Annotated in this window: 47 protein-coding genes (1 of these 47 only partly in view); 16 read left to right on the top strand and 31 right to left on the bottom strand. The window is 73.0% G+C overall.

Features of this window, described 5'->3' with window-relative positions:
* Positions 1-89: 89 nt before the first annotated feature.
* The 4 genes from nrfD to OG899_RS25245 form a co-directional block, all read right to left on the bottom strand.
* Complete coding sequence (nrfD, locus tag OG899_RS25230; RefSeq protein WP_189343496.1) at positions 90-1,142, bottom strand: NrfD/PsrC family molybdoenzyme membrane anchor subunit; 1,053 nt, start codon at positions 1,140-1,142, stop codon at positions 90-92.
* Positions 1,139-2,176, bottom strand: coding sequence for a 4Fe-4S dicluster domain-containing protein (locus OG899_RS25235; RefSeq protein ID WP_125496399.1), 1,038 nt, complete (start codon positions 2,174-2,176; stop codon positions 1,139-1,141). Before OG899_RS25235 ends, nrfD begins: the two co-directional genes overlap by 4 nt.
* Positions 2,177-2,495: 319 nt before the next feature.
* Positions 2,496-2,879, bottom strand: coding sequence for a hypothetical protein (locus OG899_RS25240; RefSeq protein WP_125496398.1), 384 nt, complete (start codon positions 2,877-2,879; stop codon positions 2,496-2,498).
* Between the two features lie 123 nt (positions 2,880-3,002).
* Positions 3,003-3,458, bottom strand: a complete 456-nt coding sequence (locus OG899_RS25245; RefSeq protein ID WP_168131978.1) for a hypothetical protein — start codon at positions 3,456-3,458, stop codon at positions 3,003-3,005.
* A gap of 113 nt (positions 3,459-3,571) precedes the next feature.
* Here OG899_RS25245 and OG899_RS25250 point away from each other — a divergent pair, with 113 nt between their 5' ends.
* Positions 3,572-4,540, top strand: a complete 969-nt coding sequence (locus tag OG899_RS25250; RefSeq protein WP_168131979.1) for a pyridoxal-phosphate dependent enzyme — start codon at positions 3,572-3,574, stop codon at positions 4,538-4,540.
* 35 nt (positions 4,541-4,575) lie between these two features.
* Here the strand turns inward: OG899_RS25250 and OG899_RS25255 are convergent, their stop codons facing one another.
* From OG899_RS25255 to OG899_RS25290, 8 genes are all read right to left on the bottom strand, one after another.
* Positions 4,576-5,022 carry a hypothetical protein gene (locus OG899_RS25255; protein ID WP_125496395.1) on the bottom strand — a complete coding sequence of 149 codons (447 nt, stop codon included), beginning with the start codon at positions 5,020-5,022 and terminating at the stop codon, positions 4,576-4,578.
* Positions 5,023-5,147: 125 nt separating this feature from the next.
* Positions 5,148-5,348, bottom strand: a complete 201-nt coding sequence (locus OG899_RS25260) for a hypothetical protein (RefSeq protein ID WP_125496394.1) — start codon at positions 5,346-5,348, stop codon at positions 5,148-5,150.
* Positions 5,349-5,548: 200 nt separating this feature from the next.
* Positions 5,549-6,811, bottom strand: a complete 1,263-nt coding sequence (locus OG899_RS25265) for a cytochrome P450 (RefSeq protein WP_125496393.1) — start codon at positions 6,809-6,811, stop codon at positions 5,549-5,551.
* 47 nt (positions 6,812-6,858) lie between these two features.
* On the bottom strand, positions 6,859-8,250 hold the full coding sequence (locus OG899_RS25270; protein ID WP_168131980.1) for an NAD(P)/FAD-dependent oxidoreductase: 1,392 nt from the start codon (positions 8,248-8,250) through the stop codon (positions 6,859-6,861).
* Between the two features lie 2 nt (positions 8,251-8,252).
* Entirely contained in the window at positions 8,253-8,492 is a 240-nt protein-coding gene (locus tag OG899_RS25275) for a ferredoxin (protein WP_125496391.1), read from the bottom strand.
* Positions 8,493-8,736: 244 nt separating this feature from the next.
* Positions 8,737-10,350 carry a multicopper oxidase family protein gene (locus OG899_RS25280; RefSeq protein WP_125496390.1) on the bottom strand — a complete coding sequence of 538 codons (1,614 nt, stop codon included), beginning with the start codon at positions 10,348-10,350 and terminating at the stop codon, positions 8,737-8,739.
* Positions 10,351-10,522: 172 nt separating this feature from the next.
* Entirely contained in the window at positions 10,523-10,684 is a 162-nt protein-coding gene (locus OG899_RS25285) for a hypothetical protein (protein ID WP_168131981.1), read from the bottom strand.
* 375 nt (positions 10,685-11,059) lie between these two features.
* Positions 11,060-11,893: an ABC transporter ATP-binding protein gene (locus tag OG899_RS25290; RefSeq protein WP_125496389.1), complete on the bottom strand. Its 834-nt coding sequence runs from the start codon at positions 11,891-11,893 to the stop codon at positions 11,060-11,062.
* A gap of 347 nt (positions 11,894-12,240) precedes the next feature.
* Between OG899_RS25290 and OG899_RS25295 the strand changes: the two genes are divergently transcribed.
* From OG899_RS25295 to OG899_RS25315, 5 genes are all read left to right on the top strand, one after another.
* On the top strand, positions 12,241-12,462 hold the full coding sequence (locus tag OG899_RS25295; protein ID WP_125496388.1) for a hypothetical protein: 222 nt from the start codon (positions 12,241-12,243) through the stop codon (positions 12,460-12,462).
* Positions 12,463-12,988: 526 nt separating this feature from the next.
* Complete coding sequence (locus tag OG899_RS25300) at positions 12,989-14,194, top strand: FAD-dependent oxidoreductase (RefSeq protein ID WP_229814362.1); 1,206 nt, start codon at positions 12,989-12,991, stop codon at positions 14,192-14,194.
* A gap of 173 nt (positions 14,195-14,367) precedes the next feature.
* Positions 14,368-14,937 (top strand): TetR/AcrR family transcriptional regulator, encoded by a 570-nt coding sequence (locus OG899_RS25305; RefSeq protein WP_125496386.1) that lies wholly within the window; start codon positions 14,368-14,370, stop codon positions 14,935-14,937.
* 225 nt (positions 14,938-15,162) lie between these two features.
* Positions 15,163-16,344 carry a GDSL-type esterase/lipase family protein gene (locus tag OG899_RS25310; protein ID WP_168131984.1) on the top strand — a complete coding sequence of 394 codons (1,182 nt, stop codon included), beginning with the start codon at positions 15,163-15,165 and terminating at the stop codon, positions 16,342-16,344.
* A gap of 130 nt (positions 16,345-16,474) precedes the next feature.
* Positions 16,475-19,159, top strand: a complete 2,685-nt coding sequence (locus OG899_RS25315) for a SpoIIE family protein phosphatase/ATP-binding protein (RefSeq protein ID WP_260604035.1) — start codon at positions 16,475-16,477, stop codon at positions 19,157-19,159.
* Between the two features lie 131 nt (positions 19,160-19,290).
* Here the strand turns inward: OG899_RS25315 and OG899_RS25320 are convergent, their stop codons facing one another.
* The 3 genes from OG899_RS25320 to mdlC form a co-directional block, all read right to left on the bottom strand.
* A complete protein-coding gene (locus OG899_RS25320; RefSeq protein ID WP_125496385.1) occupies positions 19,291-20,523 on the bottom strand; it encodes an aromatic acid/H+ symport family MFS transporter in 1,233 nt (410 codons plus the stop codon).
* A 171-nt stretch (positions 20,524-20,694) separates the two neighbouring features.
* The gene (locus OG899_RS25325; RefSeq protein ID WP_125496384.1) at positions 20,695-22,149 is read right to left on the bottom strand and encodes a benzaldehyde dehydrogenase; all 1,455 of its coding nucleotides are present in this window, start codon (positions 22,147-22,149) and stop codon (positions 20,695-20,697) included.
* 70 nt (positions 22,150-22,219) lie between these two features.
* A complete protein-coding gene (mdlC, locus tag OG899_RS25330; protein WP_125496383.1) occupies positions 22,220-23,800 on the bottom strand; it encodes a benzoylformate decarboxylase in 1,581 nt (526 codons plus the stop codon).
* 116 nt (positions 23,801-23,916) lie between these two features.
* Between mdlC and OG899_RS25335 the strand changes: the two genes are divergently transcribed.
* The 3 genes from OG899_RS25335 to OG899_RS25345 all read left to right on the top strand — a co-directional run bounded on the left by OG899_RS25335 (position 23,917) and on the right by OG899_RS25345 (position 27,114).
* Positions 23,917-24,870: a LysR family transcriptional regulator gene (locus tag OG899_RS25335; protein ID WP_125496382.1), complete on the top strand. Its 954-nt coding sequence runs from the start codon at positions 23,917-23,919 to the stop codon at positions 24,868-24,870.
* Between the two features lie 193 nt (positions 24,871-25,063).
* Positions 25,064-26,746 (top strand): cytochrome c oxidase subunit I, encoded by a 1,683-nt coding sequence (gene ctaD / locus OG899_RS25340; RefSeq protein ID WP_189428409.1) that lies wholly within the window; start codon positions 25,064-25,066, stop codon positions 26,744-26,746.
* Positions 26,743-27,114 carry a cytochrome C oxidase subunit I gene (locus OG899_RS25345; protein ID WP_125496380.1) on the top strand — a complete coding sequence of 124 codons (372 nt, stop codon included), beginning with the start codon at positions 26,743-26,745 and terminating at the stop codon, positions 27,112-27,114. The genes ctaD and OG899_RS25345 overlap by 4 nt, the downstream gene beginning before the upstream one ends.
* Before the next feature lie 110 nt (positions 27,115-27,224).
* Here the strand turns inward: OG899_RS25345 and OG899_RS25350 are convergent, their stop codons facing one another.
* From OG899_RS25350 to OG899_RS25380, 7 genes are all read right to left on the bottom strand, one after another.
* Positions 27,225-27,827: an ATP/GTP-binding protein gene (locus OG899_RS25350; protein WP_125496379.1), complete on the bottom strand. Its 603-nt coding sequence runs from the start codon at positions 27,825-27,827 to the stop codon at positions 27,225-27,227.
* A complete protein-coding gene (locus OG899_RS25355; RefSeq protein WP_125496378.1) occupies positions 27,808-28,179 on the bottom strand; it encodes a DUF742 domain-containing protein in 372 nt (123 codons plus the stop codon). The genes OG899_RS25350 and OG899_RS25355 overlap by 20 nt, the downstream gene beginning before the upstream one ends.
* Positions 28,172-28,603, bottom strand: a complete 432-nt coding sequence (locus tag OG899_RS25360) for a roadblock/LC7 domain-containing protein (RefSeq protein WP_125496377.1) — start codon at positions 28,601-28,603, stop codon at positions 28,172-28,174. Before OG899_RS25360 ends, OG899_RS25355 begins: the two co-directional genes overlap by 8 nt.
* Positions 28,604-28,615: 12 nt before the next feature.
* Positions 28,616-31,333 carry a nitrate- and nitrite sensing domain-containing protein gene (locus tag OG899_RS25365; protein ID WP_406311168.1) on the bottom strand — a complete coding sequence of 906 codons (2,718 nt, stop codon included), beginning with the start codon at positions 31,331-31,333 and terminating at the stop codon, positions 28,616-28,618.
* 249 nt (positions 31,334-31,582) lie between these two features.
* On the bottom strand, positions 31,583-32,767 hold the full coding sequence (locus OG899_RS25370; protein WP_168131988.1) for an NAD(P)/FAD-dependent oxidoreductase: 1,185 nt from the start codon (positions 32,765-32,767) through the stop codon (positions 31,583-31,585).
* A gap of 67 nt (positions 32,768-32,834) precedes the next feature.
* A complete protein-coding gene (locus OG899_RS25375) occupies positions 32,835-34,376 on the bottom strand; it encodes an amino acid adenylation domain-containing protein (RefSeq protein ID WP_168131989.1) in 1,542 nt (513 codons plus the stop codon).
* A complete protein-coding gene (locus tag OG899_RS25380) occupies positions 34,373-36,319 on the bottom strand; it encodes a beta-ketoacyl synthase N-terminal-like domain-containing protein (protein ID WP_251506141.1) in 1,947 nt (648 codons plus the stop codon). The genes OG899_RS25375 and OG899_RS25380 overlap by 4 nt, the downstream gene beginning before the upstream one ends.
* 736 nt (positions 36,320-37,055) lie before the next feature.
* Here OG899_RS25380 and OG899_RS25385 point away from each other — a divergent pair.
* From OG899_RS25385 to katG, 4 genes are all read left to right on the top strand, one after another.
* On the top strand, positions 37,056-38,090 hold the full coding sequence (locus OG899_RS25385) for a GAF domain-containing protein (RefSeq protein ID WP_125496373.1): 1,035 nt from the start codon (positions 37,056-37,058) through the stop codon (positions 38,088-38,090).
* 306 nt (positions 38,091-38,396) lie between these two features.
* Complete coding sequence (gene pgm / locus OG899_RS25390; protein WP_125496372.1) at positions 38,397-40,037, top strand: phosphoglucomutase (alpha-D-glucose-1,6-bisphosphate-dependent); 1,641 nt, start codon at positions 38,397-38,399, stop codon at positions 40,035-40,037.
* A 265-nt stretch (positions 40,038-40,302) separates the two neighbouring features.
* Positions 40,303-40,749 carry a Fur family transcriptional regulator gene (locus OG899_RS25395; protein WP_125496371.1) on the top strand — a complete coding sequence of 149 codons (447 nt, stop codon included), beginning with the start codon at positions 40,303-40,305 and terminating at the stop codon, positions 40,747-40,749.
* Positions 40,750-40,772: 23 nt separating this feature from the next.
* Positions 40,773-43,004, top strand: a complete 2,232-nt coding sequence (gene katG, locus OG899_RS25400) for a catalase/peroxidase HPI (RefSeq protein WP_125496370.1) — start codon at positions 40,773-40,775, stop codon at positions 43,002-43,004.
* Between the two features lie 110 nt (positions 43,005-43,114).
* Here the strand turns inward: katG and OG899_RS25405 are convergent, their stop codons facing one another.
* Both OG899_RS25405 and OG899_RS25410 read right to left on the bottom strand, forming a co-directional pair.
* Complete coding sequence (locus OG899_RS25405) at positions 43,115-44,542, bottom strand: purine-cytosine permease family protein (RefSeq protein WP_406311169.1); 1,428 nt, start codon at positions 44,540-44,542, stop codon at positions 43,115-43,117.
* Between the two features lie 213 nt (positions 44,543-44,755).
* Positions 44,756-45,415, bottom strand: a complete 660-nt coding sequence (locus OG899_RS25410) for a dienelactone hydrolase family protein (protein ID WP_125496368.1) — start codon at positions 45,413-45,415, stop codon at positions 44,756-44,758.
* A 134-nt stretch (positions 45,416-45,549) separates the two neighbouring features.
* On the opposite strand from OG899_RS25410, the gene OG899_RS25415 reads away from it, so the two are divergent.
* Positions 45,550-46,701: a Ku protein gene (locus OG899_RS25415; RefSeq protein WP_125496367.1), complete on the top strand. Its 1,152-nt coding sequence runs from the start codon at positions 45,550-45,552 to the stop codon at positions 46,699-46,701.
* A 258-nt stretch (positions 46,702-46,959) separates the two neighbouring features.
* On the opposite strand, the gene OG899_RS25420 is transcribed toward OG899_RS25415, so the two are convergent.
* A complete protein-coding gene (locus OG899_RS25420) occupies positions 46,960-47,667 on the bottom strand; it encodes an SDR family NAD(P)-dependent oxidoreductase (protein ID WP_125496366.1) in 708 nt (235 codons plus the stop codon).
* A 103-nt stretch (positions 47,668-47,770) separates the two neighbouring features.
* Between OG899_RS25420 and OG899_RS25425 the strand changes: the two genes are divergently transcribed.
* Positions 47,771-48,610, top strand: coding sequence for a helix-turn-helix domain-containing protein (locus OG899_RS25425; protein WP_125496365.1), 840 nt, complete (start codon positions 47,771-47,773; stop codon positions 48,608-48,610).
* A gap of 215 nt (positions 48,611-48,825) precedes the next feature.
* On the opposite strand, the gene OG899_RS25430 is transcribed toward OG899_RS25425, so the two are convergent.
* From OG899_RS25430 to OG899_RS25450, 5 genes are all read right to left on the bottom strand, one after another.
* Positions 48,826-49,602: a hypothetical protein gene (locus OG899_RS25430; RefSeq protein WP_125496364.1), complete on the bottom strand. Its 777-nt coding sequence runs from the start codon at positions 49,600-49,602 to the stop codon at positions 48,826-48,828.
* A 130-nt stretch (positions 49,603-49,732) separates the two neighbouring features.
* Positions 49,733-50,116, bottom strand: coding sequence for a hypothetical protein (locus OG899_RS25435; protein ID WP_308293348.1), 384 nt, complete (start codon positions 50,114-50,116; stop codon positions 49,733-49,735).
* A gap of 527 nt (positions 50,117-50,643) precedes the next feature.
* Positions 50,644-51,471 (bottom strand): carbohydrate ABC transporter permease, encoded by an 828-nt coding sequence (locus tag OG899_RS25440; RefSeq protein ID WP_125496363.1) that lies wholly within the window; start codon positions 51,469-51,471, stop codon positions 50,644-50,646.
* Between the two features lie 5 nt (positions 51,472-51,476).
* A complete protein-coding gene (locus tag OG899_RS25445; protein WP_125496362.1) occupies positions 51,477-52,427 on the bottom strand; it encodes a carbohydrate ABC transporter permease in 951 nt (316 codons plus the stop codon).
* An 11-nt stretch (positions 52,428-52,438) separates the two neighbouring features.
* Positions 52,439-53,671, bottom strand: coding sequence for a sugar ABC transporter substrate-binding protein (locus tag OG899_RS25450; protein WP_125496361.1), 1,233 nt, complete (start codon positions 53,669-53,671; stop codon positions 52,439-52,441).
* Between the two features lie 280 nt (positions 53,672-53,951).
* Between OG899_RS25450 and yicI the strand changes: the two genes are divergently transcribed.
* Positions 53,952-56,222: an alpha-xylosidase gene (gene yicI, locus OG899_RS25455; RefSeq protein ID WP_168131992.1), complete on the top strand. Its 2,271-nt coding sequence runs from the start codon at positions 53,952-53,954 to the stop codon at positions 56,220-56,222.
* Positions 56,223-56,315: 93 nt separating this feature from the next.
* Here yicI and OG899_RS25460 read toward each other — a convergent pair whose 3' ends face one another.
* Positions 56,316-57,333 carry the 3' portion of a cysteine desulfurase-like protein gene (locus OG899_RS25460; protein ID WP_125496359.1) on the bottom strand. Its footprint extends 185 nt past the window's final position, so 1,018 of the gene's 1,203 nt are visible here — the last part of the coding sequence; its start codon lies off the right edge, out of view — the gene reads right to left on this strand; it ends in the stop codon at positions 56,316-56,318.

Genomic DNA, 57,333 nt, shown 5'->3' on the forward strand with positions numbered 1-57,333 from the left:
GTCCCCAGCCTTTCGACACCCACGGGTGCCCCCGGCGGCGGCACACCAAACGGCCACACGCTCCTCGCACGTCCGGCGTGGGCCGCGCTTCAGCCTGACCGGGCCCGCAGCCGCTCCCGCTGCGGCACCACCGTGTACGCCGGGTCCTGGGCGGACGCCACCCCCGCGTGGAACACCCCGAACCGCAACGCCGCCGAACCGGTCAGCAGCGCCGCCCCGGCCACCGCCGCCGGCACCCGGCGGCCCAGGTGACGCCCCACGCCCGCCCGGCCGACGGCCTCCGCGCAGGCGGCCAGGGCGGCACCGGCCGTGGTGAGCAGTTCCGCACCCCGCAGCAGCCGGTGCGGCCGGCCCTGCTCGAACGGCTCGGCCACCAGCCCCATCCGCCGCTTCATCAGACGGAACGCGCCCAGCTCCGCGACGGCACCGAGCACCGCCATCCGCCGGGCCGGGCCCGTCTGCGCGGGCGGCGCACACACCAGGGCGAGCCCGGCCGCCGCGGCCGCACCGGAGCCGGCGAACACGAACGGCAGCTCCCGGTACCCCTCGTGCCACGACGGCACCGCCGTGTCGGACAGCAGCACCGCGGTGTACGTGGCCACCGCCGGACCGAGCACCGCCGAGGCCGCCGTGGCCCCCGCACCCGGTCCCCGCAGGCGCCCCGTGACATCGGCGGCCGCGGCGGCCACGGTCAGCGGCGCGTATCCGGCCAGCAGCCAGGAGCCGAGGTTCATCGGCGAGGTGGGTTTGACGACCCGGAGCATGTTCACGAACCGGGCCGGTCGGCCCAGGTCGTGCACCAGCGCCCCCAGCGACACGGTGATCGCGCCCGCCGCGCCCAGCTTCGCCACCCGTGCCAGCCCCGGCCGGCCGGTGACCTGGCCCCCGGCCGCGAGCAGCGACGACGCCCCGGCCAGACCGCCCAGGAACAGATAACCGGCGATGTCCAGCGCCTTCCACGGCGGCGCCTTCAGCACCGGCCTGCCGTAGTACGACGAGAAGTGCGCCTCGGGAACCACCGGCCGCTCGCCCCGCTGGCCCCGCCGCCGGCGCCGACGCCGCCCGGCGTGCGCACCGGTGACGGCCTCCCGCCCATGCCGCGCACCTTCCACCCCGTTGCGGGTGACGTCCGACTCGCTCACCGGGGCCTCCTGACGAAACTGGCCACGCCCAGCGCGGCGAGCGAGACGGCGGCCAACGCCGCCTGCTTCCACATCGCGGGCAGATCCCGGGTGGTGACGACCGGATCCGGCGGCAGCCCGTACACCTCCGGTTCGTCGAGCAGCAGGAAGAACGCCCCGTCGCCGCCGACACCGTCCTCAGGACTCTCTCCGTACAGCCGCGCGTTGGCCACCCCGGCGGCGTGCAGCTGCGCCACCCGCGCCGCCGCCCGCTCCCGCAGCTCCTCGAGCGGGCCGAACTGGATGGAGTCCGTGGGACACGCCTTGGCGCAGGCCGGCTCCAGGCCGGCGCCCAGCCGGTCGTAGCACAACGTGCACTTGAAGGCCCGTCCGTCCCCCTCCCGGCGGCCGACAACCCCGTACGGGCAGGCCGGCACGCAGTACCCGCAGCCGTTGCACACGTCCTCCTGCAGGACGACGGTGCCGAACTCCGTGCGGAACAACGCCCCCGTGGGGCACACGTCCAGGCAGGCCGCCTGCGTGCAGTGCTTGCACACGTCGGAGGACATCAGCCAGCGCAGCTCGGTGCGTCCGCCGGTCGCCGCCGGTGGATCCTCCCCGGCGGGGGCCCCGGCCGGCGCGCTCCTCGGCGCGGAGGTCCCGGTGCCGGGGGAGGTGCCGAGGGCGCGGGCGGCCTCGAACACGTCCGGGCCGGCGGGCACCGGCCCCGGTTCCCGACCGCCCGGCGGTGTGCGCTGCTCGACGAACGCCACATGCCGCCAACTGTTCGCACCCAGTCCCTGGGTGTTGTCGTACGACATGCCGGTCAGCTCCAGACCGTGCCCCGGCACCCCGTTCCACTCCTTGCACGCCACCTCGCACGCCTTGCAGCCGATACAGACGGAGGTGTCGGTGAAGAAGCCCATGCGGGGCGGGGGACCACGGTGTCCGGCCTCCCGCGCCACGTCCGCCCGCGGGCCGTGCGGCAGGCTCCGGTGCGTGTCCGGCGGGGCGCCGCCCGCCGGGTCCGCGGCCGTCCGCTCGCCGTCGTTCATCCGCGCCTCCTCGGCTCAGCGCTCGCGGGGCCCGGTGCCCTCGGGCCTCGGCCGGGCGGGCGGAACCTCCGCTCGCGGCACCCGCCCGTGCCGCCGACCGGCACGGCGGCCGCCACGGCCCGTGCCCCTGGGCCCTTTCACGAGCCTGGCACGGGTGCCCGCGGGGCGCGCGCCGGAAGCGGCAGCACGACGTCCGCATCGGGCATCGCCGTCACGCACGGCACACCCGGGCCGTCGGGCAGCCGTCGGCGCACCCCTGCGCCCTGCGGCTGCCGTGGCCCGCATCGGCGGCGACCGGCGTCCGTCGGCAGGGCGATGATCAGGGCCGTGGCGGCAGGTGGGCGTTGTGCCAGGCGATGGCGCGGCGGATCTCCGGCTCATGCAGCCCCGTGCGGCAGCCCAGCTGTGTCATGGTGAGCACCGGCGTGCCCGCGTTGAGCTCGCGCTCGATCTTGGCCGCCCACAGTTCCTCCTGCACGAAGGGCCGCGCCCGGTACTGCTCGCGCAGGGCCGTCAGGTGCTGCTCGCAGCAGGCCGTCAGCAGCCGCAGGCCGTCGTACGCGTCGCGGCCGGGCAGCGCCGCGGAGGAGTCCGGCACATAGGTGGACACCGTCCGCTCCGGCGGGAGGGTGACACCGCACAGGTCGCACAGGTCCAGCGGCAGCGGTTCGGCCGCCCGTGCGTGCCGCTTGCGTCCGCGCATCTCAGCCTCCCCGCCTCGGCACCGGATGGGACTGGCCCAGAAAATACGCGTTGCCCGCTGGTGCGCGGATCAAACCCCGTGCGCCGGAGGTGTCCGTATCTGCCCGGTGGGGTGGCCGGGCGGTCAGCCGAGTGCCCGGTACACCGCGGCGGTGGTCAGCCCGTACGCCAGGTGCGGGACGACGTCCGACACCCAGGACGTCACGTCCCAGGAGGTCGGGTCGGTCAGCCGCAGCGTGATCGCCGGCGCGTCGCTGCCGGCCATCGCGGCGGCGCCGAGCAGCGGCCCGCCCACCAGAACCGGCAGAGGAGGCCGCCGGCGGTGCAGCAGCCCGTACACCGTCCCGGTGACGACCCCCGTCGCGTAGCCGAGCAGCGCGCCGACCGCCTGAGCGCGGTTGTCCCTGGTCTCGGTGCTGCCGCCCAGCGGCACCCCGGCCCCGACGGCGAGGCGTTCGGCCACCTGGGCCGGCAGACCGCTGGGGGACCGGCCGCGCACCAGCATGTCGCCGTAGGTGACCACGTCGAGCACCAGGGTTCCGGCGGCGCCGGCCAGCAGGCCTTTGACCATCGCGTGCATGGGGGCTCCCTGACTGATGTCCGTAGACTCTGCGCGAAGATCACTCGGTCGAAAGCGTCGGGCCCCGGCCGGGCGGTGCGTCCGCGCCTGGTCCGGTCAGGAGGAGTACCCGTATGAGCGACACCCTGCCCGTCACCCTCGACGACGTCCGCGACGCCGCCCGGCGCATCGAGGGCGTGGGACACCGCACCCCCGTCCTGCGCTCCCGCACCCTGGACGCCCTGGCCGGCGCCGAGGTCCATGTGAAGTGCGAGAACTTCCAGCGGATCGGTGCCTTCAAGTTCCGCGGCGCCTACCACGCCGCCTCCCGGCTGTCCGCCGGCGAACTGGCCCGGGGGATCGCCGCGTATTCCTCCGGCAACCATGCCCAGGCCGTGGCCCTGGCCGCCCGGGAGCTGGGCACCCGCGCGGTGATCCTCATGCCGGAGGACACCCCCCGCTCCAAGCGGGAGGCGACGGAGGGCTACGGTGCGGAGGTCGTCACCTACGACCGCTACACCGGCGACCGGGTCGCCCTCGGCCGGGCGCTGGCCGAGGAGCGCGGACTGGCGCTCATACCTCCTTACGAGCATCCGCACGTCATCGCCGGGCAGGGCACCGCCGCGCTGGAACTCATCGAGGAGGCCGGCGAGCTGGACGCGCTGATCGTGCCGGTCGGCGGCGGTGGGCTGATCGCCGGCAGCGCCACGGCCGGCAAGGGCCTGCTGCCCGGGTTGCGCGTGGTCGGGGTGGAACCGCAGGCCGGCGACGACACCCGGCGTTCCCTCGACGCGGGCCGCCGGGTGTCCGTTCCCGTGCCCAGGACCATCGCGGACGGCCTGGCCGCCGACACCCCCGGCGAGCTGACCTTCTCGATCAACCGCCGCCTGGTGGACGGCATCTGCGTGGTCAGCGACGACGAGATCCGCGAGGCGATGCGGTTCGCCTTCGAGCGCCTGAAGATGGTCGTCGAGCCCAGCGGTGCCTGCACGCTCGCCGCGCTGCTGGCCCGTCGGGTGGAGAACCTCCCGCGCCGGGTCGGTGTCGTCGTCTCCGGCGGCAACATCGACACCGCACGTTTCGCCGAGATCCTCGGCGGCTGAGCGGACGTGGACCGTCCCGTGCGCGGCGCGGGGCCTCAGCTCCACAGGGGGTAGCTCACCTGCTGGCCGTACCCGGACGGACGGCCGTCCGTGAAGCGCAGAGTGATCTGGGTGTACTGCTTCACCTGCGGGTTCTTCTTCCAGGGCGCGGGCTTGGCCAGTCGCACCTCGACCGGATACGAGTGGAACCGGCCCGCCGCGCAGTACGGCTTGCAGTCGTTGACCAGGCTCGTGCCCCTGGCCACCGCGGCCTTGTCGTCCCACTGGGACCAGCGAAGATCGGCCAGGCGGCTGTTGCCGTCACCGCAGGCGAGGATGAACGCGTCCGGCCGGGCCTTGGCCTTCCAGAAGCAGTCGACGAGCACCGGGTGCCCAGGGTCCCGGTCCGCCGGCGCCGGGGCGGCCGATGCCGTGCCGAACCCCGCGGTGAACAGCCCGGCGATGACGAGGGTGACTGCGGTCCGCACTGAGTGTGTGCCCATGTCCGCTCCCGTCCGAGGAAGTCTGAACCGTCTACGACGCTACGACCGCGTCCGGCGGCGCACCACTCGGACGGGGGAAGCCACCCGGACGGAGCACACGCGCGCCGGAGGGGGACCGGGCGGTGTCAGGCGGGGGTGTGCCGGTGCGAGGGCGTCTGCTGCCGGGGCTCGGAGACGTCGGCGACCGGCTGGCAGACGGCGCACAGCAGGTGGTCGCCGTCACGGGTGATGACGGTGCCCCAGCCCCGGCAGTGCTCGCAGTCACGTGCCCGAGCGAGGTCGGGACGGGGAGGCGGGGCGGGGGTGCGGCGGGCTCCGTGCGCCATGCGGGGCTGACTCCTCCACAGCTTCGAACCTGTTTGTCCCATTCTGGTCGGCTCTCGTCGGGTGTCCAGGTGTTTGTCCCGTGCACAGGGCTGTCGACCCGCGGTCTCGTCGTGCCGGGGACCTGGGGCCGTGCCGGACGGCCGGGCCCAGGGGGACCTTCGGGCCCGGTGCGGGGCCCGGCCGGGCCCGCGGGGAGGGGTCAGCCGTCCTGTCGGTCACGTACGCCGTCGACGCCGAGGGGCAGGTGGCGTGGGCCGCGCAGCACCGGGCTGGGCCGGTAGGGCGGCGGGTCCTGCAGCAGACGGGGGCCGTCCAGGCGGCGGGCCAGCTCGGTGAGCGCGATCTGGGCCTCCAGCCGGGCCAGGGGAGCGCCGAAGCAGATGTGCACCCCGCTGCCGAACCCGAGGTGCTCGTTGTCCGACCGGTCCGGGTCGAACCGGTCGGGGTCCGCGAACCGCTCCGGGTCGCGGTTGCCGGCGGCCAGCATCAGCCAGATCCGGGCGCCCTCGGGGATCGTCACGCCGTGCACCTCGATGTCCGTGATGCAGGTGCGCGAGGGCAGCAGCTGCACCGGCGGCTCGTAGCGCAGCAGCTCCTCCACGACCGGCACGGCGTACGCGGCGTCCTCGCGCAGCCGCTCCAGGTGCTCGGGGTGGCGCAGCAGCGTCAGCATGCCGTTGGCGATGAGGTTGACCGTGGTCTCATGGCCGGCGATGAGCAGCAGCACCGCGGTGCTCAGCACCTCCATCGTCGACATGGAGCCGTCCGGGCCCCGGCCGGCCGCCAGGTCGGACAGCATGTCCTCGCGGGGCCGGCGGGAGCGTTCCTCCACCAGCCCGGACAGGTACATGCCCAGCTGGACCCGGGCCTGCTGCGCGGCCCGATGGGCGGGCGCCGCCGGGTCGTGGCGGGTCTCGGGGTCCAGTCCGGCGACGATCACGTCGACCCAGCCGCGGAACCGTGGCTCGTCCTCGCGGGGCACCCCGAGCAGTCGGCAGATCACGGTCACCGGGAAGGGGTAGGCGAACGCGTCGACGAGGTCGATCTCGCCGCCGCCGGCCGCGTCGGACGCCAGGTCGTCGAGCAGCGCGCCGACGATGCCGGCCAGCTCGTCCCGCATGCCGTCGATCCGGTGCGGCCGGTGCGGCGGCCCGAAGGCGCTGTTGGCGATGCGCCGCAGCCGGTCGTGCTCGGGCGGATCGAGCCGGATGAAACTGGGCGGCAGCACCGTGCCCTCCGGCTCCGACAGCTCGTCGTCGCCCCGGTCGGTCAGCCGGCGGTCGTCGGAGCTGATCCGCGGGTCGTGCAGCAGGGCGAGGATGTCGTGGTAGCGGCTGACGGCGTACGCGCCGCCTTCCTCCTCGTGCAGCACCGGTGTGCGGCGCAGCTCCTCGTACAGCGGATAGGGGTCGGCGCGCGAGGCGGGGTCGGTGATCCGGCGCAGCAGCGAGGAGTCCGTCATGACAGGTCCCAGAGTGTCGAGGCCACGGGTGGAGGGCAGGGCGTCGGTCACGGGCGGGCCGGGGTGAACACCAGCCGCCGCTCGGAGGGGGCGTAGCCGCTGACGGTCACGGTCGGTCCGTGCGTGGGCAGGGACGGGTCGGGGAATCCGGCCGGGACGGGCCTGCGCCCCTCGGGCCGTCGGTCCACCGTGGTGAACTCCACCGGGAACGGCGCACCGGTCTCGATCAGCTGTTGGTAGAAGTCCAGCCACCGGGTGTTGTCGAAGCTCACCGCGGCGATCACCCGGCCCCGGTGGCCGTACACCCCGACGAACCGGCGCTCGGCGAGCGACCCCTGAGTGATCATGATCTCGGTGCCCATGGACGGCACACCGATGGACTTGATGTTCACCCCGAACTGCGACGACCAGAAGGCGGGCACCCACAGGTGCGGGCGCCGGTCGGAGGCGCCGCTGATCATGTTGTGCGCGGCCACCTCGGCCTGCGCGACGGCATTGCCCCAGTGCTCCAGCGACAGGAACTGGTAGCCGAACAGCGGGTGCGGCGAACGGGCGACGTCACCGGCCACGAACACGTCGTCGGTGACGATGCCCCCGACGTCGAAGGCCCGGCAGCCCGCGTCGCAGGCCACCCCGCGCGGTCCCGCGGCCAGCCCGGAGCCCGCCAGCCACTCGGTGTTGCGGACCGCGCCGAGCGCGACCACCACGACGTCCGTCTCGACCACGCTGCCGTCGGACAGGTGCGCGGCCCGCACCCGGCCGACACCGTCGCCCTCCAGGGCGGTGACCTGGACGTTCGTGCGCAGGTCCACTCCGCCTTCCCGGTGCAGGTCCGCGGCGACCGCGCCGACGACCGAGCCGAGGGCGCCCACCAGCGGCGCGTCCGCGCGCTCGGCCACGGTGACCGCGAGGCCCTGCTGCCGGCAGGCGGAGGCGATCTCCGACCCGGTGAAGCCGGCCCCGATGACGAACACCCGGCGCGGCGACGCCTTCAGTCTGCGGTGCAGCCGGACCGCGTCGTCCCGGGTGCGCAGCACGAACACCCCGTCCAGGCGGGCCTGGTCCTCGTCGGGCCAGGGCCGGGCGCGCACCCCGGTCGCGATCAGCAGCCGGTCGTAGGGCACCTCGCCGCCGTCGGCCAGCCGCACCCGTCTGCCCGCGAGATCCAGCCCGATCGCGGCCACGCCCAGCCGCCACTCCGCGTCGAGCTCACGGCGCCGCGGCAGCTCGGTGCGGTCCGGGGCGGCCCGCCCGAGCAGCACCGCCTTGGACAGCGGCGGCCGGTCGTACGGCGGATGGGGTTCGTCGCCGATCATGGTCAGGGAACCGGTGAAACCCTCCGCCCGCAGGGTCTCCGCGGCGCGCAGCCCGGCCAGCGAGGCGCCGACGACGACGATGCGGCCCTCGCGCCGCAGCCACTCGTGGTACGGCTCGTGCATCCTCACGCCTCCCGGCCGGCGGGTGCGGGCCGCTTCTCGTCCGTGTCCGTGTCCAGGCCGTCCGCGGTGATCGCCTGCACCGGGCAGGCGGCGACGGCCCGGGCGACCTTCTCCCGGTGCTCGTCGCCGGCCCAGGGGGCGTAGACCAGCGACTCCTCCCCGTGCAGGGTGAACACCTCCGGCGCGAGGAACGCGCACTGGGCGTAGCCCTGGCATCTGTTCAGGTCGACGACGATGCGCATCGGTGTTCCGCCCCTTCCGGCGGCCGGGTCCCCGGGTGCCCGGCGTGGCGGGCACCCCGGGACGGCGATCCTCTCCCGGTCAGGATCGGGGTGTCGCCCACCGCACGCCCGGCGGGACGGACCGAAGGGGTGACGGGACGGCGGACCCGGACGGCGCGAAGGGGGTGACGGAACCGCGCATCCGGACGGATCGAAGGAGGGCGACGGGTGGCCGGCCCGCCGGCCGCGGACGACCGGGGTCCGGTCACCTGCGGTAGCCGAGGATCGTCATCATCCCGGACTCCGAGTGGTACTGGTTGTGGCAGTGGAGCATCCACAGGCCCGGGTTGTCCGCGTAGAAGTCGCACACGAGCTTGCGGTGCGGCAGCACGATCGCGGTGTCCTTGCGCGCGCCCGCCGCGTCCAGGCCGGTCATGGCGAACGTGTGGCCGTGCAGGTGGACGGGGTGCCACATGTCGGTGGCGTTGATGACGGTGAGCCGGACCCGCTCGTCCTGCCGTACGGCGTGGCGCTGCTCGATGGAGTACGGCTTGTGGTCGAAGGTCCAGTTGAAGGCCTTCATGGTGCCGGTGAGCCGCAGCCGGATGTGCCGGTCGGGTTCGCGGTCGGAGTACGCCACCGACTCGTCCGGCACCAGACGCCGCGCCGGCACGACACGGCCCTCCAGCTCGTCCGGGTGCACCGACGGCTTCGGCAGATCCCCGCTGCCGGCCGTGCGCAGCACCGCGAGGGCCCGTGCCTTCTTGCCCTCGGCCAGCGCCACCAGCGGGAACACCCCGTCCTTGGCGGTGACCAGGACGTCGTAGCGCTCGGCCATGCCCAGCAGCAGGGCGTCGGTGCTCGCATGCTGCACCGGGTAGCCGTCCGTGTGCGTGATCGTCATCCGGTGCCCGCCCAGCGCCACCCGGAAGGCCGTGTCCGCGCTCGCGTTGATGATGCGCAGCCGGATGCGGTCCCCGGGCTTGGCCCGGAACACCGAGGGAGCCTCGGGGAGCCGTCCGTTGACCAGGTAGTGGGGGAAGTCGACGTTGCCGCCCATGCTGCGGAGCAGGGGACTGTGGGAGTGACGCAGCACCCGGGAGGGGCCGGACCCCGCGCCCGTGCCGTGATCGTGTCCGGACGAGCCGCCCATGTCCATCGGCGGACGCTTGCCGTGGTGCAGCTGGGTGAGCACACCGTCCGGCGTGGAGCCGTCCACGCCGTCCAGCCAGTCGTCCAGGACGACGACCCACTCCTTGTCGTACTTCAGCGGCTCCTTGGGGTCCTCCACGATCAGCGGCGCGTACAGACCGCGGTCGAGCTGCATGCCGGAGTGCGAGTGCAGCCAGTACGTGCCCGGGTGCGACACCGTGAAGCGGTAGGCGAACTCCGCGCCCGGCGCGATGCCCCGCTGGGTGAGGTCGGGCACGCCGTCCATGTCGCAGCGCAGGCGCACACCGTGCGAGTGCAGCGTGGTGTCCACGGGCAGGTGGTTGACGAGCGTGAGGTTCAGGATGTCGCCCGCGGTGACCCGCACCTCCTTGCCGGGCAGATCGCCGCCGTACGCCCAGGTCCTGACGGTCCGTCCGCCGAGGTCCACCCGGGTCTCGGCGGCGGTCAGCCGGAAGCTGCGCACCGGCCCGCCCCCGCGCTCCTTCTCGACGGCCAGGACCTCCGGGTCGGACGGGTTCACATATCCCTTGGGGCCCTTGGGCACGAAGCGGCGGGTGCCGGCGTCGGGCGCGGGGTGCGCCGCGTGCCCGGTCTCCGTGCGTGGATCCGGCTTCGCGGAGCCGGATGCCGAACAGCAGCCCAGGAGTGCCGAGCCGGCAGCCATGAGCGAGGCACTGATCAAGGTACGCCGCGTAGGTGTGTGCATGACTGAATAACACACGTTTCATGGCGATATGTGGGAGAACCGCGGCGGCGCGCCGGGGATGTCGGTGGCCTTTTCGATGCCTGCGGCCGAACCGTCGTGCCGCCATCCGGCGGTGCGCATACGACGAGGCGGCGGGACCGGCACACCGGTCCCGCCGCCTCGTCGGGTGCGGTCAGCTCTGCCGGGCGGCGGCCCGCCGGGCGTTGTTGTACAGGCGCAGAAGATGTTTCGCCACGGCGCACGGCACGGAGTCGGCGGCGCACTGGCGGCAGGACCGCATGTGGTTCTCGTAGGTGGACTGCGCTTGTCGCAGAGCATCGTCCTGGGACGGCATCAGGATCCTCGCACGGGGGTAGGACGGAACACAGGTCTCCCGCGCGTGCCGCGGAGAGTACCCGGCGCAGCAGTTGATCATGTTACTGCCGGTAGTGGAAAGTCGCCTTCCGCTACACTCCGCAGTCGTCCGGTCGCAGTCGTGGCGACAGATCGCCCGAAAGCGTCCCAGGTGGTGTGCGGCGCCGCGCGGACCCGTCCCGCACGTCGTCGATCTCACGTCCGCCGTATGGTCAAGGTCATGGTCCGGCTGTCATCAGGATCACGCACGCCTGTCGCCGGACTCACGGTCCGCCGGCCGTTCGGGGCACAGCCGTGGCGCCGTTCCGGTCATGGTCACGGTGCCGTCCCGGTCACGGCCGTGCCGCCGCCCCTGTCACGCGTGCGTGCGTGCCGAGTACGCCCACCAGCGGCCCTCGTGTCGGCTGACCTGCACGGGGCGGCCGAAGCACGCCGTCAGCGACGGCCCGGTCAGCACCTCCTCGACGGGGCCGTGCGACAGGATCCGGCCCTCGCGCAGCAGCAGCGCATGGCTGACCGCGGGGGACAGCTCCTCCAGATGATGGGTGACCGTCACGGTGGACAGGCGCGGCCGGCCCTCGGCCAGCCGGTGCATCGCCTCCACCAGGTCCTCCCGGGAGGGCAGGTCGAGGGCGTTGAACGGCTCGTCGAGCAGCAGCAGGGCCGGGTCGGCCATCAGCGCGCGGGCGATGAGGATGCGGGCCCGCTGCCCGCCCGAGCACACCCCGTAGGGCCGGTCCGCCAGCTCCTTGATGTCCAGCTCGGCCAGCAGCTCGTGGGCCCGCTGCCGGACCTCGTCGTCGTACATCCGCCACAGCGGCTGCACCGTGCCGGTGTGACCGGTCAGCACCACGGTGTGCGCGTCGAGGTCCTGCGGCACCCGTTGCGCGGACGTGACATGCCCGATCCGGGCCCGCAGTTCCCGCACGTCGACGCGTCCCAGCCGGGCGCCCAGCACCTCGACCGTGCCGGCCGTCGGGTGCATCAGGGCGCCGAGCAGCCGCAGCAGCGTGGTCTTCCCGGCGCCGTTGGCGCCCAGCAGCGCCCAGTGCTCCCCGGCCCGTACGGTCCAGTCGATGCCGTCGAGGATGACCTGGTCGGTCGTGTAGCGGCGGACGCTCACCCCGCTGAGCGCCACGACGGCGTCGTCGGTTCCCGCCGGCGTCCGGTGCGCCGTCTGCTCGGTCATCTTCCGTCTCCCCTCGGCATGTGCGGCATCGCCAGGTCGGCACGACGACGGTAGAGGCAGACGGCACGAGGTCGCCCGAAGTGTCCGCTGGGTGGACGGGGTCCCGTCCGGCCGCTCACGCCCCGGGTGCGCGCCGCGGGCCGCCGGTGACGGCGCCACCGCACCGCACACGGCGTCAGGGTCCGCCGCCCGTGGCGCTCCGCCCTGGTGTCCACGCCCCGTCAGGGCACCGCGTGTCCCCCGGGGCTCCGACGGGCCGCTTCACCCGAATGGCCTTCCCTGGGGGCGTACCGCCGCCGAACGGGTGTCTCCTGGAGCGGGAGAGGCGTCCATCGAGGGAGCCGATCATGTACGAGATGTGTGCAGGACTCGAAGAACCCGGCGGGGCACCGGTGTGGCACGTCATGGCCAAGAGCGAGGCCAGGACGCTCTGCGGCCGACGGCTCGGACAGCGTGTCGACGGGGCGAGCGCGCAGCGGGCCGGTCATTGTTCCACCTGCATGACCTTGTTCGGCAAGCTGATGACCGCGCCACCGGCCGTCAACTCACCAGCGACGACGGAGGGCTGAGGTCGTCCCTTCCCGTTCCGTCTCGTTTCTTCCGGACCGGGGACGCAGCGGCGCACGCGAGGGCCTGCCCCGTCCGCGGCAGGTCCGCGGACGGAGGCAGGCCCTCGGTCTCGGGCGGGGCGCGGTGACGGCGGGCCGGACCGCACGCCGCCGGTCACACGCGCCGGTCACACGCGCCGGGCGCGTGACCGGCGCGCTGCGCACGGCACGCCATGAGGTCCAGGTGTGCTCGCTGTGGCCCGCGGGCCGGCTGGGCCGCGTGGGGCGACGGCGCGTCAAGGGTTGGTGCATCTTTCGGCAAGGTGGGACCGATTCCGCATTCCGGCGGCGGCCGCTGGGTAACACTGTGCGGCGGAGGGGGGACCGTGTGCGGCGGCGTGTTCCGTCGCGCCCGTCCCGAAGTTGCCGCACCGCCTGGGGGACGGCGGTGGGGGACCAGTCGGGGGGATGCATGACGCAGTCGCTTCCTGGACGGCGTCCGGTCCGTGCGAGGACGTCCGGCGGGCGGCCGGGTCTTCCGGTCGTCGTGATCGGGGCCGGACCCTACGGGCTGTCGGTCGCCGCGCACCTGCGCGCGGCCCAGGTGCCGGTGCGCGTCTTCGGCGAGGTCATGGGCAGCTGGCGGCATGCCATGGCGACCGGCATGTTCCTGAAGTCGACACCCAACGCCGTCGACCTGTCCGTGCCGGAACCCGGAGGCCGGCTCGCGGACTTTCTCCGGGTGCACGGCGAGCCGGAACTGACCGTGCGGACCCCGATCCCGTGCGAGGTCTTCGTCCGCTACGGACAGTGGTTCCAGAAGCGGTACGTCGGCGAGGTGGAACCGGCGCGCGTCGTGGCCGTGGAGCGGGCCGCCGGCTCCGCCTTCGCGGTGTGCCTGGACGACGGGCAGCATCTCGAGGCGCGGTCCGTGGTCGTGGCCACCGGCCTGAACCATCTGGCCCACATACCCCCACAACTGCGCCGTCTCGCGCCCGAGGGGCCCGGCGTCGGCGCCCTGGTGTCGCACACCAGCCACCACACCGACCTGTCCCGCTACGCCGGCCGGCGCGTCGCGGTGGTCGGCGGCGGCCAGTCCGCGCTGGAGAGCGCGGCCCTGCTGCACGAGTCCGGTGCCGAGACCCGGGTGCTGGCACGGGAGCGGAGCCTGCTGTGGGGGACGGTCCCGGACGAGCACCGGCCGTGGCCGCTCAGGATCGTGCGCCCCGGCTCGCCGCTGGGCAACGGCTGGATCCTCGCCGGTGTGTGCCGGGCGCCCGGCGCCGTCCGCCGGCTGCCCCCGGCCGCCCGGCTGCTGCTGTTCCGCAGGGCGCTGCGCCCCTCGGGCGGCTGGTGGCTGCGGGACCGGGTCGAGGGAATCGTTCCGGTGACGACGTCGTGCCGCATCGTACGGGCCGAGGCGGCCGGGGCGACGGTGCGGCTGGAGGTGGCCGGGCCGGGGCACACAACGGAGAGCCTGGTCGTGGATCATGTGCTGGCCGCCACCGGGTACCGCCTCGATCTCGGCTCCCTGTCCTTCCTGACGCCCGAGATCCTGCGGGAGCTGCGCATCGTGCCGGGCTCCCGGGCGCCGTGGCTGTCCGCCGGGTTCGAGTCGTCGGTGCCGGGCCTGTACTTCGTCGGATCGCTGTCGGCGCCGATGTTCGGCCCGATGCTGCGGTTCGTCGCCGGCACGGAGTTCGCCGCCGGCCGGGTTGCCCGCGACCTGGTGCGCGGCGCGGCGGCGCGGTGAGGCGGGCGGCGAGCGGGCCGGACGGACGGCGGGCAACCGCAGGGCCCGGGGGCGGCGTGCCGCGGTGATCGACATGTCGGGGTGAACCGCGCGGCCCCGGTGGGTCGCCGAGCTGTTTGCCTAAAGCCTTTAGGAAACTGCATAATCCCTTCAGGAAAGACGAAGGGATCGCTGTGCCGCGTGCTGGACTCACCGTCGAACGCCTCGTGCGGGCGGGGGCGGAACTCGCCGACGAGGTCGGCTTCGACCAAGTCACCGTCTCGGCCGTCGCCCGGCGGTTCGACGTCAAGGTCGCGAGCCTGTACTCGCACCTGAAGAACTCCCACGACCTCAAGACCAGGATCGCCCTGCTGGCGTTGGAGGAGCTGGCCGACCGTTCCGCGCATGCCCTGGCGGGCCGCGCCGGGCGGGACGCCCTGGCCGCGCTCGCCGACGTCTACCGCGACTACGCCCGCGCGCACCCCGGCCGCTACGCCGCCGCCCGGCTCCCGCTCGACGCCGAGACGGCCGCCGCCAGCGCCGGCGTGCGGCACTCCCGGATGATGCGGGCCGTGCTGCGCGGATACGGCCTGCCGGAGCCGGACCAGACGCACGCCGTCCGGCTGCTCGGCAGTGTCCTGCACGGCTACGTCAGCCTGGAGCTGGCCGGAGGATTCGCCCACAGCAGCCCCGACGCCCAGGTCAGCTGGGAGTGGATCCTGGACCGCCTCGACGGGATGCTGAGCAGCCTGAGCCCGCACTGACCCGCGCCGCGGCCGTGCGCCGACACGCACACGAGCCGCACACCCGGCCCCGCCGCGGGGCCGTGGCCGCAGCGCGGGCCGCCCCCGCGCCCGGAGGCCCTCCCGCGCCCCCGCGCCCGGAGGCCCTCCCGCGCCGCCGCGCCCTCCGGCCTGCCGCGCACCCCGCGCCGACCGGCGCACCCTCCCCATGCCCCTGCCCACCGCCGAGACCCCCCAGGTGGAACCGTGAACACCGACCCCCGCTGGATCACCACCCCGCTCACCGCGGACCTCGTGCGCGGAGCGCTCGAACTCGAACGCACCCCGCACGGCCTCCTCCCGCACCGCCTCCCGGCACGCGCCCGCGCCCAGTGCGCCGACCCCCAGCTGGCCATGGCCGAGACCCAGCCCTCGGGCGTCCGGCTGGCCTTCCGGACCGCCGCCACCGCCGTCGAGCTGGACACCCTGCCGACCAAACGTGTCTACACCGGCGCCCCGCCGCGCCCCGACGGCGTGTACGACCTGCTCGTCGACGGGCAGCCGGCCGGGCAGGCCACGGTGAGCGGCGGCAGCGTCCTCACCGTCGACATGGCCACCGGCACCACCGAGCACCGGCCCGGCGAACCCGGCACCCTCCGCTTCACCGGTCTGCCCGCCCGGGAGAAGGACGTCGAGATCTGGCTGCCGCACAACGAGACCACCGAGCTGGTCGCCCTGCGCACCGACGCCCCCGTCGCGCCCCTGCCCGACCGGGGCCGCAGGGTGTGGCTGCACCACGGCAGCTCCATCAGTCACGGCTCCGACGCGGCGAGCCCCACCGGCACCTGGCCCGCCCGCGCCGCGGCCCTGGCCGGAGTCGAGCTGATCAACCTGGGGCTGGGCGGCAGCGCCCTGCTGGACCCCTTCACCGCACGCGCCCTGCGCGACACCCCCGCCGACCTCATCAGCGTCAAGATCGGCATCAACCTGGTCAACGCCGACCTGATGCGGCTGCGCGCCTTCGCTCCCGCGGTCCACGGCTTCCTCGACACCATCCGCGAGGGCCACCCCACCACCCCGCTGCTGGTCATCTCACCGATCCACTGCGCCCTGCACGAGCACACCCCCGGGCCCACCCTGCCCGACCTGACCGCCCTCGCCTCCGGGCGCATGGGCTTCCGGGCCGCCGGCGATCCCGCCGAGCGCGCGAGCGGCAAGCTCACCCTCGCCGTCATCCGGGAGGAACTCGCCCGCATCGTGCGGGAGCGCGCGGCCGAGGACCCCCGCCTCGGCTACCTGGACGGGCTCGCGCTGTACGGCGAGGACGACGCCGCCGAGCTGCCGTTGCCCGACGGGCTGCACCCCGGTGCCGACGCGCACCGGCGCATCGGCGAACGCTTCGCCCGGCTGGCGTTCACGGCTCCCGGCCCCTTCGCCGACGTGCCGTGAGGCGCACTGTCCCGCAAGGATCCTGTAAGGATCAAGCAGACAAGTCGTGACGATTCGGGTCATCGGGTGCTAGAAAGGCTCGATGGCAACCCCTTCGGGCCGTCCCCGATCCCTGTCGAGGCGGTCACTGATGAAGCGGAGCCTGGGCAGCGTCGCCGGGCAGATGTTCGTCCTGCAGGTGGCGCTCGTCGTCCTGCTGGTCGTCGCGGCCGTCGTCGCCCTCATGCTCCAGTCCGAGCGGGACACCAGCGCGGAGGCCGAGCGCCGCTCCCTCGCCGTCGCCGAGACCTTCGCCAACGCCCCGGGGCTGCGCGCCGCGCTGCGCGAGCCGCGCCCCACGACCGTGCTCCAGCCCCTGACCGAGGCGGGGCGCAGAGCCGCGGGTGTCGACTTCATCGTGGTCATGGACACCCACGGCATCCGCTACACCCACCCCATGCCCGACCGCATCGGGAAGCGCTTCGTCGGCACGATCGGCCCGTCCCTGCAGGGCCGGACCCTCACCGAGAGCGTCGACGGGCCGCTCGGCCGGGAGATGCAGGCCGTCGTGCCCGTCGAGGACCCCGGCGGGCGCGTGGTCGCGCTGGTCTCCGCGGGGCTGAAGGTGAAGAACGTCGCCAACGAGGTGGAGCGGCAGATACCCATCATCCTCACCGCGGGAGCGGGCGCCCTCGGCGCGGCGACCGCCGTGACCGCCCTGGTCAGCAGGCGATTGCGCCGCCAGACCCACGGGCTCGGGCCGGACGAGATGACCCGCATGTACGACCACCACGACGCGGTGCTCCACGCGGTCCGGGAAGGCGTGCTGATCATCGACGCCGACGGGCGGCTGCTGCTCGCCAACGACGAGGCCGTACGGCTCCTCGACCTGCCCCCGGACGCCGAGGGCCGGCACGTCACCGAGCTGCCCGGCCTCGAACCGGACGCGGTCGCCCTGCTCTCCTCGGGCCGCGAGGCCACCGACGAGGTCCTCTTCGCCCGCGGCCTGCTGCTCGCCGTCAACCAGCGGCCCACCGACCGCGACGGAGGCCCGGCCGGCACCGTCGTCACCCTGCGCGACTCCACGGAGCTGCAGGCCGTCTCCGGCCGGGCACAGATCGCCCGGGAACGGCTCGAACTTCTCTACGACGCCGGCCTCGGCGTCGGCACCACCCTCGACGTCACCCGCACCGCCGAGGAACTCGCCCGGATCGTCGTCCCCCGCTTCGCCGACTTCGTCACCGTCGACCTCGCCGAGGCCGTCCTGCACGGCGGGGAACCCGACGCCCGCGCCACCGACCTGCGCCGCGTCGCCGTCCACGGCATCCACGACGACCACCCGCTGCGGCAGCGCGGCCGGCTCATCGACGTCCTGTCCGCCACCCCCTGGATCCACGGCTACCGCATCGGCCGGGTCGCCCGCATCCCCGACCTGTCCGCCGCGGCCGACTGGCAGGCCCGGGACCCGGCCGGAGCACGGCAGATCCTGGATCGCGGCATCAACACGCTGATCTCCGCCCCGATCCGGGCCCGCGGTGCCGTCCTGGGCGTGGTCAACTTCTGGCGCACCAAGGAACACGGCCCCTTCGACGACGAGGAGCTGTCCCTGGCCGAGGAACTCGTGGCCCAGGCCGCCGTCAGCATCGACAACGGCCGCCGCTACGCCCGCGAGCACACCATGGCGGTCACCCTCCAGCGCAGCCTGCTGCCGCGAGCCCTGCCCGAGCAGAACGCCATCGACGCCGCCCACCGCTACCTGCCCGCCCACTCGGGCGTCAGCGGCGACTGGTTCGACGTGATCCCGCTGCCCGGCGGCCGGGTGGCGCTCGTCGTGGGCGACGTGGTCGGCCACGGCCTGCACGCCGCCGCCACCATGGGCCGGCTGCGCACCGCGGTGCACAACTTCTCCACCCTCGACATGCCGCCCGACGAACTGCTCAGCCACCTCGACGACCTGGTCGGACGGATCGACCAGGAGGAGGCCGGCACGGAGGCGGCCGCCGTCGTCGGCGCCACCTGTCTGTACGCCATCTACGACCCCGCCACCCGCCGCTGCGCCCTGGCACGCGCCGGGCACCTCGCCCCCGTCGTGGTCCACCCGGACGGCACCGCCGCCTTCCCCGACCTGCCCTACGGGCCGCCGCTGGGCCTGGGCGGCATGCCGTTCCGCACCGAGGAGCTGGAACTGCCGGAGGGCAGCCAGCTGGTGCTCTACACCGACGGACTGGTCGAGGACCGGGGCCGCGACCTGGACGAGAACCTGGAGCTGCTGCGCACCACCCTGGCCGGCCACCCCGGCCGGTCGCCCGAACGGCACTGCCAGGCCGTGCTGGACGCCCTGCTGCCCGAGCAGCCCCAGGACGACGTGGCCCTGCTCGTCGCCCGCACCCGCGTGCTGCCGCCCGACCGGATCGCCGACTGGGACGTCCCCGCGGACCCGGCCGCGGTCTCCGGGATACGCCGGGCCGCCCGCGCCCGGCTCGACGCGTGGCAGCTGACCGACCTGGAGTACAGCCTGGAACTCGTCCTGAGCGAACTGGTCACCAACGCCGTCCGCTACGGCTCCCCGCCCCTCCACGTCCGGCTGATGTACGACCGCACGCTGATCTGCGAGGTGTCCGACGGCAGCAGCACCTCACCGCACCTGCGGTGCGCCGCGGCCACCGAGGAGGGCGGCCGGGGCCTGTTCCTGGTGGCGCGGACCGCCGAACGCTGGGGCACCCGCTACACCCCGCAGGGCAAGGTCATCTGGGCGGAGCTTGCCCTGCCCGGTGCCGACGGCACCCCGAGGATCCCCGGCCTGGAAGCCCTCGGCGACCTGGAGGACCTGCTCTAGGACCCGGCACCGGTGTGCACCGGACGCCGGGGTGCCCCACGGAACGCCGCAGGCGTCACGAGACGCCGGGACGCCACAGGGGGACCCCGGAAGCCTCCGAAGTCCCCCGCGGCGCACACGGACTGCTGACGTCAGGACGTCTCGGCCGAACCCCGCGGCAGCAGCAGGACCGCTGCGAAGCCGCACACCGCGACCGCGGCGAAGAAGTAGAAGCCCCACGGGTGACCGATGCCCGCCGTGACCAGGGCCCCGGTGATGGACGGGCCGACGATCGAGCCGATCCGGCCGATGCCGGAGGCCGAGCCGAGCGCGGTGCCGCGCACCGTGGCCGGGTAGAAGTGCGTCACGTACGCGTAGACCAGCACCTGTGCGGAGAACACGAACACCCCGGTGAAGAACACCACCACGTCGAGCAGCAGATCGCTGTCCATCTTGATGCTCAGACAGGCCAGCATCACCACCGACACCGCGAACCAGCCCAGCGTGGTGCCCTTGATGCCGCGCCGGTCGGCGACGGCACCGCCGAGGACCAGACCCACGACGCCGCCGACGTTGAGCACCAGCAGCTGGGTGACGGCGGTGGGCACCGGGTAGCCGGCGTCGTTCATCAGCTTCGGCAGCCAGGTGTTCAGGCCGTACACCAGCAGCAGGCCCATGAAGGACGCCAGCCAGACCCCGATGCCCGCACGCAGATAGGCCGGCTTCAGCAGCTCCGTGAACGGCACCCGCTGCGCGCCCTCCGCCTCCTTCGCCCGGACGAACGCCTCCGACTCCGGCAGCCGGAACCACTGGATCACGGCGACGACGAGACCGACGGCTCCGAGGACGTAGAAGAGGATCTGCCAGTCGTCGGTCACCTGCAGCGCCAGCAGCGAGGTGATCACGGCACCGGTGTGGTAGCCGGTCATGGTCAGCGTGCTGGCCCGGGCCCGCCGCTCGGGCGGCATGTGCTCGGCCATCATCGTCAGCGACACCGGCATGCAGGCGCCGAGCCCGAGCCCGGCGATCAGGCGCAGCACGGCGAACATCGTCACCGACCCGGCCAGCGGCACCAGCAGCGTGAACACGGAGAACAGCACGACGGACGAGATCAGCAGCAGCCGCCGGCCGAGCCGGTCGGCCAGCGGGCCGACGCAGACCGCGCCGATGGCCACGCCGACCAGCGACAGCGTGGCGATCGTGGTGGCGTCACCGGCGGTCATGCCCAGGTGATGGGTGCGCAGCAGCACCGGGATGATCGCGCCGAGGACCACGAGGTCGTAGCCCTCGAGCAGCACGGTGATCCAGCACAGCACGACGGTCCAGGCGCTGCGCCCGGTGGTGCCTCTGCCGGACGTGGTGTGGGACGGGACGGTGGATGTCATCGGACGACCCCCTGCGGACGGGTGCGGGCGAAGGATGAGGAGCGGACGGGACCCGGGCCGTGACGGACCGTGACAGGACGTGCGGACACGGCCCGAGAGGGACGACGTGCGGGATACGGCCCGGGTCGGGGACGGTCGAGAAGGTCGGGAAGGTCGGGAAGGTCGCGAAGGTCAGAACGGGTAGTCGGCGATGTCCGGGCGGACGGTGACCCACTGGGTCTCGGTGAACGCCTCGATGTTGGCCGCGGCCCCGCCGAACCGGGAACCGGTGCCGGAGGCCTTGACGCCGCCGAAGGGCGCGTTCGGCTCGTCGCCGACGGTCTGCTCGTTGATGTGCACCTTGCCGGACTCGATCCGGTCGGCGAGCCGCATCGCGGTGCCGACGTCGCCGAGGATGCCGACGGACAGTCCGTACTCGCAGTCGTCGACGATCCGCGCGGCCTCCTCCAGCGTGGAGAAGCCGATCACGGGCGCCACCGGGCCGAAGATCTCCTCGCGCCAGGCCGGCATGTCGGGCCGCACGTCCGCCAGCACCGTCGCCCGGTAGCCGGTGCCCACGATCTCGCCGCCCGCGACGACCCGCGCGCCCGCCGCGACGGACTCGGTGACGATGGAGTGCACCCGCTCCAGCTGCCGCCGGTCGATGATCGGACCGAGTGCGACGTCCTCACGGGCCGGGTCGCCCACCGTCAGCCGCTCCGCCTTCGCGGCCAGCGCGGCGGTGTACTCCTCCAGCAGCGACTCGTGCACGATGTGCCGGCCGGTGGTCATGCAGATCTGGCCCTGGTGCAGATACGAGCCGAACGCGCCCGCCGAGGCCGCCTTGTGCACGTCCGCGCCCGGCAGCACCACCAGGGCGTTGTTCCCGCCCAGCTCCAGGTGCGCCCGCTTGAGCAGCCGGCCGGCCCGCTCGCCGATGGCCCGCCCGACCGGCGTGGACCCGGTGAAGGAGATCACCCGCACCTCGGGGGCGTCCACCACCGCCTGGCCGACCGAGCCGTCGCCCGGCAGCAGATGCAGCACCCCGGCGGGCAGCCCCGCCTCCTCGAAGATCCGCGCGATGACGACGCCTCCGCCGACCACGGTGCGCGGATCCGGCTTGAGCAGCACCGCGTTGCCCAGCGCCAGCGCGGGGGCCACGGAGCGCAGCCCCAGGAGCAACGGGAAGTTGAACGGCGCGATGACGCCGACCACACCGGCCGGGCGGCGCCGGGCCAGCGACCAGCGGGACTCCTCGGACGTCAGCACCTCACCCTGCGGATGGGTGGGCAGCGACGCGCACTCGAAGCATTCGCCCACGGCCAGCCCCACCTCGAAGCCCGCCTTGGACCGCACCGAACCGGCCTCGCGCACCAGCCAGTCCTCCACCTCGGCGGCGTGCTCGGTGAACAGCTCGCCCGCCCGGCGCAGCACCGCGGCCCGCTCCTGCGGGGACACCGCCGCCCATGCCCGCTGGGCCTGCGCCGCCCGCGCCGCGGCCCGGGCCACGTCCTCCGCGGTGGCCAGGCCCACGGTGCCCAGCTGGTCCCCGGTCGCCGGCTCAACGACGGGCTGCTCGGCGGCCGCCGCCCGCCATCCGTCGCTGAAGAACCTCTTGCTCCAGACGTCGCTGTCCAGGAGTGCCATGGGTGTCCCTTCGTCGTTCTGCGGTGAACGTGTGGTGGTGGGGGAGGAGTGCGCAGGGCGGGCGCGGGGCTCAGGACGGGGTGGTGAGCGAGGTGTCCACCTGGACCAGCCGGGGCCCGTCGGCCGGCCGGGCGAGCACCGCCCGCAGTTCCTCCTCGTCGCCGGCGTGCACGGCCGGGACGCCGTACCCCTCCGCGATCCGGGTGAAGTCCAGACCCGGCAGGTCGAGACCCGGCGCCTCCGGTACGCCGAGCAGATCGCCGAACCAGCGCAGCGCGCCGTAGGTGCCGTTGCGCAGCAGCACGATCGTCAGCGGCAGGCCGAGCCGCGCGGCCGTCCACAGAGCGGTGATGCCGTAGTTCGCCGAACCGTCCCCGACGACGCCCGCCACCGGCCGGCCGGGGCTGCCCAGCGCGACACCGACCGCGCCGGGCAGCCCGAAGCCGAGGCCGCCGGCCGCCGGGAAGAAGTACGAGCCGGGGCGGCGCAGATCCATCTGGCGCCACCAGGCGGCGTTCGTCGACGTCGACTCCACCACGTACGCCGTCTCCGGCGGCAGCACCTCGCGCAGCGCGGCGAAGACCTGCTCCGGGTGCAGTCGGCCGCCCTCGCCGCGCGCCGGCGCGGGCACCGGACGGTACGGACCCACGGGCTCGGCCGGTGCCTGGAGCTGCTCCGTCAGCATCCGGATCACGGCACCGGGATCGGCGACCAGCGCCTCGCCCATCGGCGCCCGCGCCGCCGCCGAGGCGTCCTCGGTCACCTGGATCAGCCGGGTCCCCTCGGGCAGATACCGGCCGGGCAGGTACTCGTGATAGCGGAACACCGGCGCGCCCAGCACCAGCACCAGGTCGTGCCCCTCGAACGCCGCGCAGACCGGGGCGATCCCGGCGGGCAGCACGCCACGGAAGAGCGGATGCCGGTTGGGGAAGGGCAGCCGGAACTGCGAGGGCGCCGCCCACACCGGACCGCCCAGCCGTTCGGCCAGCCGCACCGCGTCGTCGAACAGGCCCGCGGTGTCGATGTCGCCGCCCAGCACCAGGGCGGGCCGGCGTGCCGACGTCACCTGTTCGGCCAGCCATCGCGCCTGCCCGGCGTCCGGGACCGCGGCCCGCCGCACCTGCCGCCGGAGCACGTGCAGGCTGTTGTCGTCGGCCTCGGCCGCCCAGTCGTCGTACGGCACCGACAGATAGACCGGCCGACGCTGCAGCCGGGCCTCGAACACCGCCTGGGCCAGGGCGCGCGGCACGTCCTGGGCGCACGCCGGCTCCGCGGCCCAGCCGACGAGCGGCCTCATCAGGGACGGCGCGTCCACGTTGGCCAGGTTGGCCTCCGGGCCGACGGCCGGCCGCACCTGCTGCCCGGCCAGCACCACCAGCGGTGTCCGCGCGGCCACGGCATTGGTCAGGGCACCCATCGCGTTCCCGGAGCCGGAGGCCGCGTGCAGGTTCACCAGCACCGGTCGGCCGGTCGCCTGCGCGTACCCGTCCGCCATCCCGACGACGGCGCCCTCGTGCAGACCCAGGACGTACCGGAACCCGTCGGGTAGATCCGCCAGGAACGGCAGTTCGTTGGAGCCGGGATTGCCGAACACGGTGGTCAGCCCCTGACGCTGCAGGAACTCGTGGGCGACGCGACGAACGGAGGGCACAGGCGGTTCCTTTCCACGTGTGGCACGGCACGTCCACGTGTGGCACAGCACGCTAGGCAACCCTGCGACATGCGCACCAATAAATGTTCGAAGCCACCGCTATAGAGTCGATCGATATGAGGAGCTTCGATCTCAACCTCGCCCGGGTCTTCGTGCTGCTGTACGAGACCGGCAGCGTCACCGCCACCGCGGAGTCGCTGCACGTCACCCAGCCCACCGTGAGCTACAGCCTGGGCAAGCTGCGCCGGCACTTCGGCGACGAGCTCTTCCGGCGCACCGGCCGCGGACTGACCCCCACCGCCGGCGCGCACCGCCTGTACGACCCGCTGCGCCGCGCGCTCACCGAGATCGACGGCACCGTCCGCCAGGCCGACACCTTCGACCCGCAGACCATGCCGGGCCGTTTCACCGTGGCCATGACCGACCTCGGCGAGGCCACGCTGCTGCCCCGCCTGCTGGCGGCGGCCCGCGAGCGTGCACCCCGGGTGTCGTTCACCGTCCGGGCACTGGACGTGGACGACGCCGAGCAGCAGCTGCGCCGAGGCGACCTCGACGCCTTCGTCGCCACCCCCGTGCTGACCTCCCACCGCACCGTGCGCATCCCGCTCTTCCAGGAGCGCTACGTCGCCATGGTCGCCGCCGACCACCCCCGGGTCCGCGGCGAGTGCATCACCCTGGAGCAGCTGTCCGCCGAGCGTCATGCCACGGTGTTCGGTCCCAGCGGGCACGTGGTGCCGCGGGCCGCGCTCGCCGCCCACGGACTGCTGGACCGGGTGGTGGTGGAGGCCACCCGCTTCTCGATGCTGCCGTACTTGTTGGAGCAGACCGACCTGGTCGCCCTCGTCCCCGAGTACGTGGGGGAGGTGTTCACCGCCTCGCGCCGGCTGCGCCTGCTGCGGCTGCCGTTCGAGACGGAACCCATCGAGATCGCCCTCTACGCCCGGCACGAGTCCTCGCGCAGCCCCGCCCAGCGGTGGCTGGTGCAGTTCATGGCCGAGGTGCTCGGGCAGCGGGTCAGCCGCGCCCAGCTGCCGCCCTACGCCACCGGCCCGGCGCCGTCCGGCCGCTGACGCGCCCACCCCGCCGGAGGACGCCGCAGTAGGCCGACGGGGTGCATTCGGGTGGGTGTTGGGCCGATCCGGGGACGCACCGTCACGTCCCGGGCGGACCGAGCCGCGAGGATGGTGCGGAGCCCTGCGGTACCTCCGCGGAACTCACGCGTCCAGCTTGAGAGCACCCGAGAGAAAGCGTGTCACGGGCCGCATGACTGACGTTCAGCACCCCACGCGGGACATCCCGGCTCCGCCCCGTCGTCGCCTGCGGCCCGGGGCCCTGGTGGTCGCCTGGGTGACGACCACCGACCACAAGAAGATCGGGTCCCTCTACCTGATCACGTCGTTCCTGTTCTTCCTGTTCGGCGGCGTGCTCGCCCTGGTGATGCGGGCCGAACTGGGCCGGCCCGGGCTGCAGATCATGTCCAACGAGCAGTACAACCAGGCGTTCACGATGCACGGCACGGTCATGCTGCTGATGTTCGCGACGCCGTTGTTCTCCGGCTTCGCGAACTGGATCATGCCGCTGCAGATCGGCGCCCCGGACGTGGCCTTCCCCCGGCTGAACATGCTGGCCTACTGGCTGTACCTGCTCGGCTCGCTGATCGCGGTGGCCGGCTTCCTCACCCCGAACGGCGCGGCCGACTTCGGCTGGTTCGCCTATTCGCCGCTGTCGGACCAGGCCCATTCGCCGAGCATCGGCGGCGACCTGTGGATCATGGGGCTGGCGCTGTCCGGCTTCGGCACGATCGCGGGCGCGGTCAACTTCATCACCACGATCATCTGCATGCGCGCGCCCGGCATGACGATGTTCCGGATGCCGATCTTCACCTGGAACGTGCTGCTCACCAGCGTCCTGGTGCTGCTGGCCTTCCCCGTGCTGGCGGCCGCGCTGCTGGGGCTGGAGGCCGACCGCAAGTTCGGCGCCCATGTCTTCGACGCCGCCAACGGCGGGGCACTGCTGTGGCAGCACCTGTTCTGGTTCTTCGGCCATCCCGAGGTGTACATCATCGCGCTGCCGTTCTTCGGCATCGTCACCGAGATCATCCCGGTCTTCGCCCGTAAACCGATCTTCGGGTACATGGGCCTGGTCGGCGCCACCATCGCCATCGCCGGGCTGTCGGTGACCGTGTGGGCGCATCACATGTACGTCACCGGCGGGGTCCTGCTGCCGTTCTTCGCCTTCATGACGTTCCTGATCGCCGTGCCGACCGGGGTGAAGTTCTTCAACTGGATCGGCACCATGTGGCACGGTTCGCTGTCCTTCGAGACACCCATGCTGTGGGCGACCGGCTTCCTGGTCACCTTCCTCTTCGGCGGCCTGACCGGGGTGATCCTCGCCTCGCCGCCGCTGGACTTCCACGTCTCCGACAGCTACTTCGTGGTGGCCCACTTCCACTACGTGGTCTTCGGCACCGTCGTGTTCGCGATGTTCGCCGGCTTCCACTACTGGTGGCCGAAGTGGACGGGCAGGATGCTCGACGAACGCCTCGGCAAGATGACCTTCTGGATGCTGTTCGTCGGCTTCCACACCACGTTCCTGGTGCAGCACTGGCTCGGTGCCGAGGGCATGCCCCGCCGCTACGCCGACTACCTGGCCGCCGACGGGTTCACCGCGCTCAACATGGTCTCCACCATCGGCTCGTTCCTGCTCGGCCTGTCGATGCTGCCGTTCTTCTACAACGTGTGGCGGACCGCCAAGTACGGGCCGAAGGTCGGCGTCGACGACCCCTGGGGCTTCGGGCGCTCCCTGGAGTGGGCCACCTCCTGCCCGCCGCCCCGCCACAACTTCGTCACCCTGCCCGTGATCCGCAGCGAGTCCCCGGCCTTCGACCTGCACCACCCGGACGTCTCGGCCGTGGACAAGCGGGAGAACCTGGGCCTGCCGCGATGACGGACGCGGCACGGCCCGCCGGTCGTGATCCTGGCCGCCCGGCCGTCCTGGCCGAGCAGGTGGAGGGCTATCTGCTGTGGCAGGCCCGCGTCGCCGAGGCCGAGGAGAGGGCCCGCGCCTTCACCGCACCGCTGCACTGGCTCACCGGCGCGCAGCGCGAGGAGATCGAACGGCACTACGTCCGCGACTGCCTCACCCGGGCCCGCGCGGACCTCCAGCGCGTCGCCGACCGCTGCCGTGAGCTGCGCGGCGAGTACGAGGAGCGCTACCGCGTGCTGCGCATGCGCTGCGTGGCACTGACGGTCGCGGGCATCGCCGTCGCCGTGGCGGCGACGCTGGTGCTCACCGCCACTGCCGCGCATCCGTGACCCGGCGCCGGGCGCCCGCATCCGGACGGCGCCACAAGGGGTGCGCGGGCAGGCCGGACCGACGCGTGGCCGTCGCCTCGTCCGCGGCACGGCCCGGCGTCGCGCACCCCTCAGAGCACGACCGGGCGGGCGGCCGCCCGGTAGGCCGTCGCACGGGCGTGCGCCGCCTCCAGCACCGCGAGGAGCACCTGCTTGCTGGAGGCACGCTCCCGCACGTCGCACAGCACCACCGGGACCGCCGGGTCCAGATCCAGCGCCGCCCGCACCTGCTCGGCGGTGCAGTCGCGTCGGCCGTGGAAGCAGTTGACGCCCACGGCGAACGGGATGCCGCGCTCCTCGAAGAAGTCGATCGAGGCGAACGACGCCTCCAGCCGCCGGGTGTCCGCCAGGACCACCGCGCCGAGCGCGCCCGTGGCCAGGTCGTCCCACATGAACCAGAACCGGTCCTGACCGGGCGTGCCGAACAGATACAGCACCAGCTCCGGTGCGATCGTGATCCGCCCGAAGTCCATCGCCACCGTGGTGGAGACCTTGCCCTCCACCCCGGACAGATCGTCCACGCCGAGACTCGCCTCGGTCATGCGCTCCTCCGTCTCCAACGGAGGCACCTCGCTCACCGAGGCCACCATGGTGGTCTTGCCGACCCCGAAACCGCCCGCGATGAGGATCTTCAACGCGGTCGGCATGACCGGGTCAGAGTTGACGGATACCATCCATCACCCTTTCGATCAGTTCCACGCTCGGCCGGCTGTCCTGTCCGGGCGGCGACTGGACGAGGATCAGCGAGGCGTCGAGCAGATCCCCGCACAGCACCTTCACCACGCTCACCGGCAGGTCGAGCAGAGCGGCGATCTCCGCCACCGCCATGGCCCGGTCCCGGCACAGCTCCAGGATCCGGTCGGCCTCCGGCTCCAGACCGGACGGCGTGTCTCTCGCGGAACGGGCGACGACAAGGGTGATCAGCGTGAAGGCATGCTGGCTGTGCCGGGTGCGTCCACCGGTGATGGCGTACGGCCGTAAGTAGCGCCCCGTCTCCTCGCCGTCGAGCCCGTGCGGGTCAGGCATCCTGGACAGGGGCGCCGGACGGGGACTGCACACGCGGTGCGGCCGTCAGATACTGGCCGACCTGCTTGACCAGGGTGCCCATCTCGTACGCCATCATCCCCACATCCACTTCTTCCGAGGCGAACGCCGCCAGCCGGGCGCCCTGCCCGGCAGCGGTGACGAAGAGGAACGCCTTGTCCATCTGAATGACCGTCTGCTGCACCCGCCCGCTGTGGAAGTGACGGGCCGCGCCGCGAGCGAGGGCGTGCACGCCCGAGGCCACCGCGGACAGGTGTTCGGCGTCGTCGCGGAGCAAGTCCTTGGACTTGCCGATCAAAAGGCCGTCTCCGGAGAGCACGATCGCGCAGCGGATCTCCGGTATCCGGTCCACCAGGCCGTCCAGGAGCCAGTCCAGCTGACGTCCGGTGGTCACCTGCTCAGTCATCGCTCAACGTCCTCACACTTCATGGGCAGTCGGGCCTGCCCCGTCGCTAGGCCGCCCGTGCGCACCGTGCGGCGTGTCGTCGTCGGACCTCCAGGCCCGCTTGAGTCCCTGCTGGATGGCGTTCATCGTGCGGGCCGACGCGTCCGGGGACAGGCCCCGGTCGAAACCGTCCTCGTCGTCCGCGGCCTGCGCCGCCTCCCGGCGCAGCTGCTGGGCCAGGCTGGCGCCCCGGATGCGCTGCGGCAGCACCGTGGGCGTCGTCAGCGGACGTGGGGCCGAGCCGGAGGGCTCCGCCTGCTCCGCCGCACCGGGCCGCGCGGCCGGGTGGGCCGGCTGCCGTGCGGGGGCCTGCCGGTCGTCCCGGCGCGGCGCGGGGGCGCGGCCGGCCTCCGCGCCGGGGACGGTCCGCTGCGGGGCCGTGGGCGTCGGGCGGTCGTCACGTGTGGTGCGGGCCGTCGGCATGGGCCCTTGGGGCGCCGAGGGCGCGGGATGCTCCGACGCGGGGGGCAACAGGCCAGCACCTCCGTATTCGGGGAAACCACTGTGGTCGGGCATCGGCGGACGGGCGAGCAGCGTCTCGCCGGCCGAGGCGATCGCGCCGACCGGCTCGGGCCGGGGCTCGGGCTCCGGCGCCGGAGCCGTCGCGGGGGCGTCCAGGGCCCGGTGCCGTCCGGTGTCCGACAGCGTCTGGGCGCCCGGCCGGGTGCCGGACTGTCCCTCGATGGCGAGGCCGGCGGCGACGGCCGCCGACTGCAGCTGGTCGACGACCGGCGAGGCGGACTCCTCCAGCAGCTCCGAGGGCAGCACCACCAGCGCGAGCGTGCCGCCGTAGTCCGACTCGCGCAGCGTGACCTTGATGCCGTGCCGTTCGGCGAGCCGGGCCACCACGAAGTGACCCAGGCGCGGGTCCTCGCCGAACATCGACATGTCCACCCGGGGCGGCTCGGCGAGCAGCTCGTTGGCGCGCTGCAGCATCTCCGCCGGCATGCCCAGGCCCTGGTCCTCGATGTGCACGGCCAGGCCCTTGGCGACCCGGGCCGTGCTCACCGTGACCTGGGTCTCGGGCGGCGAGAAGCTGGTGCCGTTCTCGATCAGCTCGGCCAGCAGGTGCGTGACGTCGGCGACCGCGCGCCCGGCCAGCGCGACCCGGCGGTCCCCCGGCGTGTTGCGCACCCGCACCCGGGTGTACTGCTCCGTCTCGGCCACCGCGCCGCGCATCACGTCGGTGATCGCCACCGCACGCGTCATCCGCCGGCTCGGCGGGGCGCCGCTGAGGATCATCAGGTTCTCGGCGTGGCGCCGGATACGGGTGGCCAGGTGGTCGACGCGGAAGATGTCCTTGAGCAGGTCCGAGTCCTCGTGCTTGCGCTCGAGGTCGTCCAGCAGCGCGATCAGCCGGTGGATGAGCACCTGGGCGCGGCGGATGAGCTGGCCGACGACCTTGTCCGAGCCCTCCCGGCCCTGCGACTGGCGCACCGCGGTGTCCGTGGCCAGCTGCGCGAGACGGTCGATCGCCGACGCCAGCCGCCCGATGTCGTCGTTCGCCTGGTGCTGCCAGGAGCCGAGCACGGCCGGGTCCACACGTTCGCCGCGCTCCGCCTTGGCGAGGATCTCGGCCAGCCGGGAGGACGCCAGCTGCTCCGCACCCGAGCGCAGTTCGGCCAGCCGCGCGGTCAGTTCGTCCAGCTCGGCGAGGCGGCTCGTCGCCGTACGTCGGTTGCGCAGCGCCAGCACCGCCGCCGCGGCCAGCGCGGCCACCGCGGCCGCCGTGCCCAGCAGGGTCGCCACCAGCAGCTCGCCGGCCCGGTCGTCGGCGTGGTCGGCCAGCGCGTCCAGGGACTGGACACCGGCCGCCCGCAGACCGCCGACGACGTTGTCGGCCGCGGCGGGCCACTGCGTCGCACCGTCCGGCAGCTCGGTGCCCTGCCCGCCGGCGACGGCCCGCTCCACCGCGTCCACCGCGGCCCACTGGGCACCGCCGGTGGTCCGCCCGTACGCCTCGCGGGCCGCATCGGGCAGATCCTGCGCGGTCAGCTCCTCCTCCGCGGCCCGGCGCAGTGCCGCGTACTGCCCGAAGCGGACACGGTCGGCGTGACTGATCTGCTGCGCCGGCAGGGCCGCCGAGACCAGGGCGTCCTCCCGGGAGAGCATCTCGGCGATCCGCGCCAGGGTCACCGTGGCGGAGCCGCCGCGCCCCAGGTCCGCGTCGTCGCTGCGCACGGCCGCGTTCAGCAGGTCCAAACCCCGGGAGGCAGCGTCGGTGTAGAAGGCGAAGGCATCGGACAGGGACAGCTTCCGGGCGTCGATCGCGGAACGGCGCTGGGCCAGCGGGCGCAGCGCCGTGTCCAGCGCCGTGTACCGGTCCCGCAGCGCCTTGCTGTCCGGCGCGGACGCGTGCTGCCGGTACGTCGCCAGCGCCACGTCGGTCTTGCGGCGGGCCGCCTCCAGTTCCGCGCGGGAGTCGGCGGAGCGGTCCGCCTGCCAGCGGGCGGTGAGCCGGCGTTCGTCCTGCAGGGTCGTCAGCAGCTCCTGCGCGGGCTGGGCGAGGGAGGAGACGTGCCCCGCGTCGGTGTGCAGCCGGACCTGGTCGTCCACCAGCCCCGCCGCCGTGTAGCCCCACAGCCCGCTGACGCAGACCGCGGGGATGACGAAGGGAAGGACGAACGAGGATCGCAGTGATCTCGGAAGGGCGGCGCGATGTCGCGTCCGCCGGTCGCGGGTGCCTGACATGTGATCCCTCGTACAGCAGCGGTTGCAGCGGTGCGGACAGCAGTGCGCGGCCTCCGACCCTCCCCGCGTCGTGGCCTGGTGGCTCACCGTGATCGAAGTCGGCGCGAGCTGCACGCTATCAGGATCATGGCCGACCGTCATATGTGGAGCCGGGCAACTTCCCCCCGCTCGCACGTCAGTTGGGCCGCTGCCTGCGACAACGGCGGCCGGCGGGTGCCCACGCGGGAACACCCGCCGGCCGCGCCGGGATCACAGCAGGGCCAGCAGCCGCGGAGTGAACAGGGCGTCGGTGGAGACGATGCCCGCCACCATGTCCAGGTAGATCGACGTCAGTTCGGCGTCCGACTGCACCGCGCGCAGCAGCGACAGCCGCTGCTCGTGTATCTCCAGGCGGGCCACACCCAGCGTGGCCTCGTACCCGGGCTGGAGCCGCTGCCGCTGCTCCTCGGCGAAACGGCCCAGCGCGGCGTCCAGGCGGGCCGGGTCGCCGCCCAGCAGGCCGGACACCGCCCCCACCAGCGCCTCGACCTGCCAGAACGCGTCACTGATGCCGCGGGCCGTGATCGAGTCCTTGTGGTGGGCGGCGTCGCCCACGAGGACCCAGCCCGGCCCCGTCGAGCGCCGGAAGAAGTTCTGCTGGTCGCCGCAGGCGTGCAGGCGCTCCAGTCGCGCGGCCCCGGCCAGCCGCTCGTGCAGGGCGGGCGCGGTGAGGCGGATCTGCTCCCGGTAGGCGCGCTGCGCGTCGGTGCGGACCTCGGCGAAGCGGGACTGCGGGATGTAGGCCAGCACCAGGGTCGCCGGACCGTGGGTGGGCACGGTCGCCACCCAGCCGCCGGGCCGCTCGTACAGCTCCAGGTCGGCCGGCACGCCCTGCCAGTACGTGTAGTACGCGCAGGTCAGCCGCGGGTCCTCGACCGTGTACGGGGCCTCGACGAGCCGGGCGACGGTGGAGCGCATCCCGTCCGCGCCGATCACCAGGTGGGCGCGCTCGGTGAAGGCACGGCCGCCGTGGGTGCCCCGCACGCCGGTCACCCGCCCGGTGTCGTCGCGCAGCAGGTCCGTCACCCGGCAGTGGTCCCGGTACTCGACGCCCGCCTCGACCGCCGCGTCGACCAGGAGCGCGTCCAGCACGTGACGCCGCGGCGCGAACGCTGCCCGCTGCCCGTCCACGCCCCGGGCGCAGCCCTCGATGCGGACGTCGGCGACTTCGTACACCGCCCGCTCGATGGGCGGGCAGCCGGTGGCCCGCAGCCGGTCCAGCAGGCCCCAGCGGGCGAGGGCCGCCACGCCGGGCTGGTGGATCAGGTGCGTGGAGATCGTGTCGGAGCCGTACGCCGCCTTGTCGAGCAGGAGGACCCGGTGTCCGGCACGGGCCAGGAGCAGGGCGGTGGGAGCGCCGGCGCAGCGCGCTCCCACCACGATGGCGTCGTACATGCAGAAGCCTCACAACAGATGTCGGTGAACGGTGGGTCGAAGATCGCCGGGGCGGACGGACCCGTGGTCAACGGGTGCGTTCCAGCTGTGCCAGCAGCGCCCGGCGGTCCAGCTTGCCGTTGGGGTTGAGCGGCAGCTGGTCCAGGACCGTGATCCGGGCGGGCATCATGTACGACGGCAGCCGGTCGGCGAGCGCCGTGTACAGGGTCTCGGCGGTGCCGGTCCCGCTGACCGCGGCCTGGAGCTCCGGTTCGCCGTCGGCGGCCGGCACGGTGACGGCGATGGCCTCCCGCACGCCCGGCAGCGCCCGCAACGCGGCCTCGATCTCGCCGAGTTCGATCCGGTGGCCGCGGATCTTGACCTGGTGGTCGGTGCGCCCGAGATGCACCATCAGCCCGTCGAGGAGGGCGACCCGGTCGCCGGTGCGGTACCAGTCCTCGGGCCCGGGCGGGGAATCGGCCGGCCGGTGGTCCTCGGTGAGGAAGCGCCCGGCGTCCTGGGCCGGGTCCAGGTACCCGGCGAAGCGCAGCGGGCCGCGCACGCACAGCTCGCCGGTGTCGCCGGGCCGGCCCGCGTCGTCCAGCAGCACCACGTCGACGTCCGGGTGGGCGGTGCCGATGGGGGCCGTGCCGTTGGGGGTGTCCGGCCAGGCGGCCGGGTCCTTCGGGAACCGGTAGGAGGTGCAGGAGATGGTCAGTTCGGTGGGGCCGTAGAGCACTTCGATGCGACTGCCGGGCGCGGCGGCCTGCCAGTCGCGGGCGGCCTGCAGCGTGAGCGGCTCGCCGCCGAAGATGCTCCAGCGCAGCGTCGGCATGCTGCCGGGGGTCAGGGTGCCCAGCCGGGAGGCGAAGCCGATCAGGGACGGCACCGAGAACCAGTGGGTCAGCCGCAGCTTGTTGACCGTCCGCACCGGGGACAGCAGCTGGCCGCGGTCGGGCACCACAAGGGTGCCGCCCCGGGACCAGGCGACGAACAGGTCGTGCACCGACCCGTCGAAGGTCAGCTCGAAGGACTGTGAGAGCCGGCTGCCCGGTCCGATGCCGTACCGGCCGGCGATCCGGTCCAGATAGGCGCAGATGTTGCCGTGCCGGACCGGAACACCCTTGGGCGCGCCGGTCGAACCCGAGGTGAAGATGATGTAGGCGACGTCGTCCTCGCCGACCGGGCGCAGCGGCGCGGTGCGGTCCTGCGCGGGGGCGGCGGAGTCCTCGGCCGTGACCGGCACTTCTTCGGGCGGGCACGCGAGCACGGGCACGCCGAGGTCGCCGGTGTCCGCGGACTCGGCGAGGACCAGATCGAGGCCGGCCGCCTCGGCGATGCCGGCGACACGGCCGGCGGGGTGTTCGGGATTGAGGGGGACCACCGCCGCGCCGGCCCGCAGGATCGCCAGGTATCCGGCGTAGGCGGTCAGCGAGCGGGCCGCGAGCAGCCCCACCCGGCGCGGCGGGGTGCCGCCGGCCGCCGTCACCAGGCGGTCGGCGAGCCTCTCGGCGCACGCGCGCAGCTCGCCGTAGGTCAGCGTGGTCCCGCGGACCTCGAGGGCCGGCTCGTCCGGGTGGGCGTCGGCCGAGCGGGCGAAATACGCGTAGAGGCCGTTGGTACTGCTCATCGGGCCGCCGCCTCCAGCGTCCGCGTCCACTGGCGCAGTTCGCCGACGGTGCGCAACCGGCCCAGCTCCTCCGGGTCGACCTCCTGATGGCACCGTTTGGCCAGCTCCACGACGATGCGCAGCTTCGCCAGCGAGTCGATGCCGATGTCGGTGAGCGACGAGCCGTCGTCGAAGCCGGTACGGGCGTGCTCCCGCAGCACCCAGCCGGCCAGGTCGTCGCCGTCCGCGGCGGCGGGCTCCTCACCGGGCCAGTAGCGGCGCGTCTGCCACGGGTAGCCGGGCAGCGGCACGAACCGGCCCGGCTCGCCGAACACCGACGGCCAGGACGGCTCCTCGCCCGCGACGTAGGCCGCGGCGACCGCCGACAGCGGGTGCCCGGTCATCCCCGGCGCGCCGGTCAGCGCCGCCGCCAGTTCCTCGTGGGTGCGGCCGACGACGGCCATGCGGTGCGCGTGGTGGGTGCGCCGGGTGGCGGCGCTGTAGCAGATGTCGCGCAGGCAGTGGGCCTGCCCGGCCCCGCCCGGGCGCAGGTGACGCGCGTAGGCCGCGGCCAGATCCGCCAGGGCGGCCTCGCTGTGCGCGGAGATCGCCAGCAGGTACGGTCCCTCGTCCGCCGGCGGCTCGGTGCGCACACGCGGTGTGTCGGCCTGGCGGAGCACGATGTGGGCGTTGAGGGCCGAGGAGCCCTGGCCGCTGACGCCGGCGACGGCCGGCCGGTCCAGTGCGGGCAGGTCCTGCAGCGTGGACGGCAGGGTCAGCGGCAGCGAGTCCCAGGGGACGTTCGGGTTGGGGGTGGTCACGTTCAGGCTGGCCGGCACCTGGCCGTGCTCCAGGCACAGCACCGCCTTGATCAGGCCGGCCAGGCCGCCGGCGGCCTCCGCGTGCCCGATGTTGGTCTTCACCGAGCCGACCAGCAGCGGCCGGTCGGCGGGCCGGCCCGCGCCGCACACCTCGCCCAGCGCCCGCAGCTCCAGCGGGTCCAGCGCGGGCTGACCGGAGCCGTGCGCCTCGACGTAGTCGACGTCGGCGGGGTCGATGCCGGCGTCCTCGTAGGCCCAGCGCAGCACGTCCAGCTGGCCCTGCAGGGACGGGTTGAGCACGCTGTCGCTGGTGCGGCCGTCGTTGGAGACGGCGCTGCCCTGGATCACCGCGCGGATCCGGTCGCCGTCGGCGATCGCGTCCTGCAGACGCTTGAGGACGACCACCGCCACGGCGTCGCTGGGGGAGTAGCCGTCCGCGCTCGCGTCGCCGAACTTCGAGCGGCCGTCCCCGGCCATGCCGCCGGCGTGGGTGAGCACCAGCCCCTCGTCGGGGCGCAGCGCCAGGTTCACGCCCGCGGCGATCGCCAGCGGGCTCTCCCCGCAGCGCAGGCTCTGCACCGCCTGGTGGACGGCCACCAGCGAGGAGGAGCAGGCCGTGTCCACGACGACGCTGGGACCGCGCAGGTCGAAGAAGTGCGACAGCCGTGCGGCCAGCAGGGAGCGGAAGTTGTTCAGCTGCGCGGCGGTCACCGTCTCCGGGCCGCGGCGCAGGGCGAGTTCGAGATGGTCGGCGCGCGTGTTGCCGACGAAGACGGCGGCCCGGCTGCCGGCCAGCCGGTCGGGGCGCTGCCCGGCGTCCTCCAGCGCGTCCCAGGTCGTCATCAGCAACAGCCGTTGCTGCGGGTCGAGTTCGGTCGCCTCGGTGGCCGACATGCCGAAGAACTCGGCGTCGAAGTCGGCCATCTGCTCCAGGTAGCCGCCGCGGCGCGCCGCTATCCGCCCCTGGCGGGGCTCGGGGGAGTGCAGCGCGTCCACGTCGTACCGGTCGCGGGGAGTCTCGCTGGTGGTGTCCACCGCGTCCCGCAGCAGGGCCCACAGTTCGTCGGGGGCGGAGGCACCCGGCAGGCGGCAGGCCATGCCGATCACCGCGACCGACCGAGCGTCCACGTCGGACCTCTTCATGAAAAAACTCCGTTCATACATCGCCACGGTTCCTACGCCGTCGCGCAGTTGACCTTGCCCCATCGCGCCCCGGCCCACGCGCGCGGCACCTGCCTGCGGCATAGGACACACCGGCTCGGGCTCATGGCGGCGGTACAGATCGACACGTACCGGGTGTGGCGGGGGCCTGGCTGTGAGGCCGGCCCGCGGTGCCTCGACCGAACCGCGTCGTTCAGGTCGGCGGCGGGCCGCACCGCCCCGGGGTCCTCATCTGCGCGGACGGCGCATCGCGTGGCGTAAAACCCACCCTGTGAGGGGGCGCCATCGGTCTCTCCGTGGCCGCTTCACGGGCCGTGACCGGGGACCGTGCACCCGCCTCACCCTCCTCGGATACGGACTGACATTCGACTGATGGTGGCGCGGGGCGGGAACCGCCGATCTCGGCCACGCGTTCACCCGCACGATTGTCAGACGGGAAATCGTTTCGGTGCGACACCGGGTCCAAGAATGACGGGAACTGATCGCTCCACGTTGAAACATCGGGAACTTTGGACAGACTCACCGAATGCGCACCTGTCGGACCGTCGGCGCCGGTCGGCGGACCGAGAAGCCCTCCGACAGGCCCCGTGACCTGCTGCGCAGCCGCCCGAGACACAAGTCCCGGCGCCCGTCGCGGGGTTGGCCGAGAGGCCGATGGTGAGCCAATGACCAGGCGGGGTGATCCACGCAGCCGGAATCTCTGCTTTCATCTGACGTCATGGATCCCCTGTCAACCGAAGATCAGCGTGCCGCGGGCCAGCAGCGGGCGCACCGGCTCAGGATGCTCAACCTCAACTCGGTCGAGGCCGAGGCCACCTTCGACCGGGTCGCACGCCTGGCGGCGACCTTCACCCAGACCCCCCTGGCCATGGTCAACTTCATCAACGACGAGCGGCAGATGTTCCGCGGGATGTACGTGCCCACGGGGTCGCCCGACGACCCCGTGGACACCTCCGGCGGCATACCGTTCGACCTCAGTCACCTCGGCCGGGAGGCGCCCGGCGACTACGGCTTCTGCCCCCACGTGGTCGCCCAGCAGTCCCAACTGGCCCTGGAGGACGTCTTCGACTACCCGCGCTTCAAGGGCAATCCGCTGGTCAACGACCTCGGTGTGCGCTCCTACCTGGGCACCCCGCTGCGCGACAACACCGGTGTCATCCTGGGAACGGTCTGCGTGGCCGATGTCAAGCCCCGCACCTGGGACCGCCAGTTGCGGCAGGGCATGCAGGAGTTGACCGAAACCCTGCTGTCCGAGTTCAAGCTCCGCGACAGCCTCCTCGCCCAGCAGCAGGAACTCTTCGCCGTGTTCGACGGTGCGCCCTTCCCCATCATGCTCACCGAGGGCCCCGACCACCTGCTGCGCTACGCCAACGGCCGTCAGGGCCAGGCCTTCGGCATGGTCCCGCAGTTCAGCCTCGGCCGGCAGGTGCTGCCCGGTCTGGCCCAGGTCGGTGTCTTCGACGCCATGGACGACGCCCTGCGCACCGGCCGCCCCACCAGCGTGTCCCGGGTGTCGCTGCGGACGTACGACTCCGCGACGCCGCAGGAGTTCAACTTCCTGTGCACGCCGGTGCGCACCTCGCCCAACGCCCCCTTCAAGGGCGTGCTGACGGTGGCCATGAACGCCACCGCGCAGGGCCAGGCCGGCGCCGAGCCGCAGGCCTTCGCGGCCAACGTCCAGCAGCGGTTCGAGCAGCTGGGCGGCGGCGCGCTCGCCGACAGCGTGCCCGGCGGCTGGGGCGGCGGGCACTGACCCGGGCCCGGCACTGCCCTTCGGCCGGGCACTGATCCCGGCCCGCACGCACGGCACCGGGCCCGGGCGGACGAGGACGCCGCGGCGGGCCGCCCCCGGCGAGCGGGGGCGGCCCGCGCCCGGTCCACCCGCCCGGTCCCTCGGTCCGGTACGCCCGCCCGACCCCACCGGCGTCCGACGTACCGCACCGCGGCCCGCCGCCCCTCGCCGTCCCGGTACCGCCCGGTCGGTGGCGCTCCCCGTCCCCCGGGAGGGGAAGATGAGATCGCGACCGTTCACGCGATCGACTCACGAGGAGTGGGTGCCATGCAGCAGGAACGAGCGGGCCAGCCGGCCGGGCCCGAGGACCTGGTCGACGTCGCCCGGCTGGTGACCGCGTACTACGCGCTCCACCCCGACCCCGGCGTGCCGGACCAGCGGGTGACCTTCGGTACCTCCGGGCACCGCGGCTCTTCGCTGGCCACCGCCTTCAACGAGGACCACATCGCCGCGACCAGCCAGGCCATCTGTGAGTACCGCGCCGCACAGGGCATCGACGGCCCGCTGTTCCTCGGCGCGGACACCCACGCCCTGTCGGAGCCGGCCCGGGTCACCGCGCTGGAGGTGTTCGCCGCCAACGACGTCACCGTGCTCGTCGACACCGACGACGGCTACACCCCCACACCGGCGGTCTCGCACGCCATCCTGACCCACAACCGGGGCCGCACCTCGGGCCTCGCCGACGGCGTGGTCGTCACCCCCTCGCACAACCCGCCCACCGACGGCGGCTTCAAGTACAACCCGCCGAGCGGCGGCCCGGCCGGCTCCGAGGCCACCCGCTGGATCCAGGACCGGGCCAACGAGATCATCGCGGGCGGCCTGAAGGATGTCCGTCGCATCCCGTACACCCGCGCCCTGGCCGCCGCCGGCACCGGCCGCTACGACTTCCTGGGCACCTACGTCGGCGACCTGCCGAGCGTCCTCGACCTGGACGCGATCCGCTCCGCGGGCGTCCGGATCGGCGCCGACCCGCTGGGCGGGGCCTCCGTGGCCTACTGGGAGCGCATCGCCGAGCAGCACCGCCTGGACCTGACCGTGGTCAACCCGCTCACCGACCCCACCTGGCGGTTCATGACCCTGGACTGGGACGGCAGGATCCGCATGGACTGCTCCTCCCCGTACGCCATGGCGTCGCTCATCGGGCAGCGGGACCGGTTCCGGATCGCCACCGGCAACGACGCCGACGCCGACCGGCACGGCATCGTCACCCCCGACGGCGGCCTGATGAACCCCAACCACTACCTGGCCACCGCCATCGCCTACCTGTACGCCCACCGCACCCGGTGGCCCGCCGAGGCCGGTGTGGGCAAGACTCTGGTGTCCTCCGGCATGATCGACCGGGTGGCCGCCGACCTCGGCCGCCGCCTGGTCGAAGTCCCCGTCGGCTTCAAGTGGTTCGTGGACGGACTGGCCGACGGCACGCTCGGGTTCGGCGGGGAGGAGTCCGCCGGGGCGTCCTTCCTGCGCCGCGACGGCTCGGTGTGGACCACCGACAAGGACGGCATCGTCCTGGCCCTGCTCGCCTCCGAGATCACGGCCGTCACCGACCGGACGCCATCGGAGCACTACACGGCGCTCACCGAGCGCTTCGGCGCACCCGCCTACGCCCGCGTCGACGCCCCCGCCACCCGCGAGCAGAAGGCCCGCCTGGCCAAGCTGTCCCCCGCCCAGGTCGGCGCCGGCACCCTCGCCGGGGAGCCGGTCACCGCGGTGCTCACCGAGGCACCGGGCAACGGCGCACCCATCGGCGGCATCAAGGTCGTCACCGAGAACGCCTGGTTCGCGGCGCGGCCCTCCGGCACCGAGGACGTGTACAAGATCTACGCGGAGTCCTTCCGCGGACCCGACCACCTCCAGCAGGTCCAGGAGGAGGCCGAGCAGGTGGTGCTGGCGGCCCTGGAGGGCTGACACACCCGCCACGGTCGGCACATGCGGTCCCCCCATCCGCGGCGCACCGCATGTGCCGGCCCCGCATCCGCCGCTCCGGCCGGCACGACGGCTGACCGGTCACCGGCCGGCACGTTCATCGACCGGCACGACCGCCCACCGGCCGGCAGCCGGGCGGGGTGCCCCGGCACACCCTCACACCCCCGGCACGCGCACCTCACCGGTCACAGACCGTGCCGGTTCGTGTTCTTGAAGCATTCCTGTTTCGGGCGTAGGTTCAGGCGCCATGACGGCAGCCCGGCCTCCGACCACGGCAGAGGAGTTGCGCGGTGCGGGACTGCGGGTCACGGCCGCCCGCGTCGCACTGCTCGAGACCGTCCGCGCCGGTGGCCACCTGGGGGTGGAGGCGATCGCCTCCCAGGTGCGCGACCGTATCGGACATGTGTCCCTGCAGGCCGTGTACGAGGCCCTGCACGCATTGACCGCAGCCGGACTCGTCCGCCGTGTCGAACCGGCCGGCAGCCCCGCCCGGTTCGAGGGACGTGTCGGCGACAACCACCACCATGTCGTGTGCCGGTCGTGCGGTGCCGTCGCCGACGTGGACTGCCCGGCGGGCGAGGCACCCTGCCTGACCGCATCCGACGACCACGGCTTCGTCATCGACGAGGCGGAGGTCATCTACTGGGGCACCTGCCCCGCCTGCACCACCGCACATCGTTCGGCAGCACCGTGATCCGCCAGTTGGGAAGGATGCTCATGTCCGAGAACCACGACGCAGTCGTCACCGACGCCGAAGCGGAGGGCACCGGCGGCTGCCCGGTCGCGCACGGGCGTGCCCCGCACCCCACCCAGGGCGGCGGCAACCACCAGTGGTGGCCGGAGCGGCTCAACCTGAAGATCCTCGCCAAGAACCCGGCCGTGGCCAACCCGCTCGGGGAGGACTTCGACTACCGCGAGGCCTTCAAGACCCTGGATCTTCCGGCCGTCAAACGTGACATCGCCGAGGTGCTGACCACCTCGCAGGACTGGTGGCCCGCCGACTTCGGCCACTACGGCCCGCTCATCATCCGCATGGCCTGGCACAGCGCGGGCACCTACCGCATCAGCGACGGCCGCGGCGGCGCCGGCTCCGGCCAGCAGCGTTTCGCGCCGCTCAACAGCTGGCCGGACAACGCCAACCTCGACAAGGCCCGCCGCCTGCTGTGGCCGGTGAAGAAGAAGTACGGCCGCAAACTGTCGTGGGCCGACCTGCTGATCCTCGCCGGCAACGTCGCCCTGGAGACCATGGGCCTGAAGACCTTCGGCTTCTCCGGGGGCCGGGTCGACGCCTGGGAGCCGGACGACGACGTCTACTGGGGCCCGGAGACCACCTGGCTGGGCGACGAGCGCTACACCGGCGACCGGGAGCTGGAGGAGCCGCTCGCCGCGGTCCAGATGGGCCTGATCTACGTCAACCCCGAGGGGCCCAACGGCAACCCGGACCCGCTGGCGGCGGCCCGCGACATCCGTGAGACGTTCCGTCGGATGGCGATGAACGACGAGGAGACCGTCGCTCTCATCGCCGGTGGTCACACCTTCGGCAAGACCCACGGCGCCGGCCCGGCCGAGAACGTCGGCCCCGACCCCGAGGCCGCGCCGATGGAGCAGCAGGGCCTGGGCTGGAAGAACTCCTACGGCACCGGCAAGGGCGCGGACGCCATCACCAGCGGTCTGGAGGTCACCTGGACCCCCACCCCGACGAAGTGGGACAACTCCTTCTTCGAGACGCTGTTCGGCTACGAGTGGGAGCTGTTCAAGAGCCCCGCGGGTGCCTACCAGTGGCGGCCGAAGGACGGCGCGGGCGCCGGCACCGTCCCCGACGCGCACGACCCGTCCAAGCGGCGCCAGCCGACCATGCTGACCACCGACCTGGCGCTGCGCTTCGACCCGGTCTACGAGCGGATCTCCCGGCATTACATGGAGAACCCGGACGAGTTCGCGGACGCCTTCGCCCGCGCCTGGTTCAAGCTGACCCACCGCGACATGGGGCCGGTCTCCCGCTACATCGGCCCCGAGGTGCCCGGCGAGACGCTGCTCTGGCAGGACCCGCTGCCCGAGCGGACGTACGAGCTGGTCGACGCCGATGACATCGCGGCGCTCAAGGCGCAGGTGCTCCAGACCGACCTGAGCGTGTCCGACCTGGTGTTCACCGCGTGGGCGTCGGCCTCGTCCTTCCGTGGCAGCGACAAGCGCGGCGGTGCCAACGGCGCCCGCATCCGCCTGGAGCCGCAGCGCGGCTGGGAGGCGAACGACCCCGACCGGCTGGCGGCGGTGCTGCGCACCCTGGAGGGCGTGCAGGAGTCCTTCAACGCCGCGCAGAGCGGCGACAAGCGGATCTCGCTGGCCGACCTGATCGTGCTGGCCGGCTGCGCGGCCGTCGAGAAGGCCGCCAAGGAGGCCGGTGTCGAGATCGAGGTGCCGTTCACGCCGGGCCGGGTGGACGCCGCGCAGGACCAGACCGACGTGGAGTCCTTCGCCGCGCTGGAGCCGTCCGCCGACGGCTTCCGCAACTACCTGGGCAAGGGCAACCGGCTGCCCGCGGAGTATCTGCTGGTGGACCGGGCCAACCTGCTCACTCTGAGCGCCCCCGAGATGACCGTCCTGGTCGGCGGTCTGCGGGTGCTGGGCGCGAACCACCAGCGGTCGCAGCTGGGTGTGCTCACCGACACCCCCGGAGTCCTCACCAACGACTTCTTCGTCAACCTGCTCGACATGGGCATCGAGTGGCGGCCGACGTCGGAGGACTCGACCACCTTCGAGGGCCGTGACCGTGCCACGGGCGAGGTGAAGTGGGCCGGCAGCCGTGCCGACCTGGTCTTCGGCTCGAACGCCGAACTCCGCGCGGTCGCCGAGGTGTACGCGAGCGACGACGCCAAGGAGAAGTTCGTGCAGGACTTCGTCGCCGCCTGGGACAAGGTCATGAACCTGGACCGGTTCGACCTGGCCTGACCGGCGGCCGCGGGGTCCGGCCGGTGGCGGGCCCCGCACGGACGGGCACACCCGGGCCCGGCCGGCCCGCGCGGGCCGGCCGGGCCCTTCCCTGTGGCGCTGCGGCCCGCTCAGTCGGCGACCGGACCGGGCCGGGCGGCCGCGCCCGGGGCGCCGGCCACCGCGGGTGCCGGCCGGGCCGGCAGCGCACGGCGGGACCCCAGTACCGCGAACAGCGCGGCCGGCACGACCAGACCGACGATCCACGAGATGTCCGCGCCCCCGAGCGACGCGACCAGGGGGCCCGTGCAGAAGCCGGTGGACAGGAACGGGAACTGCGCGGCGAGACCGACGGCGTAGACCAGCAGGGCGTCCCAGCGCCAGCCACCGTACCGGCCGTCCGGATCGCTCAGCGCGGGCAGGTCGTAGCGCTCCTTGGCGAGCAGGTAGTAGTCCACCAGGTTGATCGCCGACCACGGGGTGAAGAACGTCAGCAGGAACAGCAGGAAGTCGGCGAAGGAGTCCAGGAAGGAGCTGCGCCCGGCGAGCGCGACGGCCGTCCCCGCGATCATGATGCCGGTGATGTACGCGGTGCGGCCGCGCTGCGACAGCACCCGCTGCCCACGGAACCCGCTGACCCCGGTCACCAGCGACATGAACCCGCCGTAGGTGTTGAGCACGTTCACCGTCAGCTTGCCCAGCGCGATCACGAAGTACAGCACGGACGCCACCAGGCCGGTGCCGCCGAGGCCCACCACGTATCCCACCTGGTCGTCCGTGAACGCTGCACCCGCAATCGCCGCCACCAGCACCCCGAAACCCATCGACCACTGCGCGCCGAGCACGGTCCCGGCCAGGGTCCAGCCGAACGTGGCACGGGCGGAGGTGGTGCGGGGCAGATAGCGCGAGTAGTCCGCGACGTAGGGCCCGAACGCCAGCTGCCAGGACGCCGACAGCGACATGGCCAGCAGGAACATCGGCAGCGCGAAGTGGTGCTGGTGCGCCAGGTGTGCGAGGTCGGCGCGGCTCAGCAGACGCACCCCCAGATAGACGAAGGCCAGCGCGCACACCACGCTCGCCACCCGGCCCAGGGCGTGGATCACCCGGTAGCCGACCGTCGCCATCACCGCGGTCACCAGCGCGAAGAGGACGATGCCGGCAACCGGGCCGAGGTGGGTGAGTTTGCCGACCGCCTCCCCGGCGAGCACCGAGCCGCTGGCGAAGAAGCCGACATACATCACGACCACCAGCACCAGCGGGACGACCGCCCCACGCACCCCGAACTGCGCCCGCGACGAGATCATCTGCGGCAGGCCCAGCCGTGATCCCTGCGCCGCGTGCAGGGCCATGACCGCCCCGCCCAGCAGGTTGCCGGCGAGCAGCCCGGCCAGGGACCACACCACGTCCCCGCCGAGGACCACGGCGAGTGCACCGGTGACCACCGTGGTGATCTGCAGATTGGCCCCCAGCCAGAGTGTGAACTGCGAAAACGCCGTGCCGTGGCGCTCCTCGTCGGGGATGACGTCGATGGAACGCCGTTCGACCACCACCTGTGCCACCGCGTGCTCCGTCCTGCCGCACCGGGGCGGGGCGCGGCACGCCGGAGACCGGGGACGCAGCCACCGCCTGCATATGCCTATGCAGGTTGGCTGGTCTCTGAATGGATTGCAATAGCCCGGAGCGGACGCGACGAGGAAATCTCCCGACCGCCCGTGACCATCGGCCTCCCGTGACCACTCGGGGGGGGGGGGGGCCGTCACGGCCGCCGCCGCTCAACCGGTCCTCGGGACCAGCTCCTCGCACCACTCCTCGATCGTGTGCACGGCCCGCTGCAGCACCCCCGGCTCCGTGAACCGCCGGGTCAGCCCGGGCACCTCGCGCAGGGTGTGCGGACCGGCCAGCCGCCGCGCCGCCTCCTGATGTGCCGACAGCGACTGCGGCTCCTCGGCGTCCACCACGAACAGCACCGGCACCCGCACCCGCTCCAGGGCCGCACCCGCCAGTTCCGGCTGCCCGTCGCACGAGACCACCGCGCTCACCCCGTCCGGCAGGTCCGCCGCCGCGAGCAGCGCCACCGCGGCCTCCGCGCCCGAACCGCACAGCAGCACCGGCAGCCCACGGGCGTCCGGCTGGATCGTCACCCAGTCCACCGCCGCCACCAGCCGGCGGCCCAGCAGAGCCAGATCGACCTGTTGCCCCTCGCCCCGATCGCTGCGCTGCGCCTCCGTCTCGCTGAACAGATCCGTCACCAGGGTGGCGAACCCGGCCCTGTGCAGCTCGTCGGCGACCGACCTGACGTGCGGATCCTGCGGGGACGCGTGCAGCCCGTAGGCCAGGACGGCCGTCGCTCGCGACGAGGCCGGGACGACGAATTCGCCGGGCAGCGTCACGCGGTCGGCGGGCACCGACACCATCTGAGAGATCACGGACATCGCCTGCTTCCTTCGGCGGCCACGACCGGGCCGCCTCGCGTTCTCGGCCTTGTGGCCGTGTACCCACCCCTGTGCGGGAAACCCGCGTACCGCCGGAAGGCGTCGAAGGCGTCGAGACGAGGAGGCGGGAGCGGATGGCGAGACCCGTCTGGACCGGAGTCCTCACCTTCGGACTGGTCACCGTGCCGGTCGGCCTGTACACGGCGACCGAGGACCACACCGTGCGCTTCCACCAGCTGCAGCGGGACACCGCGGATCGCATCCGCAGCAGACGTGTCAACGAGCGCACCGGCCGGCAGGTCTCCTCGGACGACATCGTCAAGGGCTACGACCTCGGCGAAGGCGACTACGTGGTCGTCCAGCCGGACGAACTCGACGAGATCGCACCGGGCCGGTCCAAAGTGATCGACATCGCCGGCTTCGTCGATCTGCACCGGATCGAACCGGTGTACTTCGCCCGCACCTACTACGTCGGGCCGCGGGGCGAGGAGTACCGGAAGGTGTACGAACTGCTGCGCGCCGCCCTCCAGGACGCCGACAAGGCGGGCATCGCCACCATGACCATGCGCAACAGGCAGTACCTCACCGCGCTGCGGGCCCAGCCGACGGTCCTGGTCCTGCACACCCTGCACTGGGCGGACGAGGTGCGCGACCCGGCCGGTGTCCCGGACGTCGCGCCCGGCGGGCACACCGAGCCGACGCGCCAGGAGCTCGAGACCGCCCACCGGCTGATCGACGCCCTCACCGTCGACTGGCATCCCGAGGACTACCACGACACCTACGAGGAACGCGTCCGGGAACTGGTCGAGGCCAAGCGCCGGGGCGAGGAGGTCGTCGGCGAGGCCGGACCGCCCCGGACGACCGATGTCGTCGATCTCATGGCGGCACTGGAACGCAGCGTGGCACGCGCCCGCTCCCGCACGTCCGGGGAGAACGGGACGAAGGACGGAGGGGGAGAGGAGACCGGCCGTGGCGTGGCGCGAGGGTCCGCGACGTCCGGCGAGGGCGGTGCCGGGGCCGCTCGGAGGAAGGCCGGTGGCGGCAGCGCCGAGGACACGGCCACGGCCGGACGGCGCGGCAGCAGCGCAGGCGGCGACAGGAACCGCCGGAAGGGCCGGGACACCGGCACCTCCCGGGGGCGCCGCCGGGTCGGCCAGGGCGACGACCTGGGGACGCTGTCCAAGGAGCAGCTGTACCGCAGGGCCGGCGAGGCCGAGATCGCCGGCCGTTCCCGGATGAACCGCGACCAGCTGATCGAGGCGCTGAAGAAGCAGCCGGCCGCCTGAACCGGGCCGGCAGCACACCCACGGCTGCGATGTCGTGCGCCTGGGGCGGCCGGAAGACTCCGGTCGCCCCAGGCGGTCAGGTGTCCCTGTGTCTTACGGCCCGCGGCCCCGAAGCCCCGCAGGGACCGCCTCCGCCTCCTGCCGCCGCGCAGGGCGGGGCGGGCCCGGCCACGTGCCGTGGGGACACACCCGGCCCGCACACCGGAGCCCGCCCGCGTCCGGCCTGCCGGCGCGGCCCTCGCGGACGCGGGCGGGAGCTCACCACGGCAGCGGACCGGCCGCGTTGCTGAACGTGCCCGTCGGGCCGTCGGCGCCGATGCACGCCATGCGCACGATGATCTCGGCACCTTCCTCCACGGTCTGGGTGCCGGTGTTGTGGTTCAGGTCGGTGCGGGTGAAACCCGGGTCGACGGCGTTGATGCGTATGTCGCGGAAGGCCTTGGCGTACTGCACGGTGAGCATGTTGACCGCGGCCTTGGACGACGGGTAGGCGATGTCGGGGTAGAAATGCGTGGGCGACGCGGGATCGGCCAGCTGCGCAGTCAGGGCCAGACCGCTGCTGACGTTGACCACGACCGGGTTGGCCGAGCGCCGCAGCAGCGGCAGGAAGGCGTGCAGCGTCCGCACGATGCCGAACACGTTGGTCTCGTACACCGCGCGGACCGCGTCCGCCGTGGTCTTCGCCGGGTCGACGAAGGAGCCGTCGGCGTGACGCGGCTCGACCCCGGCGTTGTTCACCAGCACGTCCAGTCCGCCCGCGGCCTCGACCTCCTTCACGGCGGCCGCGACCGAGGCGTCGTCGGTCACGTCCAGCTGGACGAACCGCGTGCCCAGCTGCTCGGCGGCGCGCCGGCCCCGCTCCGGGTCGCGGGCGCCGAGAAGAACGGTGTGACCCGCGGCGAGGAGGCGGCGGGCGGTCTCGAAACCGAGCCCCTTGTTGGCTCCGGTGATCAGTGTCGTCGTCATGTCTTCGAGCCTCCGCGGGTGACGGCCCGCGAGCCAGAAGACCGGTTTTCCTGGGACCGGCAGTACCAGGAAAACCCGCGCCGGGCTCCGGCACACTGGGGACATGCCCACCACGGAACTGGGAGCCGCGATCCACCGCTGGCGTGACCGGCTCGCCCCCGGTGAGGTCGGGCTGCCCGCCGGCGGACGCCGGCGCGCCGCCGGACTGCGACGCGAGGAACTGGCCCAGCTCGCCGGTATCTCGGCCGACTATGTGACACGTCTGGAGCAGGGGCGTGCCACCAATCCCTCCGCACAGGTGGTGGAGTCGCTGGCCCGCGCACTGCGGCTGTCGGCGGCCGAACGCACCCACCTGTACCGTCTGGCCGGCCTGGCGCCGCCCGGCCCGAAGACCGTGCCCGTCTTCGTCCCGCCCAGTGTCCACCGGCTGCTGGACCGGCTGGCCGGCACCCCGGTCGCGGTCCACGACGCCGCCTGGACGCTCCTGATCGCCAACCCGCCGTACACGGCGTTGATGGGCGACCTCACCCAGGGGCCCGAACGCAACGGTGTGTGGCGGCACTTCGTCGGAGGCGGCGGCCGGGTCGTGCACACACCCGAGGAGCGCCGCGCCTTCGAGCAGGCCCTCGTCGCCGACCTGCGCACCACCGCCGAGCGCTACCCGGCCGACCGGCGGCTGCGCGCGCTCGTCGCCGAACTGCGCGCCGGCAGCGACCGGTTCGCCGAACTGTGGGACAGCGGTGCGGTGGGCGAGCACATGGCCGCACGCAAGACCATCCGGCACCCGCGCGTCGGGCCGGTGACCCTCGACTGCGACGTGCTGTCCGTCGCCGGCAGCGATCTGCGGATCATGGTCTACACGGCCGAGCCCGGCACCGAGGACGCGGAGCGGCTGGCCCTGCTGATGGTCCTCGGCACCCAGGACCTTCCGGCGGCTCCCTGAGGGGCGACCGGTCGGCGGGACGCCGGCCGGTCCGTGCGTGGCGGACGTCCACCGGCCCACGGTGGTGTGCGGGACACCCGACAGCCGCGTCGGCGACGGCTGTCGGCCCGACCGGCGGGTTGTGGACCCCGGCGAGGCGCCCGGTCCCGGCCGGCCCGCCGGTCGACGTGGTCCCCCGCACACCCGCCGGTCAGCTGGATCGTGACACCCGCCGGTCAGGCCGCACCCGCGGACCCGGCCTCAGCGGCGGCCTGTGCCTGCGCGTTGGTCCCCTCGACCACGGTGTACATCACCGACCGGTTCTGCTTGTACCGCTGGATACGTCCCTTGGCGACCAGCGACTCCAGCGTGTTGCGCACGACCTGCGGGCTGGGCTCGCGGTCCGGGTGCTTGCTCAGCAACTCCTCGCGCAGCTCGGCGGCCAGACGCGGCTCGCTGTGGCCGCTGAGCAGCTCCAGCAGCAGATCCCGCAGCAGCACCTGCCGGCCGTTCTTGCCGCGGCCCTTGCTCGCGCTCTTCGCCGCTGCCTTGCGGGCGCCCTTCTGCGTGCCCTTCTGCGGCCCGGTCTTCTTCGCGGTCTTCCTGGCGGCCTTCGGCGCCGGCTTCTTCGCGGCCTTCGGCGCGCTCTCTTCGGCGGCCTGCTCACCGGTGGACTGTGCGGGCACGGTGTCCTGCTGCGTCTCGCCGTCCTCGGCCGACGCGGCGACCGCGCCGTCCTCGGCCTCAGCGGGCTTCTCGGCGGGGGCGGGTGCCGGGGCGGCGGACGGCGCGACGGGCTCGCCCTGCGCCTGGTGCGGCACATGTGCCTGGGCGGGCGTGGCACCGGGGCGCTCGGCGATGTCGAGGATGTTCCGCAGCAGCGTCTCCTCCTGCCGCAGCGTCTCCAACCGGCGTGCCAGTTCTTCCTGTTGACGGCGGTTCTGCTCCAGGTCGGCGGCGGCCTGCTCCGCGTACCGGGAACGAAGCGTGGCATCGGTCGATTCGATCGGCATAACCGTCCTTCCTTCATAGGGGTATCGCTGCGCATGTTACTGGGACACACATCATCGGTGCCCACATCCGTTCAGAGTGCTCCACGAACCGTCAAAGGTGCAAAACCGCCTGCCGTCGCGGCCGCGTTCGTCACGGCTCGTGCCGGGCGCCGTCCGCCTCGCCGAGCAGGGCGAGAACGGCGTGTGCGGTCCAGTGTCCCGCGGCACCCGGGCAGCCGGCCAGGTACGCGGCGACGGCCTCCGCGTCCCACGCACCGGCCGACAGCAGTCCCGAGGCCAGGAAACGGATGTAGCCGGGCGAGGGACACACCCATGTCACGTCGTTGACGCCCCACGGGGCGGTGCAGGTCAGCACCGGCACGCCGTCGATCCGGCCCGGGCACACCAGCGTTTCGTACCGGCCGGGTCCCAGCGCGTCCCTGCCGCGGGTCAGCACCGCGGCCAGATCGAGGTCCGCTCCGGGCTCCCGGTACATCTCCTGCGCGACGATGTCCGAGAACTGCTGCGCCGACACCAGATGCGCCCTCGCCGCAACCCGGCCGCCGCCGCGTGCGTCGTAGAAGGCCCGCCCGCCGCCCCAGATCCGGGAGCGGGTGGCGAAGTACTAGGTTCCGGTCAGCTCCACGGCAACCGACCGCGTCGGCATCCGCGGATCCCGGCACCCCGGGCAGGAGCGGGCCCCGCCGGGCGGCCTGCCCCCGGTGAGGTACACGGCGAGCCGGTCCACGTGCGTGTTCGAGCCGTACGAGGCGTACCACACCTGCCGCGGACGCAGGTTCCCCGGCACCGTCGGATCGATGCTGCCGAGTGCCTTCACGCCTGCTGCTCTCCCAGGGGACCGGACGGGCCGCACGGTGGTCTTCTGCCCGTCCGGGACACCGGCGGAACACGTCCGCGGCAGGGTTCTACCCGGACACGCGTCGTCCAGCCACGCGAGTGCCCGGACACCCGGCGGGCGGGCGTCCGGACACACCGGCGCCCGTGTCCGTCCGCCGGGGAGGACACGGGCGCCGGCCGTCGGTGCGCCGTCGGGCGCACCGGTCACTTCACGGAGCCTCCGGTGATGCCGGCCGCGATGTACTTCTGCGCGACGACGAGCAGGATCGCGGCCGGGACCGCGGACAGCACCGAGGCCGCCATCACCGAGCCCCAGTCGCCGACGTGCGCGCCGATGTACTGGTAGATGCCGAGGGTGACCGGCTTGACGTCGTCGGTGGTGTTCAACGTCAGCGCGAACATGAAGTCGCTCCAGGCGAACAGGAACGCGAACAGCCCCGAGGTGATCAGCGCGTTGCGGCTCATCGGCAGCACCACCCGCAGGAACGTGCGCAGCGCTCCGGCGCCGTCCACCTGCGCGGCCTCGACGACCTCCCCGGGGATGGACACCATGAAGGAGCGCAGGAGCACGATGGAGAACGGGATGCCGAGCGAGGCGTCCGCCAGCATCAGCCCGATGTAGGAGTTGACCAGTCCCAGGTCGACATAGGTGTTGTACAGGGCGTTGGCGATGACGATGCCCGGCACCATCTGCGTGATCAGCGTGCCGAACACGATGGTCCGGGTGCCGCGCAGCCCGAACCGGGCCAGCCCGTACGCTGCCGGGGCCGCGATCGCCAGGCAGATCACCACGGCACCCAGCGACACCACCAGCGAGGTCAGCAGATGACCGCCCTGGTCGTCGAGCGCCTTGGAGAAGCCCGACAGGTCCAGATCGTGCGGCACCGGGGCGACCCGCAGCAGCCCGGCCGCCGGCTGCAGCGCGGTGTCGACCATCCAGTACAGCGGGAAGAGCATCACGCACAGGACGAGCACGCCGGCGATCGTGGAGCCCCAGCGGCGCCGGGACGCGGTGGACGGACGCGAGGCCATGGTCGTCACTTCCCCTCGGTGCGGTTGGCCCGCAGATACAGCACCGCGAACACCGCGGAGATCAGGATGAGTACGTTGCCGACGACCGCGCCCGCACCGAAGTCCAGCCGGACGAACGAGGTCTGGTACGTGAGCGTGCCCAGTGTCTGGGTGGCGTCCGCGGGACCGCCGTCGGTCAGCGCGAGGATCAGATCGAGGATCTTCACCGTCGACATGAAGCCGAGCACCAGCACCACCGTGATGACCGGCCGGAGCATCGGCAGGGTGATGGAGCGGAAGCTGCGCCAGGCCGAGGCGCCGTCCAGCGACGCCGCCTCGTACAGCTCCCGCGGGATCTCCTGCAGACCGCCGTACAGGATCACCATGTTGAACGGGATGCCGATCCAGATGTTCACCAGGATCACCGACAGCAGCGCCATGCCGGGGCTGGTCAGCCACGGGGTGTGACCCGGCAGGCCGACGGCGTCGAGGAAGGAGTTGAGCACCCCGGTGTCCTGGTCGAGGATGCGCCGCCACACCACACCCGAGACCACCATCGGCACCAGCCACGGCAGCAGGATCAGCGAGCGCAGCACGCCGCCGAGCGGGAAACGCCGGTTGAAGAACACCGCGAGCGCCAGCCCGATGCCGAACTGCCCGAGCAGCGAGCCGGCGGTGAACACCAGGGTGTGCCACAGCGCCTTGCCGAACAGGGCGTCGCGGAAGACGTGGGACCAGTTGTCGGTGCCGTTGAACGGGGCGTGGCCGGTGAAGAACGTCCTCGGCGTGTAGTGCTGGAAGCTCATCACGACGTTGCGCACGAGCGGGTAGCCGAAGAACAGCAGCATGAAGACGACCGCGGGTGCGACGAACCCCCACCGGGCGAGCGTGCGGCGGCGCCGCTGCCGGGCCGGGTCCCCGGCGGTGTCGCGGGGCGTCCGGACGGCGGCCGGAGCGGTGATGCTGGACGTGGTCATGGATGCGTACCTCAGTTCCCGCTCGTGGCCCGCTGCTGGGCCCGCTTCAGGGCGGCCTGGCTGGACTCGCCGGTCAGGGCGGACTGGAAGGCGCTCTGCAGGGCGAGCGAGACGCTCGACCAGCCGGCACCGAGCTCGGCCGTGCGCGAGCGGGCGGCGGCCACCTGACCGGCCAGGGACTGCAGCTCGGGCACCCGTCGGCGCCACACCGCTGCGGCCTTCTCGTTGGCCGGGACCATCCAGCTGTTGAGGGCGTAGGTCAGCTGTTCCTTCTCGCTCGACAGGCAGGCGACGATCCGCCCGGCCGTGCGCTCGCGCTCGGTGTCCCCGGTGTTCGGCACCGTCAGCACCGTACCGCCCAGCGGACCGACGGACGTCGCTCCCGCCCGCGGCACCGGGATCGGCGCGATGCCCCAGTGCAGGGACGTGTCGGAGTTCAGCGTCTCCACCTGCCACGGCCCGTTGATCATCATGGCCGCGTTGCCCGCCATGAACTGGTCGTTGACGTCGGCCTGGGTCCAGCTGACCGTGGACTTCGACAGCGAACCGTCCTCGATCAGGTCCTTCCAGAAGTCGAGCGCCTCGACCACCCGCGGGCCGTCCAGCTTCCGCTCGTCGCCGCCGTTGGACCACATGAACGGCAGGAACTGGAAGACGCCGTCCTCGGCGCCGCCCGCGCTCAGCGCCAGCCCGTACCGCTTGCCGCGGGTGAGCTTCTTCGCGGTGGCGCGCAGCTCGTCCCAGGTGGTGGGCACCCCGAGCCCGGCCTGCCGGAGCACGTCCTTGTTGTAGAAGAGCGCGAGAGTGTTCACCGATCGGGCCGCGCCGTAGTACGTGCCCTTGTAGGAGCCGAAGGCGACGATGCCCTTCGGGATGTCGCGGGTGCTCAGCCCGAGCGTGGTGAGGTCGATCAGGCCGCCCGCCTCGGCGAAGGTCGGCATCTCCGAGGCGTCGAACTGCACGACGTCCGGCAGCGACCTGGAGGACGCCATGCGCAGGGCCTTGGTCATCACCTGCGCCGCCGGAACGCTCTGCTGCTCGATGGTGATCCCCAGCTGCTTGCCGCAGCGGGCCATCGCCTCGGCGTCCCAGCGGTGATACGTCTCGTCGGTCGAGGAGTTCAGCACGGTGTACACACCGTCGTCCCGGTCCTGCCCACAGCCGGTCAGTGTCGCGGAGGCGACCAGGACGCAGGCGGCGGCGACGATCCTCGTGCTGAAGCTCGCGTTGAAGCGCTTCGACATCGGGCGGCCCTTGCTGTTGTACGACTCGGTCGCGGCACCGAGCCCGTTTGTTCGGTGGGATGACTAATACGTCACCGAGGCGGAGCGGCGCTAGACCCCGGCGCCGCGTTTGTGACGTCACGCACCGTCCCGATCCGCTTCTTTTCGTAGTTGTCGCAGGTGAGGTGCCTTTTTCTGGAGTGCAAGGCTCGTGATCGTGGGCAGCTGTGTGTACGATCGCCTCTCGTCCGGGGCGCTCCCGTACCGCTCTCCGCCGGCCCCCGCTCCCTTGAGGAAGATGATGAAGTTCACCGATGGCTTCTGGCGTATCCGCGACGGCGTGCAGATCTCCTATGCCACACAGGTGCGCGACGTGCACATCGAAGCGAAGCGCTTCACCAGCTATGCCGCCGTGAAGAAGGTGACGCACCGAGGGGACACCCTGAACGCGCCCCTGATCACCGCCGAGTGTTTCTCCCCCCTGGAGGGTGTGATCGGCGTCCGGGTCACCCATCACGCGGGCGCCCGCCGCCCGGGCCCCGAGTTCGCCCTCGCCGGCCCGGCGGACGGCGTCGGCACGGTCCGCCGGGCCGGCCCCGTCACCGAACTGACCAGCGGCCCGCTCACCGTGCGCCTGGACAGCTCACAGCCGTGGACGCTCAGCTTCCACGACGCCGACGGACGCGAACTGACCCGCGCGAACGCACGCAGCACCGCGTTCGCCACCACCCCCGACGGCGCCCACCACATGCTGACCCGGCTCGCCCTCGGCGTCGGCGAGCAGATCTACGGCCTCGGCGAGCGCTTCACCCCGTTCGTGAAGAACGGACAGGTCGTCGACATCTGGCAGGCCGACGGCGGCACCAGCAGCGAACAGGCCTACAAGAACGTGCCGTTCCATCTCTCCTCACGCGGCTACGGCGTCTTCGTCAACCACCCCGGAAAGGTCTCCTACGAGGTCGGTTCGGAGTCCGTGGGACAGGTCCAGTTCAGCGTCGAGGACCAGAGCCTGGAGTACTACGTCGTCGCCGGCCCCACCCCGAAGGACGTGCTCACCCGCTACACCGCCCTCACCGGCCGGCCCGCCCTGCCGCCCGCCTGGTCGTTCGGCCTGTGGCTCACCACCTCCTTCACCACCGACTACGACGAGCGGACCGTGACGTCCTTCGTCGACGGCATGGCCGAGCGCGGCATCCCGCTGTCCGTCTTCCACTTCGACTGCTTCTGGATGCGCGAGTACCAGTGGTGCGACTTCGCCTGGGACCCGCAGGTGTTCCCCGACCCGGAGGGCATGCTCGCCCGGCTCAAGGACAAGGGCCTGCGGATCAGTGTGTGGATCAACCCCTACATCGCGCAGAAGTCGCCCCTGTTCGAGGAGGCGGCCGCGCTGGGACACCTGGTGCGCCGCCCGGACGGCAGTGTGTGGCAGTGGGACCTGTGGCAGGCCGGCATGGGCCTGGTCGACTTCACCAGCCCCGCCGCCCGCGCCTGGTTCCAGTCCAAGCTCAAGCCGCTGCTGGACCAGGGCGTGGACTGCTTCAAGACCGACTTCGGCGAGCGCATCCCCACCGACGTCGTCTGGCACGACGGAAGCGATCCGGAGCGGATGCACAACTACTACACCCACCTGTACAACCGGACCGTCTTCGAGCTGCTGGAGCGCGAACGCGGCCGGGGCGAGGCGGTCCTCTTCGCCCGCTCCGCCACCGCCGGCGGCCAGCAGTACCCGGTGCACTGGGGCGGCGACTGCTGGTCCTCCTTCGAGGCCATGGCCGAGTCCCTGCGGGGCGGGCTGTCGCTGTCGCTGAGCGGCTTCGGTTTCTGGAGCCACGACATCGGCGGCTTCGAGGGCACACCCGACCCGGCGGTGTTCAAACGCTGGCTGGCCTTCGGACTGCTGTCCTCCCACAGCCGCCTGCACGGATCGTCGTCCTACCGGGTGCCGTGGGCGTTCGGCGAGGAGGCGGTCGACGTCGCCCGGCGGTTCACCCTGCTCAAACACCGCCTCATGCCGTACCTGTACGGCGCCGCCGTCGAGGCGCACCGCACGGGTGTGCCGGTGATGCGGCCCATGCTGCTGGAGTTCCCGCACGATCCGGCCTGCCGCACCCTGGACCGCCAGTACATGCTCGGCCCCGACCTGCTCGTCGCGCCGGTGTTCAGCGAGGACGGCACGGTGGAGGTGTACCTCCCCGAGGGCACCTGGACGCATCTGCTCAGCGGCGAGCGGGTCACCGGCCCGGCGTGGCGCACCGAGCGGCACGGCTTCGACAGCCTGCCGCTGTACGTCCGCGAGGGCGCCGTGCTGCCGCTGGCCGCGGACGACCGGCGCCCCGACGGCGACTGGCTGGACGGCCTCACCCTGCTCGTCCACCCGACCGCCGCGCCCGGCGGCACGCACGAGGTCACCGTCCCCGACGGCACGGGCGTCCCGGCCGCCACCTACCGGGTCCGCCGCGAGGGAGACGTGCTGCGGGTCACCGCCGACGGCACCGACGCCCCGTTCACCGTCCGTGTGCCGGGCGGTGCGAGTGCCGAGGGAACCGGCGAGGTCACCCTGCCGCTCGGCTGACCCGGCGGGCGTCCGGCGCGCGGCGCGGGTGCGCGCGGCCCCTTGCGGCCGTGCCCGCCACGCGGGCCCGCGCCGGACGCCCGCCCCGGGCCGTCAGCGGGGCAGCCGGGACAGCGCCGCCAGCAGCCGGTCGACGTCCTCGGCGCTGCTGTAGGGCGCCAGCCCGACGCGGACACCGCCCTCGTCGCCCAGGCCGAGCCGGTGCGCGGCCTCGACCGCGTAGAACGTCCCGGCGGGCGCGTCCACGCCCTGCGCGGCCAGATGCCGCGACACCTCGGCCGGAGCCATGCCCGCCACGGTGAACAGCAGCGTCGGCGTGCGGTGCGCGGCCCGCGAGTGCACGGTGATCCCGCCGAGGTCCGCCAGCCCCTGCTCGATCCGCGCCCGCAGCGCGTCCTCGTGCACCTCCAGCGCGGCGAAGGAGGCCGCCAGACGCTCCCGGCGGCTGCCCCGGGCCTCCGGCTCCAGCCCCGCGAGGAAGTCCACCGCCGCCCGGGTGCCGGCCAGCAGCTCGTACGGCAGCGTGCCCAGCTCGAACCGTTCGGGCACCGCATCGCTGGACGGCAGCAGCTTGTCCGGGCGCAGGGTCTCCAGGAACTCCGGGTCGGCCGCCAGCACCCCCAGATGCGGGCCGAGGAACTTGTACGGCGAGCACACCAGGGTGTCCGCGCCCAGCGCGGCCAGGTCGACGGCGGCGTGCGCGGCGTAGTGCACCGCGTCCACATGCAGCAGGGCACCCGCCTCGTGCGCCAGCGCGGCCAGCGCCGGGACGTCGGGGCAGGTGCCGGTCAGGTTGGAGGCCGCGGTCACCGCGACCAGCCGGGTCCGCTCGCTCAGCACCGCCGCCACCTGCTCCACGAGCAGCTCGCCGGTGTCCGGGTCGAAGTCCGCCCAGCGCACCGTGGCGCCCGCGGCCCGTGCCGCCTGCACCCACGGGCGGATGTTGGAGTCGTGGTCCAGCCGGGTGACGACCACCTCGTCGCCCGGCCCCCAGTCCTTGGCGAGCGTCCGGGACAGGTCGTAGGCCAGCTGGGTCGCGCTGCGGCCGAACACCACGCCCCGCGGCCGCACCCCGAGCAGATCCCCCAGAGCCTGACGAGCCTGCGTGACC

The sequence above is a fragment of the Streptomyces thermoviolaceus genome (genome assembly GCF_045209695.1).
GTDB classification, from domain to species: Bacteria; Actinomycetota; Actinomycetes; order Streptomycetales; family Streptomycetaceae; genus Streptomyces; species Streptomyces thermoviolaceus.

Excerpts from the sequence above, each read along its gene's own strand:
- ctaD (WP_189428409.1), top strand. The coding sequence starts at position 25,064 with ATGACTGACGTTCAGCACCCCACGCGGGACATCCCGGCTCCGCCCCGT.
- OG899_RS25270 (WP_168131980.1), bottom strand. The coding sequence starts at position 8,250 with ATGCACGAGCCGTACCACGAGTGGCTGCGGCGCGAGGGCCGCATCGTC.
- OG899_RS25260 (WP_125496394.1), bottom strand. The coding sequence starts at position 5,348 with ATGGCGCACGGAGCCCGCCGCACCCCCGCCCCGCCTCCCCGTCCCGAC.
- OG899_RS25320 (WP_125496385.1), bottom strand. The coding sequence starts at position 20,523 with ATGACATCCACCGTCCCGTCCCACACCACGTCCGGCAGAGGCACCACC.
- OG899_RS25315 (WP_260604035.1), top strand. The coding sequence starts at position 16,475 with ATGAAGCGGAGCCTGGGCAGCGTCGCCGGGCAGATGTTCGTCCTGCAG.
- OG899_RS25410 (WP_125496368.1), bottom strand. The coding sequence starts at position 45,415 with ATGTCCGTGATCTCTCAGATGGTGTCGGTGCCCGCCGACCGCGTGACG.
- OG899_RS25415 (WP_125496367.1), top strand. The coding sequence starts at position 45,550 with ATGGCGAGACCCGTCTGGACCGGAGTCCTCACCTTCGGACTGGTCACC.
- OG899_RS25425 (WP_125496365.1), top strand. The coding sequence starts at position 47,771 with ATGCCCACCACGGAACTGGGAGCCGCGATCCACCGCTGGCGTGACCGG.
- OG899_RS25440 (WP_125496363.1), bottom strand. The coding sequence starts at position 51,471 with ATGGCCTCGCGTCCGTCCACCGCGTCCCGGCGCCGCTGGGGCTCCACG.
- yicI (WP_168131992.1), top strand. The coding sequence starts at position 53,952 with ATGAAGTTCACCGATGGCTTCTGGCGTATCCGCGACGGCGTGCAGATC.
- OG899_RS25375 (WP_168131989.1), bottom strand. The coding sequence starts at position 34,376 with ATGAGCAGTACCAACGGCCTCTACGCGTATTTCGCCCGCTCGGCCGAC.
- pgm (WP_125496372.1), top strand. The coding sequence starts at position 38,397 with ATGCAGCAGGAACGAGCGGGCCAGCCGGCCGGGCCCGAGGACCTGGTC.
- OG899_RS25335 (WP_125496382.1), top strand. The coding sequence starts at position 23,917 with ATGAGGAGCTTCGATCTCAACCTCGCCCGGGTCTTCGTGCTGCTGTAC.
- OG899_RS25385 (WP_125496373.1), top strand. The coding sequence starts at position 37,056 with ATGGATCCCCTGTCAACCGAAGATCAGCGTGCCGCGGGCCAGCAGCGG.
- OG899_RS25240 (WP_125496398.1), bottom strand. The coding sequence starts at position 2,879 with ATGCGCGGACGCAAGCGGCACGCACGGGCGGCCGAACCGCTGCCGCTG.
- OG899_RS25430 (WP_125496364.1), bottom strand. The coding sequence starts at position 49,602 with ATGCCGATCGAATCGACCGATGCCACGCTTCGTTCCCGGTACGCGGAG.
- OG899_RS25395 (WP_125496371.1), top strand. The coding sequence starts at position 40,303 with ATGACGGCAGCCCGGCCTCCGACCACGGCAGAGGAGTTGCGCGGTGCG.
- OG899_RS25235 (WP_125496399.1), bottom strand. The coding sequence starts at position 2,176 with ATGAACGACGGCGAGCGGACGGCCGCGGACCCGGCGGGCGGCGCCCCG.
- OG899_RS25360 (WP_125496377.1), bottom strand. The coding sequence starts at position 28,603 with ATGACTGAGCAGGTGACCACCGGACGTCAGCTGGACTGGCTCCTGGAC.
- OG899_RS25290 (WP_125496389.1), bottom strand. The coding sequence starts at position 11,893 with ATGACCGAGCAGACGGCGCACCGGACGCCGGCGGGAACCGACGACGCC.
- OG899_RS25280 (WP_125496390.1), bottom strand. The coding sequence starts at position 10,350 with ATGCACACACCTACGCGGCGTACCTTGATCAGTGCCTCGCTCATGGCT.
- OG899_RS25345 (WP_125496380.1), top strand. The coding sequence starts at position 26,743 with ATGACGGACGCGGCACGGCCCGCCGGTCGTGATCCTGGCCGCCCGGCC.
- OG899_RS25250 (WP_168131979.1), top strand. The coding sequence starts at position 3,572 with ATGAGCGACACCCTGCCCGTCACCCTCGACGACGTCCGCGACGCCGCC.
- OG899_RS25370 (WP_168131988.1), bottom strand. The coding sequence starts at position 32,767 with ATGTACGACGCCATCGTGGTGGGAGCGCGCTGCGCCGGCGCTCCCACC.
- OG899_RS25365 (WP_406311168.1), bottom strand. The coding sequence starts at position 31,333 with ATGTCAGGCACCCGCGACCGGCGGACGCGACATCGCGCCGCCCTTCCG.
- OG899_RS25295 (WP_125496388.1), top strand. The coding sequence starts at position 12,241 with ATGTACGAGATGTGTGCAGGACTCGAAGAACCCGGCGGGGCACCGGTG.
- OG899_RS25450 (WP_125496361.1), bottom strand. The coding sequence starts at position 53,671 with ATGTCGAAGCGCTTCAACGCGAGCTTCAGCACGAGGATCGTCGCCGCC.
- OG899_RS25255 (WP_125496395.1), bottom strand. The coding sequence starts at position 5,022 with ATGGGCACACACTCAGTGCGGACCGCAGTCACCCTCGTCATCGCCGGG.
- OG899_RS25445 (WP_125496362.1), bottom strand. The coding sequence starts at position 52,427 with ATGACCACGTCCAGCATCACCGCTCCGGCCGCCGTCCGGACGCCCCGC.
- OG899_RS25245 (WP_168131978.1), bottom strand. The coding sequence starts at position 3,458 with ATGCACGCGATGGTCAAAGGCCTGCTGGCCGGCGCCGCCGGAACCCTG.
- OG899_RS25285 (WP_168131981.1), bottom strand. The coding sequence starts at position 10,684 with ATGCCGTCCCAGGACGATGCTCTGCGACAAGCGCAGTCCACCTACGAG.
- OG899_RS25325 (WP_125496384.1), bottom strand. The coding sequence starts at position 22,149 with ATGGCACTCCTGGACAGCGACGTCTGGAGCAAGAGGTTCTTCAGCGAC.
- OG899_RS25275 (WP_125496391.1), bottom strand. The coding sequence starts at position 8,492 with ATGCGCATCGTCGTCGACCTGAACAGATGCCAGGGCTACGCCCAGTGC.
- OG899_RS25355 (WP_125496378.1), bottom strand. The coding sequence starts at position 28,179 with ATGCCTGACCCGCACGGGCTCGACGGCGAGGAGACGGGGCGCTACTTA.
- OG899_RS25420 (WP_125496366.1), bottom strand. The coding sequence starts at position 47,667 with ATGACGACGACACTGATCACCGGAGCCAACAAGGGGCTCGGTTTCGAG.
- katG (WP_125496370.1), top strand. The coding sequence starts at position 40,773 with ATGTCCGAGAACCACGACGCAGTCGTCACCGACGCCGAAGCGGAGGGC.
- OG899_RS25265 (WP_125496393.1), bottom strand. The coding sequence starts at position 6,811 with ATGACGGACTCCTCGCTGCTGCGCCGGATCACCGACCCCGCCTCGCGC.
- OG899_RS25350 (WP_125496379.1), bottom strand. The coding sequence starts at position 27,827 with ATGGTATCCGTCAACTCTGACCCGGTCATGCCGACCGCGTTGAAGATC.
- OG899_RS25380 (WP_251506141.1), bottom strand. The coding sequence starts at position 36,319 with ATGAAGAGGTCCGACGTGGACGCTCGGTCGGTCGCGGTGATCGGCATG.